This is a genomic window from Brotaphodocola sp. (assembly GCF_050873065.1).
Taxonomy (GTDB): domain Bacteria; phylum Bacillota; class Clostridia; order Lachnospirales; family Lachnospiraceae; genus Brotaphodocola.
The window spans coordinates 1-52477 of record NZ_JBNMIC010000018.1; the positions used below are offsets into that span (position 1 = coordinate 1).

Here is a 52477-nt window from a genome sequence, read left to right on the forward strand (position 1 = left end):
ATAAAGTCCATAGCTTATTAAAGTGCGCCTAAAATGTCCGATTATCCATTTTTCATTCCACAAGTCGTGCTCTTCGCGAATTCTTCCTTGTTTTGGTTCAAGGTTGCGAACGAGCACCGCGAGTTTCGCAATTACCTACCTTTTTTATATAACTCAGAGTGGATGCGCTGTGATTTTCTGCTTTCCTGTGACCAATACCCAACAGGCACCACTGAAGCTTTGCGTTCTCGTTAAATCACACAGGCGCTGCGAGCGAAGAAGTCTCTGCAAACCCGTGTGAGATGTCGGTGTTTAGGTCGCGTCCTCTGCGACCTTATGCACCGTTACATCGAACCCGGAGCGAGAGCGCGTTTGCAGAGACTTACTTTGCTTGCAGCGCCGTAATGATTCGATTCTCCTTCTACCTCCTGTCGCGAAACACCGGATCTGCCGGATGCGTGCCGACAAGTTTCTGCATGGCTCTCGGTACCGCATCCCTCGACTCTCTCCAGTCCGCATCCTTATTGCGATAATCGTATTTCTCGATCAGCCAGTTTACATCTTCCTGCACACGGTCGAGATTGTCAAGCATCAATCGGTTTAACTTCGCCTCCCACTCTCCCCAAAGCTCCGGTTTGAGTGTTCTCTCACATACCTCCCTTGCCTCTTCAAAATGGCGCAGGCAGAATCCCTTTGACTTTAAGAGTGTCTCTCCAAATTCCGGATCATGCTCGAGCATCCAGGCAAATGTGTCAAGCATCCGTACATAGATCTCATCCATCCGCTCACAGATGTAGCACCCGCTGTTTTCAGAATCTTTCCCGGACCGAACTCCTGAAAAACTGCCCACCTGTCTTCCCGTTCCTGAAAAAAGCGACTTAAATTTTCCCGCCAGACCCTTTTTCGAACCTGCCGACGAGACGGACGCCCCCGACGCGATCCCCTCTGATGCCCCAAGACGCTCCGCAAGATCCGTCCTCACCTTCTCCATTCTCGACTTGAGGATCCAGGCATTTCCGAGCGTATTGCCGTAATCGTACATCATCTTGGTGTGATGCCTGCAAAATCCATGCAGACTCGTCTGATCCCGCACATCGCTCTCCATATAAGAAGAACCCAGAACGAATTCCAGGTTCTCCTGCTCCATCTTGCGCTCAAGCCAGCAAAAACAGCACTCATCACCGGACTTAACCGCATCGGTCAGTTCAATCGTATACAGTTTTTCTTTCATTCGTCTCTCTCCGTCGTTTCTCTCACTTCACCCAGACTCCGCTCTGATCGACATGATATCCATCCGGAGTCGTCGCATTTGTCAGCATCGCGCCATTGCTTCCAAGATAATACCACAATCCGTTCGTCTGCATCCAGTTGTTTTTCAGCATATACCCCGTATCCTGCATGAAGTAATACCAGCCGTCAGAAAGTGTGCGCCATCCGGTTGCCATATATCCGTTTGAGTCAAACCAGTAGCGCTGTCCGTTAAGACTCAGCCACTCTCCTGCTGCCCGGACTCCGGTCGCCGTCTTGATATAATACCAGCCGCTCTGGTCCTGATTCCATCCCTGCTTCCATCCGGAAGACGCCCCGGATAAGCTTCCCGGTGCTGTCGCTGTGGCGGAAGCACCTGAGGACGGAGACTGCGTGCCGGTCGTCCCCGGCTGACTCAGGGTACCGGACGTGCCTCCCGGTGCCCCTGATGCGCTTCCCATCGAGTGAATCGCTCCCCCCGGACCCTCTGTGCTGACTCCGCCCGAGGAAGTACCGGCAGACGGAGCGGATGCCGCCGGAGTTCCGTTGCCGGACGGTCCCTGAGAGCTTCCCGCTGCCGGTGCACTGCCGCTTCCAGAATTCACAGTGCCAGAAGTCGTGTTTCCACTCGTTCCTGCCGACGGAGCCGAGGAAGTTGTGCCGGATGTTCCACCGCTCACTCCCGGACCACCCGAGGTCACAGTTCCAGAAGCCGCAGTGCCGGTCGTCCCCGGCTGGGTGGAGCCAGCGTTCTGGCTTCCGGTTCTTCCTGTCAGCGTTGTGTAATTTGCAAATCCATAGTCAAGCATCGCCTTCGTGTCAGTGTAATGGGTTCCCGCCGATTTTAAGACAACCGCAATCAGGCGCACCCCGTTTCTCTCAACCGCAGTCACAAGCGTATTGCCCGCCAGTGAAGTATATCCTGTCTTGCCTCCGATAATTCCTGCATAATACCGGGTATCCGTCGGGTACATCATCTTGTGGCCCATCGTAATCGTGCGCGCTCCGGAATTCTTCGTCGCCGGGAAATTGTAAGAGGTCGTCGTGTCAATCTTTCTAAACGTATCGTTCTGCACCGCCGCACGCATAATCAGCGCCATGTCATAGGCAGTCGTCTTGTGTGTGGAGTTGTTTAAGCCGTGCGGATTTGCAAAGTGCGTGTTCTTGCATCCGAGCTGCGCCGCGCGCTGGTTCATCAGATCTGCAAACGCACTCACGCTTCCCGCAACATGCTCTGCAAGACCATTTCCGATCTCATTCGCAGACTTTAAGAGAAGTCCGTACAGGCACTGCTCCACAGTCAGCTGATCTCCTTCCGCAATTCCAAGCGAGGTTGCCCCGGACTCCAGATTCGTCGTCGCCGTCTTAGAAAATGTCACAACATCGCTCAGATTACAGCGCTCAAGCACCAGAAGAGCCGTCATGACTTTTGTGATACTCGCCGGGAAAAACTGCTGATCCTGATTCTTTCCAAACAGCACCTGCCCCGTCGCCGCATCCATCAGCACTGCTCCCTGCGCGGAAACAGTCGGCTCTTTTAACACGCTCTGTGTACTTGCCGCGGACTGTGTCGTCGCTGCCGCCCGGGAAGAAATCATGGTTCCATATGTAATCTGACCGAAGGTAAGGGTAAATCCGATTCCCATTGCCAACAGCCGCTTCCAGTTTTTTTTCATTCTGCTCTCTCTCCTCTGTTCAAACGCCCATTCCCATACAGGAACTTATTTTCCGGCGTTTTCTCTGATCTCTGTCATCGTGTTTTGTCATCCTGCTCGTATCAGTATACCACACTTTCCATTTGGCAAATGTAACAACTTTCTTACAACTTCTTGGAGGGGATCTTAAAATCTGCTGGCATAACCGTATCTTACAGATTCCATTCAGGAATATTTCCATATTTTCCCTCATACGGTAATCGATAGGAGCCCGCAATCCGCTCACAACTATTTTTTTGAGGAGGTTTTCTTTTCTCATGCATCTGCACTTTTTTCATTTTCCGCACTCCCGCACTCTGACGCGCTTTTCCGCCATCGCCCTTCTCCTTCTCACCGCCTTCTTTTCCGGGCACTTTCTCGATGTTTTGAGTGCCAGACTCTCTCCCACAGACCCGCCCATTTCAGCAGACAAGAGCCTGTCCTCTGACAAGAATCTTTCTTTTCAGTCCGTCTCGGCACTTCCCGCCTCCGCAGAGGGAAACTGGGGCTTAAGCTTCCAGCAGGAGGGAAATCCCCCGGTCGCAAACGCGACAGCGGAGTATCTCGGCCAGTTTGATGCCCACTACGTCGGAGACACGAAAGAGAACAAGATCTATCTGACATTCGACGCCGGATACGAGAACGGCAACACTCCCGCAATTCTCGATGCCCTGAAGAAACATCACGCCCCCGCAACTTTTTTTGTCGTCGGCAATTATATCCAGACAAGTCCCGACCTCGTAAAACGCATGATTGCAGAAGGACACACAGTCGGAAACCACACGTTTCACCACCCCGACATGTCAAAAATTGCAACAAAAAAAAGTTTCTCCGAGGAACTTGAGTCCTTGGAGAAACTTTTTGAAGAGACAACCGGCCAGAAAATGACCAGATTTTACCGCCCGCCCCAGGGCAAATACAGCGAGTCCAATCTCCAGATGGCAAAGGAGCTCGGCTACCACACGTTCTTCTGGAGCCTCGCCTACGTCGACTGGTATGAAGACCGCCAGCCCACCCACGAGGATGCATTCAAAAAACTGCTCGGCCGCATCCATCCCGGTGCGATTGTCCTTTTGCACAGCACCTCCCGCACAAATGCGGAGATTCTCGATGAACTTCTCACGAAATGGGAGGAGATGGGCTACTCGTTTCACGCCATAAGCGAGCTCGTGCAGACATCCGAATCGTGAACAGCCCTCACCAGTTGGATCTTTCGATCTAAGATTCAGGCTTCCTCGAGAAGTTTCTGGATCTTTGTCGCCATGATATCGAAAGCGACATCGTTGAGTCCGCTGTTGATCACGAGATCTGCCTTTGCGCGGGTCGGCTCTACATACAGGTAATGCATTGGCTTCACCGTCGTCAGATACTGCTCCACGATATTCTCGAGAGAGCGGCCTCTCTCCTCGACATCGCGCACAATCCGGCGCAGGATACGCTCATCCGCGTCAGCCTCGACATAGATCTTGATGTCGAACATGTCACGGAGACGACGGTCTGCCAAAAGCAGGATTCCCTCCACGATGATGATTCTGCGCGGTTCAATGTGCAGAGTCTTCTCAGAGCGGTTGTGCATCGTGTAATCGTATACCGGGCCGTCGACTGCCTGACCTGCTTTAAGCTGCTTCAAATGCTCCACAAGAAGATCCGTCTCAAGCGCATCCGGGTGATCGTAATTGCGCTTCTGGCGCACTTCCATCGGCACATCATCCTGACGGCGGTAGTAATTGTCGTGGTAAATCACATCAATGTCATCGCCAAACCGGTCTTTCAGGCGATTGGTAAACGTAGATTTTCCGGATCCGGTTCCTCCGGCAATTCCAATCAGAATCGTTTTCATTGTGCTTCCCCCTGTTTTTTATCCATTTGCATTGTTTGCGTTGTTTGCATTTTTTACATTCTTTGCATTTTTCGCGTTCTTCGTTCCATTCATTACTTTTCTTCCGGCAAAACGGTGATCAGCGCCCGTCTCTCGACATCTGCCGGATTGTGTCTCTGAATGTACTTTGCAAGCATTTCCGGCATCTCTTCTGTTCCGCGCCAGAGCACCTTGCAGTCTGCGAGGAACGGATATCCTCCGGTTCCGGTTGCGCGGTAGTTGTTCGTCACAAGCCGGTATGTTCTGTCGCCAAGTTCCGTTCCGTCCGCGAGAAGAAGTTCGGTCACTCTCTCCCCGACCGGACGGCTTAAATCAAAGGTGTAGCGGATTCCCGAGAAGAAATCGTAGTTGTAATGCTCAATTTTCGGTTTCAGGAAGCGATCCGAAATCACAACTTTTCCGTCCACCAGATCAAAATAGGACGCGCAGCGCTCAAGCATCTGTCTGAGCACATCGCGGTTCACCTCAAGCTCCACAAGCGTGTTGTCAAACAGGTACGCTCCGCAGATATCCCGCATCGTCACACTCTGCTTGAGTCCCGCAGGATCATTTCCAAGGCTTGCACAGGAAATATCCGCGCCGGTGCGCTCAAGCTGGACCTGATTGAACAGCTCTGCAAGACGGCTGCCATAGCGTCCCGCCGGAAGTTTCTCCTCCGGCTCAATCTCACTGCTGAGTGCCCCAACCGGCTCATCCAGCCAGGTCTGCACGGCATGCTCAAGCGGATAGAGGCTCGCATACGGCTCCTCGTTATGCTTTTCTCCCACAGACTCCAGGGAAGAAGCAAAAATCTTCTCCTCGTCCGAGATCTCTGCGTGGAGATGGACATATTTGGAGGCTCCCGCCGGTGGCTGGACTGCCCAGGTGCCGTAGAGCATCTTTCCTGCAACCGGCATATGCTGATGTCCTGTCAGAAGAACATCAAAATCCAGCTCTCTTGCGATCTGGCAGGCCACATTCTCGCCGCTGTCGGAGAGGAGTTTTCCGTTCTCGAGATCCTCCTCAAATCCGCCGTGATAGACGCAGACTGTCACATCACACGCCTCCCTGCCAAGACGCTCAAGAGACTCTCTTGCAGCCTTGACCGGATCCGTGACTCTCAAAAGTTCAAGATTTTCTTTTCTCTCCCAGATATTGACCCAGTCCGTGACGATTCCGGTGATGCCGACGCGAAGACCGTTTTCCAGAACACGGACAACTTCCTTATGAATCGGAAGCTTTCCGCCGAGATCCTCGACATTTGCACAGACACACGGCACACCCATCGCCTTCACATAGTCAGCAAGAAACTCGTATCCGAAATTGAAATCATGGTTTCCCAGTGTAAAGTAATCGCAGCCAAGTGCGCGAAACGCCTCGGCAACCGGATGAAGACTCGTCCCATTTCCGCCGGAAAGCAGTGCCTGACACTCCTTCTGATGCTCCCGGTAGTACTGGATAAACGGAGTTCCCTGAAGGGAATCTCCGCCGTCAATCATCAGTGTATTTCCGTCTTTTTCGATCTGGGACGCCATATTTAAGAGTCCGGACGCATCCGCTCTTCCCGCCGGATAGTTGACCGGGAAGATATGTCCGTGCGTGTCGGACGTGAAAATAATTTCCAGCTTTCTCATCCGTCCCACTCCTATCCTCTCGTCAGCTTCACACGAATCTGGGTGGAGATCAGCTCGACGATCAGGACGAGCACGATCAGCCCTGCAAGAATCGCACCTGCCTCATTCCAGCGATAGCTGTTCATCGCAAAGATCAGCGGTGCACCGATTCCGCCTGCACCTACCAGACCAAGTACGGTCGCATCACGCAGATTGATATCAAAACGGTAGATTGCAGTGGAAGCAAAGTTTGGCATCAGCTGCGGAAGAATTCCATAGCGGATCTTCTGCCAGGTCGTGCATCCTGATGCGTCGAGGGACTCAAGAATTCTCGTGTCGAGATCCTCGATCGCCTCGGTGTACATCTTTGTGATCATTCCGACGGAACACAGGGACATGGTCAGAAGACCTGCAAATGCACCCGGTCCTGTCACACGGATGAACATCAGGCCATAGACAAATGCCGGCACAGTGCGGATCATCATGATGATGATACGGCCGACAAATGCAACGAACTTTCCGGTCAGGTTCACGGAAGATAAAAATGCGAGCGGGATCGAGATGATCGCTCCGACAATTGTTCCGAGGAACGCAATGCAGACCGTCTCAAGCAGAAGATACGGAACTCCCTTTGTCGTCAGACCAAAGAGCATCGCTGTATCCGGATGGAAAATACCGGACAAAATATTCATTGCAATCTTTCCGCCGTTCTGGGTCGTTCCGCTCGTCTCCACTCCGGATGCACTCCAGATTAAAAGCGCAACGACAACCACTGCGACTGCAAGCTCAAACATCCATTTTCTCGGGCGTGCCTCATAAGCCGCTTCAATTCTCTTATTCATCGTTTTTCGGCCCTCCCTTATACCAGATGCCGGCGTGCTGCACGGCTGATCGTCTCAATGATAAATACAGTTACAAACAGGGCAATCAGAATCATGCCCACACTCGGATACTCTCTCCATCCGATCTTCTCGTTTAAGATCAGTCCAAGTCCACCTGCACCTACGTATCCGAGGATGGAAGCGTAACGGACATTTCCCTCAAAGCAGAACAGACAGTTCGAGAGGTAGGACGGCAGAACCTGCGGAACGATTGCGGAGATGAATGCGCGGACCTTCGTCGCACCCATCGCCTCCATCGCCTCAAATGCACCCATGTCCACAGTCTCGATCTCCTCATAGAGGATCTTTCCGATGTAGGCAAAGGTGAACACTGCGATTGCGGTCGTACCTGCAAGGGTTCCAAGTCCAAAGATATAGGTTGCGATCAGTGCGGTAACCAGAGTCGGCAGGGTGCGCACGATGCTCAGGAAAAGACGCATCAGGCTGACAATCGCACGGCTCGGAATGACGTTCGTCGAAGCGAGCATCGCAAACGGAACGACCAGAACGGAGCCGATGAAAGAGCCGAGCAGAGACATCTTGATCGTGTCAAACAGCGGCTGCCATACAGACGGCATATAATCCCACTTCGGCGGGAACATCTGTCCGAGAATAACGAAAAACTCTTTGATTCTCGTCGTGAGCACCACCATGCTGAAACCGGTGATTTTCACGGAGAGAATCGTCATCGCCAGAAGAATCACTGCTGCAAGCGGAGCACGGGAACGCTTCTGGGAAACGCTCTTTCCGTTTGAAATCGTGAGAGTCTTCGGCGGAAAAATCTTATCGTAGATACTCATGCCTTCATCTCCTGTCTTCCCTGATAAATCTTATCCAGAACTGCCTGATCCACATTTTCGGACGGTCCGTCGTACACAACCTCACCGGCACGAACACCGATCACGCGGGAAGCGTACTTGAGTGCCAGATCGACATGGTGAATATTGATCAGAACCGTAATCTTCATCTCTTTGTTGATGCGGTCAAAGTCATCCATAACCTGCTTTGCGGTTACCGGGTCAAGGGCTGCAACCGGCTCATCCGCAAGAATGATCTCCGGATTCTGTGCAAGGGTTCTTGCCAGTGCAACTCGCTGCTGCTGACCGCCGGAAAGCTGATCGGTGCGGACGAACGCCTTGTCGAGAATGCCGACCTTATCAAGCGCTTCGAGTGCTTTGAGCTTCTCTTCTTTTGTAAATACGCCGAAGAATGCACGCCACCACGGAAGATCCGGAACAAAAGCAGTCAGAACGTTCTTGATTACCGTTGTTCTCGTCACAAGGTTGAAGGACTGGAAAATCATACCGATCTTGCGGCGGAATGCACGCAGGTTCTTTCCCTGAAGACTCATGACGTCCGTTCCGTCCACGGTCAGAGTTCCCTCTGTAATGTCATGCATGCGGTTAATTGTGCGGATCAGTGTAGACTTTCCGGCACCGGACAGACCGATGATTGCCACAAATTCTCCCTGATCAATCGTCAGATTCACATGTTTCAGACCCTCAAAGCCGTTGGGATACTTTTTTCCCACATTTTTAAACTCAATCATTTCTTTCTGCTATTATAAACTCGTCGTCCCTTTCCGGATCCCTATAATAGCGTTTCCTTTCTCAATATTTTTTGCGTCCGTCTACCGCGGACTGACATGTGCAGAAATGGACTGCCACATAAACATCCCTTCGTTGTCCATGCAGCAGTCCATCTCTTATTCCCGCATCTCTCGCTTATGACGCTCCGTTGAGCTTCTTGATCATTTCCTGTGCATCGCGCTCAGAATCGTAATCAGAATCGTTTGCTTTCTGATAACCCTGATGCGTGTAAATGGAGATGACCTTCTTTCCTTCCTCGGTGTTTCCGATGTTGATGAAGGCATTTGTCAGAGCTGTCTTGAAATCATCATCCATGATCGGAGAAGTCTTGCTGACGCTGATCGTATCGTTGTAGATAGCCGGAGTTACGCCGATCAGATCGGTGTCATCCCAGATGCTGTTGGTCATTGCGTACTCGTCATTCCACTTGCTCTCATAGTCACGGCGCGCATCTGCGTAAGTGCACAGTACATCAACCTGACCGGAAGCCAGACGTGCGAATGCACTTGCATAGGAATCAGACTGAACTGCGTGGCTTAAATCAGTGATGTTCTTGCCGTACTTCTCAAGCATCCACAGAGACGGATAAATGTATCCTGCGGAAGAAGAAGAACCCATTACACTCCAGTTTGCACTGTCGAGATCCTCCCAGGTCAGCTCCTCACCTGCGTTGACTTTCTCTGCCAGCTCCTTACCCTTCTCGGACGGACCAGCAACGATCAGTGCGCGGTAGAAAGTTACCTGCTTATCGGTTCCCTCGATCGGCTCGCTCTCGTTCCATACCTTCGGATCGTCAGAGTCAACGGACAGACCGTCTCTCGTTGCAGTTACGATTGCCTCACATCCGTCGTCATACAGAACATAGGTACCGCCCGGGATAAATCCAACATCGGTGGTTCCTGCGGAAAGTGCCTCGCCGACTGCCTCGAAACTGGTTCCAACGCTGATGTCTACATCCTTTACATCGTATCCCTCGTTTGCCAGCTCAGTCTGAAGAAGACCTTTCAGCGGCTCAGTTGCCGTGATGATGTCCTGCGGATCACGGGACGGTACGAATGCTACGGTCAGTTTCTTGATTTCCTTATTTCCTGATGCCTCGCTGCCAGCTGCTGCGCTGTCATTTCCTGCGGCTGTTGTCGTGTTGCTTGCACTGCTTCCACATCCGGTAACTGCCAGTCCAAGTGTCATGCACATAGCTGCAGCCAGAATTCTGGAAATCGATTTTCTCATGATTCTTCCTCCTGATTGTTCACATAAATCCTCGTATGTGGCCGTTGTCATCTCTGTCTGCGCCCTCTTCGACCGACAGACAGACTTCACCATTTGCCACTACCGTTCAATAATGTACCACAATTTCCGCCCGGTGTAAATCACTCATTCGACAAAGTTTCCGAAAATTCTCGTATTTTTCGCAGTACGCAGCAGTTTTCTTCCCTCTTTTTTCCTCAATATGCAGCAAAAAAGAACTTTACAACGTTGTCACAACCTTGCTATCCCCGCGCTGCACAAGCACATGTAAGCTCACTCAGACAGATAAAAGCACCCGGTCCGTCGCAAATTCTTCTTTTTTCTTTTCAGAGTACATCTCCACGAGACGCTCCACCGTCAGTTTTTCTCTCTCTGCCGCATCAATGTCAAACATCACGGAACCGGAGTCGAGCATGATCGTGCGGTTTCCGGTCTCAAGCGCCTGCTTCATGTTGTGGGTAATCATCATCGTCGTGATCTGATGTTCCCTCACAATCCGGTTCGTGATCTCCATCACCTTCTCCGCCGTCGCCGGATCGAGGGCTGCGGTGTGCTCATCGAGAAGCAGAAGTTTCGGCGGAACAAGCGTGCTCATTAAAAGTGTCACAACCTGGCGCTGTCCGCCTGAGAGCAGTCCCACTCTCGTCTTCATGCGGTTCTCAAGATCCATCGAGAACTTCTCAAGCTCTGTCCGGAAATAATCCCGGTCTTTCTTTGTCAGGGCGAACGCAAGACTGCGTTTCTTCTGTTTGGAATAGGCGAGCGCAAGATTTTCCTCGATTGTAAGGCTTGGAGCCGTTCCTTTCATCGGATCCTGAAAAAGTCTGCCGATCTTGAGCGCCCTGCGGTACTCCGGCTCAAACGTGATGTCCTTTCCATCGAGGAGAATCTTTCCGGAATCAAGAAGGAAATTTCCGCAAACGGCATTGAACATCGTCGATTTTCCGGCACCGTTTGAGCCGAGCACCGTGACGAAATCGCCCTGTGCGAGAGTCAGATTCAACTTGTCGAGAGCAGTGTGTTCATTCGGCGTTCCCTTGCTGAACTTTTTGCACGCCGACTGGATTTCAAGCATGGCTGTCATGATTTTCCTCCTTTCCGGATTTTCTGTACTTCCATCATCGATTTGATCGCCGGAATTGCAAGCGCGAGCGTGACAATGACTGCCGATACAAGCTTGAGCATGTAAGCCGGGAACCAGTCTGCCTTCGTCGCCGCCGCAATGATATAGCGGTACACAACCGATCCGAACACGGCGGAGACAAATCCGATCGTGACGGAACGCTTTCCGAAGAACGCCTCACCGATGATCACGGAGGCAAGTCCCACGACGAGAATGCCGACACCCGAGTTGATGTCCGCAAAACTCTGATACTGGGCAATCAGGCCGCCGCACAGCGCGATCAAACCGTTGCTGAGTGCGAGGGCAATGCACTTCATGCGGTCCACATTGATCGAGGATGCCTTCACCATGTCGGTGTTATCGCCGGTTGCGCGGATGCAAAGGCCAAGACGGGTGCGGAAAAATGCGGCGAGCGCCGCTGTGCACACAACTGCGATCACAACCGCCATCAGCAATTTGACTGCCTCCCTCTCAAACATCGGAAATGCACTCTGCGCGAGTGTAAAGATCGTCTCCTTTCCGATCAGCGTCAGGTTCGGTGTTCCGCCGAGCACAACGGTGTTGATCGAGTAGAGACCGCTCATCGTCAGGATTCCGGTCAGAACCGGATGAATGTTTAACTTTGTCTGGAGAAGCCCGGTCACACAGCCTGCAAGCGCCCCCGCTGCGAGTGCCGCAAAAATCCCGACAAACGGATGACCTGCCGTCGTGCAGATCGCCGCTGCCGCCAGTCCGAATGTAAAGCTTCCCTCTGCCGTCAGATCCGGAATATTCAGGATTCGGAAGCTGATGTAGATTCCGAGCACCATCACTCCGTAAATCAGTCCGAGCTGAAGAGAACCGATCAGTAATGTCATTAGTTTTTATCCTCCACAAAACGAATTCCGTCTTCCTCTGCAACCTCAATTCCGAGTGCTTCCATCGTCGTCTTGTTGACTACGGTCTCGCTTGCCGGAACAACGACTGCCGGGATGTCTGCGATTGCGGTTCCATTTAAGTACTCGACTGCCATGTCTGCGGACTGTGCACCGATCTCCTTGTCGCTGATTGCGATCGTTGCAAATGCGCCGGAGTCAACCATTGTAGCAGAACTTCCGTACACCGGAATCTTCGCTGCTCTTGCCACCTCGGTCACAAGCGGCATTGCGGACTGGATTACGCTGTCATTCGGGATGAAGATTGCATCAACACTGTCTGCAAGAGACTGGGCTGCCTGCTGAACCTCGGAGGAATTCGTCACAACTGCCTCCTTGTACTCAAGTTCGTTCTCCTCGCAGTACTTCTTTGCGGACTCTGCGGTGTTGACGGAATTTACTTCGCTCGTGCAGTAGAGAAGACCAAACGTCTTTGCATCCGGGGTCAGTTTCTCGCTCAGCGCGAAGATGTCGCCGACCGGAATTGCATTGGAGGTACCGGTTGCATTCTTATCCGGCTTTTCCATCTCCGTGATCACGTCTGCTGCCTGCGGAGCCGACACAGCAACAAAAATCACCGGGGTCTCAGTCTTTAAGTTTACCATCGCCTGAGTCGGAGGGGTTGCAACCGTTGCGACGAGATCGTAATCTCCGCCGGCCATGCCCTGCGCAATCGTCTGAAGGTTCGTCGCATCTCCCTGTGCACACTTGTAATCGATCACGAGATCTGACTCAGAATATCCCTTGGCACGGAGCTCATCAATGAATCCCTCTCTCATGTCGTTGAATGCGCCGTTCTCCACCATCTGGATCACGCCGACCTTGTAAGCCTTGCCGTCCTTCGGTGCCACAGCCCCTGCCTTGGTGTCTGCCTGAGCCTGATCTGCCTTGGCATTCTCACCCTCTGCCTTGCTCTCCGTTCCAGAAGCCTGTGCCGTCGTCTCCGCACTTTCTGCCTTGGAAGAAGTTCCAGAAGCACAGCCAGCGAGTGCTCCCACCATCATTGCTGCTAATGCCGCTGCGAAAGACCGTTTCATAAATGTTTTTCTCATAATTGTTTCCTCCTCATTATGACTTCTATCTTATTATGGAGCAATCGCTCTCACTTTCACGTTTATTTCACACGTAATTTTTCATTCAGAGACTTTTTATTTGTGTACAGCAGAATTTTTCTCTTTCAGCTGCGCGAACGCCTTCTCAAGCAGTTCTGCGGTAACCGGATATGGATTGTGATCGATGTCTTTCATCTGTATCGTCTTCTCGATCACCTGTGGAAGCGCCTCATCTGTGATCTCCACATCTGCAAGAGACGTCGGAAGTCCGACACTCTTGTTGAACGCATACATTTTCTCAAACATCTCTTTCTGACCATCCGCCAGAAGCAGGATCAATACGCCAAAACCGACGACCTCGCCGTGGAGATGTCCCTCCTCAATCTGTGGAAATGAGGTCAGCGCATAGAAGATCGCGTGCGCCAGTCCCGTATTGTAGTCGATGATCCGGTCCTGAGTCACAAGAATCGAGGTCAGAGCCGTGCTCACGACAATCGCAAGAACTGTCTGTGCAAACTCCTCGGAAACTCTGCCTGCACGGTTGTCCTCCATCGCCTTTGCGCCATACTTAAGAATCGGATCCAAGCACATCTGGCTGATCGTCACGCCGAGCCCCACATAGTGGTTCAAGTGCTCCCCTCTCGAGGAAACTGTGCTCTCAAAATACTTTGCATAAGTATCTCCCATTCCCGCCCACATATAGCGCTCGGGGGACTTTGCGATGATTCCGAGATCAATGAAAGCATGCACCGGAGGTTTCCTGAGGAAATACGGCTTCAAGAAGCTGCCATCCGGATGATACATGATCGAGACGCTTGTGCAGGCGGAACAGTTGGATGCGATCGTCGGAAATGTAAAGACAGGTTTTTCCATCTGTTCTGCAAGTGCTTTCGCCGTGTCAGTTGCCTTTCCGCCGCCGACTGCAAAAATCATCTCCGCTCTCTGAACGGTTTCATTCGCCTTAAGCGTTTCTAAATTTTCGTAGCTGCACTCCCCTCCGTACCAGACAAAATCAAGAATTCTGATCTTTCCGCTCTCTGCGCCCTCACAGATTGCCTTTTTCGCTGCCTCAATCGCGCGATGTCCGCCGATCACAACGGCGGTTGTTCCATACGCTGCACAGATCGGACCAATGTTCTCATAAACATCCTCTCCAACCGTGTAGCTCGGAAGATAAATGCTGTATCCTTTCATCTGTCTGCCTCCTCTTTCTGCCTAATAAAAAAGAATGTGCCTTGGCACATTCTCGCGCCGAGGCGCGGTTGCTTCAGCAACCATCTTCCCCTGCGCCGAGTGTGCATCCTTGCGGAGCATTTTTTGTATGATAGGATGCAATTTCCTATCATATAAAAAACGCCCCGGACAGAACTCTCTCTGTCCGGGACGAATATCATTCACAATATACGCGGTACCACCCGCTTTAGCCTCACGGCTCTCTCACTCCGCATACAAACATATGCGCCGCCCTGTTACGATTGCGGCTATCGTCGCTCCATACTCAAGCTCAACTTCCTTGTTCCGGAGCGCCCTCAAAAGTCCATTCATCTGGTCTGCAAGTACCGCCATTCCACCATCGGCAGCTCTCTGTGTCTCTCAATATCCAGACTACTTACTCTTTCTCATCGGTTTTTTCATTTAATTGTTGGTGCAATCTTAGCACTTTCCAGATGATTTGTCAATCATTTCTATGATTTATTTCCTACAAATTCTGTCGGGATGGAACTTTCTATTTTCCTACTTTCCCTCGTAGACGATTGCAGACTCCACGTCGTAATTTTTGAGCTTCTCTCTTCCCTTGAGTCCGGCAAGCTCCATCACAAAACAGATCTTGACCACCTCTCCGCCGAGCTGTTCAATCATGCCGACCATCGCCTCAGTCGTACCGCCTGTTGCGATCAGATCGTCCACAATAACTACCTTCTGACCCGGTTTGATTGCATCCTTGTGCATCTCGATCGTCGCAGAACCGTACTCGAGATCATAACTTGCGCTCACGGTCTCCCGCGGCAGCTTGCCCTTCTTGCGGATCGGCACAAATGCCTTGTTCTTTGCATAGGCAACCGGCACACCAAAGATAAATCCGCGGGATTCCGGTCCTACCACCACATCAAAATCCACCCCATCGAGCATACACAGAATCTTGTCGATTGCTAGATGAAGTCCTTCCGGATCCTGAAGGATCGAGGTCACATCGCGGAAAATAATACCCGGTTCCGGAAAATCCGGGATGCTCACTACATATTCTTCCAGTTTTTTTGCCATGATCGTTCCTCTTTTCTCTTTCCTTTTTTTCTCTTTCCTTTTTCTTTTTCCCAACTCGCTTCCAAAACTCTGTTGAGACCCTGTTGAAATCAGGTTAATCTTCTTTGTCACTGCAAAATCTTTAACAGATTCTGTACTTCCTTCTGGGAAGTGCTCTCCTGGAACGAAGCATACGAGTAGAAACAATATCCGGACACCTGACCGCTCGCACGTCCCGCCTGAACCTGACGCGCAATGATGTCATCATAGCGCAGCCATTCCGACACAGAGTTGTTGTCACTCAATGCAACTCCGGCCCGGTACATGCCAAGTCCGAGATACAGTCTCACCGTTCCCGTCTTTTTCAGCGCAATCCAGCTGTTCAAATTCTCCGTATAAGCGTAAGGTGCCAAAGAACCGTTCTTGAGTCTCTGCTCAAATCCCCAGTAAAGCTGAGGCATGATGTAATCGACATAGCCGCTCTTGCTCATCCACGTATCAATATCCGTAAAGAGCTGTTCATTGCTCCGCAGATGTTCAAGATTTCCTGCCGGGCTGATTCCAAACTGTACTGCCGGTTTCACAGACTTCACCGTCTGGTAGACACTGCGGATCAGCTGGTTGACATTTTCTCTTCTCCAGTCTGCAATCGCAAGTGAACTGCCCGATGCATCATACTCCGGTTTGTCAAACCAGCGCTTCGAATCTTTGTCATTGACTTCCGGATAGAAGTAATCGTCAAAGTGGATTCCGTCCACATCATAATTCTGGACGACCTCGCGCACTCCGTTTACAATCAACTCACGCACCTGTGGAACAGACGGATTCAGATAATAGGCTCCGTTCTGCTTCAATACCCAACGGTCATTCGTCGTGTCTGAGTCAGACAGCCACTTTTTGACTACACTCTGATCAGAAACCTGCTCCCACGTATTGTGGTATCCCGTCACGCGGAACGGATTGATCCACGCGTGGAACTGAAGTCCACGGTTGTGTGCTGCCTGTACAAAGTAGGCAAGCGGATCGTATCCCGGATTCTTTCCCTGTGTCCCCGTGATAAAACGAGACCACGGAAAATAAGAAGACGGATACATCGCATCCGAGTCTGCCCGCACATGTACAAACACAGCGTTCATCTTCAGCTGTACGCAGCGGTCCATCATCGCATCCACAGCCTTCTGAAATCCCGCCTGGTCAGACGGAAGCGTCTCCCAGTCGAGGTAGGAGATCCACACTCCTCTCAGCTCTTCTCCGCTTCTTGCGGCTCCCTCTCCCGGTCCCGCAGCATATGCCGGTCTCACAGCCGACATCGCCAAAAGTACGCACATCATCAGCAGTGCGCCCAGGCGGGTTATCCTGTTTTGTCTTTTGTATGTGCTGCCATGCATTTCTCATTCCTCCAATCGGCAGGCAATTCCTGTCCTTCTCACAACTGTTTTTCCTTTTTTCTATGGATTCTGCTTCCCATTCCATCCTCCAGTTGTGCACAATCAGAATTTTCCAAACATCTTTCAGTATAACAAAACATCCCCCAAAGAACAACCGGATTTTTCAATATCCTCCTGTTCTGATTTCCTGTTTTCTTCCATATTTTATATCAATGTCTATCTATTTTAAACGGAGTGTCCATGTCATTTTTCTCTGAACAACTCTCTCCGCGCAAGCGCGCCTTCTTAAGCGGAACTCTGCTTCTGACCGCCGCCGGATTTTCCTGCCGGATTCTCGGCTTCTTCTATCGAATTTTCCTCTCCCGCACAATCGGGGCGGAAGGACTTGGCATCTACAACATGGTACATCCGGTATACGGCATCTGTTTTGCGCTCTGCGCCGGGTCGATCCAATCTGCTCTCTCTCAGTACATCGCATCCAACGAGCGAAAAGGGCGAACTGTGTTTCGCACCGGTCTTCTTCTCTCCCTCTCGCTCTCGCTTTTCTTTGCGTTTCTGATCTGTCGTTACGCAGACTGGATCGCCCGCACCGTGCTGATGGAACCCTCATGCGCTCCCTATCTGCCGCTCATGGGACTTTCCGTGCCGTTTGCGTCCGCTCATGCCTGCATCAACGGTTATTATTACGGGATGCAGAAAGCCAGAGTTCCCGCCTTCTCCCAGATCGCCGAACAGATCCTGCGGATGATCTTTGTCTTCTCTCTCGCCTCGCTGTGGACCTCGCAGGGCATCGCGCTCACCGTTCAGCTTGCCGTCCTCGGTCATGTCGCAGGTGAAGTTGCCTCCGCACTCTTTACCCTGCTCTGTCTTATGGTTTGTCCGCCATCCGCAAAATCATCTTCAAAATCGGGGGCGCAGTCCGATTTGCAGTCGCCTCTGCCCTCGCAATTAAATGAAGACTTTGACTCCTTCTCCGCCTGCGCGCTTCCACTGATCGCCCTCGCCCTTCCGTTGATGGGAAATCGTCTTGTTCTCAATCTTCTCGCAAGCGCTGAAGCTGTCTGGATTCCCGCCAGTCTGAAGCTCTCCGGACTGCCCGCCTCAGAGGCTTTCTCCGTCTACGGTGTGCTGACGGGAATGGCCCTTCCGTTTATCCTTTTTCCATCCGCGATCACAAACTCCATGGCTGTTCTCCTGCTTCCAAGCGTCGCACGCGCTCAGGCGGAGGGGCGAAATGACCTGATCGATACGACGGTGTCAATGTCTCTGCGTTACAGCATGTACATGGGAATTTTCTGCATCGGGGTTTTTGTCCTGTTTGGAAATGCACTCGGTACAAGCGTCTTTCACAGCCAGGATGCCGGCACCTGCATCCAGATTCTCGCCTGGCTCTGCCCTTTTCTCTATCTTGCGACAACGATCGGAAGCATTTTAAACGGTCTCGGCAAAACGCATACCACCTTTCTGCAGAGCAGTCTTGTCCTCATGCTGCGCCTCGTCTTTGTGCTTATCGGCATTCCCCGTTTTGGAATCTATGCTTATCTCTGCGGAATGCTGGTCTGTGAACTTCTGCTTGCGCTTCTCCACCTCCACGCCCTGCACCGCATCGTCCCGTTTCACTGGAACGCGATCTCCATGATCGTCAAGCCGGTCTTCGTCCTTCTTCTCTGCACAGGGATTCATCTGTTCGCCGTTTCCTGCCTGTCTCATCTTCCGAGCCAAACGCAGCTATTCGGGCAGATCCCTCTCTTCTTTGTGACCGCTTTACAGATCTTTGGCTTTTCGCTCTGTTACGGGGGACTTCTTCTTCTCTTTCACCACAGGAGAAATCCTGTAACCCCCTAAGAGATTTGATGCCCTTCAACAGGCAGCAAAGCAAAAGAAGCACAGACCGAAATCTCGCGTCAGATTCCTGCCTGTGCTTCTTATTTGCACTTCTTATCCGTATTTCTTCGTTCTTACAGATCCAGAACGAGCTTTGTCGACAACGACTTTGCCGTGCGGTCTTTTAATTTCACCTCAAACGTATTGAGTGTTCCGGTTGTCCGGGCCGGCTGACCTTCCAGAAGAAGAGAGACGGTGATCGTATCCTTCGACACACTGTCGATGTGGTAGACCATCTCAGTCACTTCTTTCTTATACCAGCCTGCCTTGTTCACCGCATTCTCAAGAAGGTAGCAGACGGAATTCTCATTCAGAACCGGTGTCTCCACCCAGAATCCTGTCTCCGGATCCACGTAGTACCAGGTGTCATTCGTCTTCACCCATCCGGTCACATCCGTTCCGTTCTCCTCATACTTCCATCCCTCGTCCGGAATCTCCTTCCACTCTCCTGCCCATGCGGTCAGGGCGGAACCTGCGAGGAGCCCGGCTGTCATGCCAACTGCCGCTGCCATCTTCCAGAAAGTCTTTCCACTTCTTCTATTTTCGATTTGATTTCTCATTTGCCAACACACCTTTCGATCTCTGCCTATTTTTTATTTGTCAAAGCACCAAAGATACGTTTCATGCCAAGACACATCTAAAACATATCTATTCGTTAAATAGCTTCTTTTTCTATATATTATAGACAATTTCAGACCGCAAAGCAATTTCGCAAACGTGAATTTTTTCTGAAAGTTTTGTGAACCAGTCATATCACTCGATTCGTCTGACCGTATCGCGAACAATCAGGCGGTTTTCAAGCACAATTCTGCTGTTGTCCTCGACACCATCCTCGATTCTTCGCAGAAGTACGCGCGTTCCCTCTTTCGCGATCTCGCTCATGCTCCGCTCCACCGTCGTCAGCTTCATGCTGTTATATCCGGACATATCCCAGTTGTCAAAACCGATCAGGGAAACATCTTCCGGAACTTTCAGTCCCTCCTCCGCAATCGCCTCCCGCGCGCCAAATGCCATCTCATCGTTGAAGCACAAAAGCGCGGTCGGATGATACTCGAGAAGGAGTTTTGCCCCCTGATACCCGCTTGCATACCGGTAAGTTCCGCTGACTGTCGGGATCGCATCAGGGTCAAGCCCGTGTTTTCTCGCCGAATTCTGCCATCCGGCATGGCGCAGCCTCGTGGAATCCAGATTGGGGGCTCCCTCAATCACACAGATATTCCGATGGCCATTCTCAATCAGATAGTCCATCGCCGTCTCCATCGCCTTCGCCTCATCCGTCGTCACATTCGGAGCATTGATCTCCACCTGCCGGCAGATCACGACCATCGGAATCTTCTTCTCCAGAACCTCATCCATGAATGCGCGGTCACTGTTTCTCTGGCTGAGCACAATGATTCCGTCATAATAACTCGGGTTCAATGTCCCCGGTTCATGCATATCGATTCCCTTGACGACGATGTTGTATTTGCTCCCGACAATGCTGTAAACCCCGGTCAGCACATCGTGGAGCACAAACGGCGATGTCATCTTGCTGATTGTGGAAAAATACAGTCCAATCACATAAGATCTGGAGAGTTTCAGATGAATAGCCGCCTGATTTGGAACGTATCCCATCTCCTTGGCAATCCTCAAAATCCGCTTTCTCCGCTCTCCATTCTCATTTCCGATGCCGTTCAATGCTCTTGAAACTGTGGAGTAGGATACCCCCGCCTTCTGTGCAATGTCTTTGATTGTTACCCCCATGTCTGTTCCTCCGTCTTATCCTCATGCATGCAGGAGAAGACGAGAGTTCACGGTACTTTTCATCTCAAAATACCACCCCACAAAAAATCACTCTCGCGCTGTCCCCTCCGCGCACACATTCTGCCTGGCGAACTGATTTATTTCATTCGATGATCCGGCAGTGTTCTCAGACTCTTTCTAGTCACTCAGTTTGTCAATGTTTCTCAGCTCGAATGCCTCTCCGTCCTGTCCCTCGATCTTCACATCGCGCAGAACCAGCTCCTCGATGTTGTCCGCAAAAATACCCTTTTTCGCGCACGGATCGATGCCGTCGAGCATTGCCGGAACTCCTGCGGTCGGATTCTCGTCATAGGTGACATGAACGTGCTCCATGATCACCCGGCGAATCTTCTTCTCCGGAAGACCGTAGAAAAAGGCGGCTGCCACATGGCAGTTCTTTGCCTCAATGCGGTGGAAGACAAGCGTCCGGATCTCCGGTGTGCGCTCATCAACCGGAAGCGCATCCTTGCAGCGGACATACTCGGTATGGCCATCCGGATCACAGTAATAGAAGCAGTTGATCACAAACGGCGTCATAACCTGATCCATCTGGATGTTGTCAAACAGAATTCCATCGATAATCGCATCCTTGCCGCGTCCGCGTCTCGTCTTGATTCTGAGTCCGCGGTCCGTATTGATGAAGAGACAATCCTGAACCGTCAGATTCTGCACACCTCCCGCCATCTCACTTCCGATCGTCACAGAACCGTGGCCGTCGCGCATGCAACACTGGCGGATTGTGATGTTCTCGCATGGACGCTTATACTTTGCTCCCATATAAATCTTTCCGGATTTGATCGCAATACAGTCATCTCCGAGAGAGAAATACACACCTGTGATTTCCACATTCTTGCAGGACTCCGGATCAAGGCCGTCCGTGTTCGGAGAATCCTTCGGATTGAGTACCGTCATATCGATAAAACGAAGATTGTCTGAGAAATACGGGTGAATGTTCCAGCTCGGGCTGTTCTGCACCTGAATTCCGGCAATCACGACATCCTCACAGTGATTGAGGAAAATCATTCTCGGGCGGAATGCGATGCGCTTTACCTTTGCCTGATACCACCAGTTGTCCTCATCGAAATTTGCATTTCCATCGATGATGCCCTTTCCGTAAATCACAACGTGCTTTGCATTCACACCCGTGATGATGCCGGAGAACATCGGAAGCGGATTGCCCTCCCAGGTTCCAAGATTATACTCGTCCTTCTCATCCCAGCTCTGGATCAGTCCCGGATAGACAGGAAACTTTGTGCGGTCTGTCTCTGCTGAGAGCACTGCTCCCTCTGCAAGCTCCAGATTCAGGTTATCTTTCAGGAAAAGGCTCGTCACCTTATAAGTACCTGCCGGAATCAGCACGCGTCCCTTTTTCGGGCATGCCATGATTGCTGACTGGATAAAGAGGGTGTCGTCGGAAACTCCATCTCCCTTTGCGCCGAACTCCCGCACATTGAGCGTCACAAACTCCTCATCCGTCGTCACAAGAACAAATGCATGCTCCTCGCCCGCTTCCACGCGGATCTCATATTTTGTGGAAGGCTCAAGGCCATAGATTCCGGTGATCACCCGATCCGTCTTCTGGTAAAACTGGTCATTGACATAAATCTCATATTCCCGTTTTGTGTGAAAGATTCCCTCATCTTCAATCTCGATCGTGACGGATCTTGCATTCTGAAAAATACTACTTACTTTCTTTAACATTTTAGCGCTTCCTCCCAAATTTTCCAGATCTATTTTTTCTTTTCTTCTCAGGCTTTTTAAGTTTCTTAAGCTTCATAAGCTTTTTCGCCTATCAGGTTCAGGTACATCAGCTATCTCAAAAGCTCTTAACAACAAAAGGGGACTCCCTATGCGAGAATCCCCTTATCAGGTTTGTGATCTTTAGCCCTTAACACCACCGGCAGAAATACCATCGATGAACGCGTTCTGTGAACAGAAGAACACGATCAGAGACGGGATAATCGTAATCAGGGACATCGCAAGAATACGGTTCCACTGGAATCCGACATCACCATCCATAGACATACGCAGATAGATGGAATGCGTATACTTCTTCATATCTGCAATGTAGATCAACGGTCCCTGGAAGTCGTTGGAAGTCCACATGAACTGGAACAGTGCACAGGATACCAGTGACGGCTTTAACATCGGAACGATGACATACCACAGAGTCTTGATGGAGTTACATCCATCGATCTTTGCTGCCTCCTCAAGCTCCTTCGGAATACCTCTGAGGAACTGAACCAGCATGAATACGAAGTAGGTATCCACTGCAAACAGAGACGGAATCGTCAACGGCAGGTAGGAATCTACCCAGCCCCACTTGTTGTACATAATGTACTGCGGTGCGTTCAGAACAACCTGTGGCAAAAACAGAGTGGAGATCATCAGGGAGAAGAAAATGCTCTTTCCCTTGAAATCAAAACGTGCAAATCCGTATGCCGTAACGGTTGCGGAAAGCAGGGTGAAGATTACTTTCGGAACTACGATCTTATAAGTATTGATCATGGATTTGATCAGGTCAATCTTTCCGCCGTAGCTCTTGAATGCATCTTTGTAACCATCGAATACCGGATTCTTCGGCCAGAACCATGCGCTGGTGAAGATCTCCGAGTTTGTCTTAAATGTAGCGCCTACCATCCAGATCAGGGGATAGACCATAATGAAACCAACTGCAACAAGAAGAATGTAACGCAGTACCATGCTTACTTTCGCTCTCTGCTCTCTTGTCATAATTTTCTACCTCCCGTCCTCATCCGAATAGTAAACCCATTTCTTCTGGCTGATAAATGCAACTGCGGTCAGCGTCATAACAATGATGAACAGGATCCATGCCTGCGCACTTGCCATACCCATCTTGTGACGAAGGAATGCGTTGTTGTAAATCAACAGGGAAATCAGGGTGGTTGCTCCGTTCGGGCCGCCCTTTGTTACAAGATACGGAGAGTTGAACTCCTGGAATGCCTGGCACAGCTGAGTGATCAGGTTGTAGAAGATTACCGGTGTGATAATCGGAACCGTGATCTTGAAGAACTGTGTCCACTTTCCTGCTCCATCGATGGAAGCTGCCTCATAGAGATCCTGGGATACTCCCTTGAGGGCTGCCAGGAAAATAACCATTGCGGAACCAAACTGCCATACACGCAGCAGAATGATTACAAGAAGTGCAGAGTTTGCACCTGCCATCCAGTTGATCTTTGCGACTCCGAAGAAACCGAGTACGGTGTTGATCAGACCGTCCGTGTTGAAGATTGCTCTCCACAGAATTGCGATTGCAATCGATCCGCCAAGGATGGACGGAATATAGTATGCGGTACGGAAAAAGTTTACACCCTTCAGTTTGAAGTTCAGGATGTAGGCGATGAACAGCGCGAAGATAAGCTTCAGCGGCACATCAAAAATTGCATATTTAAAAGTTACGGCGAATGCCCGGATGATATCACTGTCAGTAAAGATCTTCTGATAGTTCATCACGCCGGTCTTGGTGATGCCGGTAAACAAATCATAGTTCGTAAAGCTGTAATACAGCGAGGATGCAAACGGATATACCTTAAAGATAATAAATCCGATCAACCACGGCACTATGAATAAGAAACCTGCATTCTCAGCTAACGTCTTACTGAAACTGCTTTTGTTCTGCATACGGTTACCTCCCGCTCATGGTAATTTACTATACTTACATTTCTTTTTACTCAACCAGCCACGCATATTTCTCCGGCAAAATGGCACCTTCTCTTCCTGCCATTTCCACCACATATGCCAGACGGCTTCTCATCGACTCTTCCGGAAATTCCTTCTCCATTCCGACTTCCCGGCAGATTCGTCTGATTCGCTGCAGCTGCCCCTTTAAGATGTCGCAGAGGGCCTTGTAATGTTCAAAAATTTCTTCCGACATTGCATCGATCGTGTCCGCAAGCAGAACCAGCTGGTCTAAATCCAGATCCCCAAGGCTCTGAAAATACTTTACGATCTCTGCATAATTTGCCTTATCTTTTACGGCTTCTCTTACATCCATTCCTAAATTCCTTCTGCTGCCCGTTTCGGGCCCTTTCCTTATCGAAGCCGCCAAATCAAATCTCTTGGCGGCCTCTCCATGTAGTCAGGTTCTTTATTTATGTCGTCGAGCCATCGGCTTCATCAGCGTCAGCTCTCCAACCTTCCAATCCGGCTTTTTCTCGAATCTCAGATCTCAGATTTTAGTTTCCAAGAACCTCGTTTACACCATCAGCCAGCTGCTTTGCTGCTGCTGCGCTGTCGATGTCGCCCGCGCTCAGCTTGCTGAATACTTTGTAGTAAACGCCATCCGGGTTTGCCTTCAGGTCGTTGTGCTCGAACTTCGGATCCAGAGCGAACTTGTTGTGTGCCATAACAGCTGCGTTTGCCTTCTTAACCAGCTCGTTTCCAAGACCCTTCTCATCAAGAACTTTCAGAGCCTCTGCGGAACACGGAATTCCTCTCTCAGTACCGATGATCTCGATACCCTCCGGATCGTTCAGCATGTAGTTCATCAGAGCTGCTGCTGCTTCCGGATGCTCAGACTTTGCAGAGATTGCAAATGCCATGGAGATCTTGGTGAAACCACCATCGTGATCGCCAAACTTCACGAAATCACCCTGTACGAACTCCTGGTTCGGCTTATCGGTAGACTCAACAATTGCCTTCTGGAACTTGCTTGCGGAAGAATCCCACTCGTAGATACCAGCATATACACCGTTGATCCACTTTGCATTCTTATCCAGGGAGTCAGCCATATCGCCTGCGATCGTAGCGATCGTCGGGATAACGTGATTCTCCTCCAGCTTGGTAATGAAGTCCATACCGCTCTGAATCTCTTCCTCGGTGTACTGAAGCTCACCGTTCTCTACCCAGTTCTTACCATATACAGACTCCAGATAGTAAACAAGGAAGATTGCACGGTCATACTCACCGAGTGCTAACGGATAGTAATCCTCGTTGTAAGCCTTGAATTTTGTTCCTGCTTCAAGCAGAGAAGCCTCATCGGTCGGGATATCGCATCCAACCTCATCAAAAGTGGTCTTGTTCCAGTAGAACAGACGGCCGGTCATTGCGATCGGAACTGCCATCAGCTTTCCGTCAACGGTACACTGTGCAAGTGCATCCTCCGGGAACTGGGACAGATCAATGATGTCTGCGTACTGATTCAGGTCTGCGAAGTTGGTTCCGTTATTGGAATAGGAATCAATCCAGTTCCAGTTGATCTGCATCAGATCTGCGGAGTTGCCGCCCAGAATATTTAAGGACTGCTTCTCCTCCCAGCCGGACCATGCGCCGTACTCCGGGCTTACGGTTACGCTCGGATACTTTGCCTGGAAAGCTTCGATTGCCTTCTCAGTTGCCTCGTGTCTGGAATCTCCGCCCCACCAGGAAAAGGTGATGTCACCGGAAATGTCCCCAGAATTTCCGCCCTCTGCTGCGCTGCCGTTCTCACCAGCTGCCTTGGTGTCAGCTGCTGCGGTAGTCTCACTCTTGCTGCTTCCGCCGCATCCTACCAGAGAAATTGCGGTAACGGAGGCCATTGCCAGTGCTGCTGCTCTCTTCATGTTTTTCATAAGAAACTTCTCCCTTTCTTTTATTTGCCAGACTTGCCAGCCTCTCTCTTTCTGTCACGATTCTGTCTGTATGCAAAGGTTTGCAAGTTTTGGCTAAAATTTTATGCATTCCCGATTTTGTAAGCGGTTACATTTTTATCTTAGAAAAATCGTTCCTGCATATCTCTTGTGATGTTTCAATAATAACACACTTCCCTGCATCCGTCAATTAGCCATTATGACTAGTTTGCCATTTTTATTTTGTGCACCATACACAATTTCTTTTCTGCCCGATTTATGTTAAGATGATAGTAATTGCAAACGTTTTCACGCTTTTAACCAAATAATTCTTTATAAAGGAATCTTCTATTGTGATTTTTTTGTCATACAGGGCAAATCCTGCCGTTCTTACTGTTTTTCCGTACTCTGCCGGTATTTTTTCGGCTGTTTACAGATATTGTAAAACAAATATTGCAGATGAACGGGCAGCCGCAGTACGACCTTGATATCTGACCCGCGCAAATCGACTCAAAGAAACCAGACCTTCCAGATTTTTATTTCAAAAAAATATAGAAGAATAAAATATAGAAGAAAGAAATGGGATTAAAGAAGAAATGAAAATGGAAATAGAAAAATGAAAAGGAACAGAAAATAGAACAAATAAGAAATAGAACAAACTAAGAAAAAATAAGAAAAGAAATAAAATTAAAAAAATAAAGAAAATCTAAGAAAGATAAAGAAGAAAGGAACTTATTACCATGAAAATTCTTGACCGCTACATCGATCAGCTTTTGGAAAAGAGCAGCCCTACCAGACCGATCTGGAATATTGAGAAGATCCGCCAGGGTGCAAAGCCTTCCTGGAACTACATGGACGGCTGCATGATCAAGGCAATTTTAGAGCTCTACCACATCACGAAGAAACAGGAATATCTCGACTTTGCAGACCGCTTCATCGATTATTTTGTTGAGGATGATGGCTCGATCCACTCCTACAATCCGGATGAGCACAATCTCGACAATGTAAATGCGGGAAAAACTCTCTTTGATCTGTATGAGTTGACCGGCAAGGAAAAATACCGCCGTGCAATCGATACCGTGTACAGCCAGTTAAAGACTCAGCCACGCACTTCCACCGGAAATTTCTGGCACAAGAAAATCTACCCGAACCAGATCTGGCTCGATGGTCTTTACATGGCGCAGCCGTTTTACATGCAGTATGAGATCACCTACAACAATGAGGCAAACTGCAAAGACAGCTACCAGCAGTTCATCAATGTCTACAATCTGATGAGAGATCTGCGAAACGGTCTGTACTACCACGCTTACGACGATTCGAGAGAATCCTTCTGGTGCGACAAGGTGACCGGATTATCCGATAACTTCTGGCTGCGCGCACTCGGCTGGTATGCAATGGCGCTGATCGACACGATGGAAGTTATGCCGGAGGAGACACTCGGCGGGGAGAAGAAAGAGATGAACCGCATTTACAAGGAGCTCATCGACGCGATGCTTCCGTATCAGGATGAGAAGACCGGTATGTGGTATCAGGTTGTAAACCGCGGCGGCATCCGCCCGAATTACCTTGAAACTTCCGGATCCGCAATCTTTGCATACGCCATTATGAAGAGCGTGCGTCTCGGCTTCCTCGACGATTCCTATTTTGCATATGGAAAGAAAGCTTTTGACGGAATCTGTGAGACTTACCTCTCCGAGGAAGACGGCGAACTCCAGCTTGGCGGAATCTGCCTTGTCGCAGGTCTTGGAAATAAGCAGATGCGCGAGGGAACCTTTGACTATTACATGCGCGAGCCGATCGTAAAGAATGAGGCGAAAGGCGTTGCTCCTCTGATTCTGGCTTATATTGAGCTGATGTTCCATGAGAAGAAGAGCGAGAATGCGTAAAATAAAATACATACGGCTCCGATGACGGGAAAAGTTCTGCAAACTCGCTCTCGCTCCGGGTTCTGCGTAACGGTGCATAAGGTCGCAAACTACGCGACCTAAACACCGACGCCTCACACGGGTTTGCAGCAACTTTCCCGATCTCGGAGCCTGTTTTCTGCCTAACCATCACAATTTTCTATCCGTCTGTGAACTACTCGGTCATTAAATGGCCGAGCATTCCCGCTTAGATGTCCTAAAATTTAAACTTTTCATTTTTTCTCAAAATATCAGTATTACAAAAAAGCACATATACTGAAAAAATCTCCTGCATCCCCTATTTCCACTCCTCTGCCAATTCAAAAAACGCCTGCATCTGACGCGTCACCCACTTGTCCCTGTGATAAAAAATCTGTCGCCATGTCTGCATGTGAAACTCCTTCACTTTCAGCTCTGTCAGCGTATGATTTTCCAGTTCTTTTCGGATTGTAAATTCCGGCAAAAATGAGATTCCCATATTTTTGAGAAGCATCTGGATGATAAATTCTGTGTTTCCAATCTCCAGAAACGGGCAAATTGTGCGGTCTGTCGCCGCGAGATACTGTTCTAAAATGTAGCGGTAACTCGCATTTTTCTCAGTCAGGAGAAATGGAAAATCAAGCACTTCATCGAGATCAAGCTCTCTGTCTGCTCTTGCAAGCTCATGTGCGGAGGATGCCACAAAAATGTTGCGCTCCGGAATCTCAAGAATCTTGTGCCAGCGCTGATCATAGATCCGCCGGTCGAGAAGATAAACCAGATCGATCTTGTTCTCATTCATGCGCTCAAGCAGTTCCTCCGGCGACTCTGTGACAATACTGATTGCGACCTGAGGATAAAGACGGTGATATTCTGCAAGCAGTTCCGGAAAAATTGATGCGCAGATCGACTCGATCGTTCCGAGGCAGAGCTGACCGCTCAGTTCATCTTTCTCCGTCAGCGCCTCGCGTGCCTGATCGACGCTTCGCATGATTTCCAGAGCATGGCGGTAAAAAATACTGCCCTGTTCCGTCAGAGAAATCTTTTTCCCGATTCGATCAAATAAGGTCACGCCAAGTTCTTTCTCCAGCTGTTTGATCTGGATCGTCACTGCTGCCTGAGAATATCCAAGCGCTTTCGCCGCCTTTGAGAAACTCTGCTGCTGTGCGATCAGCAAAAATGTGTTGATCTCCCGAAATTCCATTCTTTTCCTGTCCCCCACTCTCTTTTTCCAAGATTCCACTCCCGGCAAAACACATTCCAGATTTTTCCCTTGCGGTTTACCCGGTAACTTGTTATGATCTTATTTGACCCTGTTTTACACAAACATGTGTTTCGACGAGAATTTTATCGTTAAATTATTTTTAACGATATATTAAAATCTTTAAATTTTACATTTGTATCCCTTTATGCTACGATATTTTTATCAATAAGGCAAGCCGTAAGATAAAAGATCAAATAATTTTACACAACAAAGGGGGATACCAGGATGGACAGATCCAATCCGCGTTATCACGCATACGTCCAGATCCTGAAAGAGGAACTGATTCCGGCAATGGGATGTACCGAACCGATTGCCCTGGCTTATGCAGGCGCAATTGCCCGGCAGACACTCGGGGAACTTCCTGACAGAGTGACGGTCCAGGCAAGCGGAAGCATCATTAAAAATGTAAAATCGGTCATCGTTCCAAATACCGATCATCTGAAAGGAATCGATGCGGCAGTCTCTGCCGGAATCGTTGCAGGAGATCCTGACAAACAGCTTGAGGTCATCGCAAATGTGACTCCCCAGCAGATTCAGGAGATGAAAGATTTTTTGGAACGTGTTCCGATTGAGATCGAGCACATCGACAAGGGATGTACGTTTGACATCGTTGTGATCGTACACCACAAAGAAGAATATGCAAAAGTCCGGATTGCAAACTACCACACAAATGTCGTTCTGATTGAGAAGAATGGAAAGATTCTTGAGCAGGCAAGCGTTTCCGGAGACAGCGAGGAAGGACTCACCGACCGCAATCTGCTCGATATGGAACATATCTGGGATTTTGCCATGAGTGTCGAGATCGATGAGGTAAAGTCTCTGCTTGACCAGCAGATTTCCTGCAATATGACGATTGCTGAGGAAGGACTCAAAAATAATTACGGCGCAAATATCGGCAAAGTGCTCCTGGCGATGGATGATGACAATGTGCGTGTCAAGGCGAAGGCAATGGCTGCCGCCGGTTCTGACGCACGAATGAATGGCTGTGAACTTCCGGTTGTGATCAACTCGGGAAGCGGAAATCAGGGCATCACAACCTCCGTTCCCGTTATCGTCTATGCCAAGGAACTTCATGCCGGTGAAGAAAAACTTTACCGCGCACTGACACTTGCAAATCTGACAACGATCCATGTCAAGACGCCGATTGGACGACTCTCTGCATATTGCGGGGCTGTCGGCGCCGGTGCCGGCGCCGGTGCCGGAATCGCTTATCTCTGTGGTGGGGGCTACAAGGAAGTGATCCATACGGTTGTCAATGCTCTTGCGATTGTATCAGGCATTGTCTGCGACGGTGCAAAGGCATCCTGTGCCGCAAAGATCGCTTCCGCAGTCGATGCCGGAATTCTCGGCTACAACATGTATATCCGCGGCCAGCAGTTCTACGGCGGTGACGGAATTGTGTCAAATGGGGTTGAAAACACACTGAAAAACATTGGTCGTCTTGGAAAGGAGGGAATGAAAGAGACGAACGACGAAATCATCAAAATTATGATTGGAGAATAGGAGATAGGTATGAAAAAGATTACAGGCAGTCTGCCATTTAAGCTTCTTCTTGGGGTTATCCTCGGTATCCTTGCAGGTCAGGTCGCGGGGGAAGGCCTGATGAACATTGTTGTGACATTCAAATATATTTTGAATCAGGTTATTGTCTTCTGCGTTCCGCTCATCATCATCGGATTCATCGCTCCGTCGATCACACGTCTCGGAAATAACGCTTCCAAGATGCTCGGCGTTGCTGTCACAATCGCGTATGTGTCCTCTCTCGGTGCGGCACTTTTTTCCATGTTTGCCGGATATGGACTGATTCCTCATCTTTCCATCGCTGCGGATGTGGAAGGACTGAAAGAACTTCCGGACATTGTATTTAAACTGGATATTCCGCAGATTATGCCCGTTATGAGTGCGCTCGTCTTCTCGATGCTTCTCGGCATCGCCGCAACCTGGACAAAGGCGAAAGTCATCACGGAAGTGCTCGAAGAGTTCCAGAAAATTGTACTTGAGGTTGTCACCCGCGTTGTCATCCCGATCCTGCCGATCTTCATCGCCCTGACTTTCTGCGCTCTCTCCTACGAGGGAACAATCACCAAACAGCTTCCTGTTTTCCTTCAGGTCGTTATCATCGTTATGATCGGTCACTACATCTGGCTTGCGCTGCTGTACGGAATCGGCGGTGCCTACTCCGGCAAGAACCCGATGAGCGTTCTCGGAAACTACGGCCCGGCTTACATCACGGCTGTCGGCACGATGTCCTCCGCTGCCACCCTGGCAGTCGCTCTGCGCTGTGCAAAGAAATCTGAGCCGGCTCTGCGCGATGACATGGTAGATTTCGGCATCCCGTTATTTGCCAATATTCACCTTTGCGGCTCTGTTTTGACAGAGGTCTTCTTTGTCATGACCGTTTCCAAGATTCTGTACGGAACTCTTCCGTCCCTCGGAACGATGATTCTCTTCTGTGCCCTGCTCGGCGTATTTGCAATCGGCGCTCCCGGTGTACCGGGCGGTACGGTTATGGCCTCCCTCGGCTTAATCACCGGTGTTCTCGGCTTTGACGAGACCGGAACCGCTCTGATGCTGACAATCTTCGCACTTCAGGACAGCTTCGGTACTGCCTGCAACGTGACCGGAGACGGCGCACTCACGATGATCCTGACCGGATTTGCCGAACGCCACGGCATTAAGAGACAGAAAATTGAAAATATTCTGTAACGCAGCATTTTTTATTTCACAAGACGCAATTTCTTATAAAACGAAAGACTTATAAAGTGAAAAACAGGTGGTGTCACAAGATCGTTAAATCAAAGAATCCAACGATCTTGTGGCATCACCTGTCTGTATTTCTGCTGTTATTCCATTTTTTCAAGTCGACGCAAGCATCGACCTGGCGCGTGATTCCGGTCAGCCTTGCCGGCATCTTCTACTCAGTCATCGAGCAGAAATTCACTCAGAACCACATTGCTGACGTCAATTCCAAGGTCGCTCAAACGCACCGAAGTGCCATCGAAAATGAGCAGGCCCTGATCTTTCAGTTTCTGCATCGCTTTTCCGTAGACATTCCACATATTGAGTCCAAACCGGTCGTAGAAATCACTTCCGGAAACTCCGCGCATCATCCGGAGTCCGAGGAACATGAATTCTTCCATCTGCTCTTTCTTTGAGATCTCCTGAATGTCCTGCGCCGCTGCCCCCGGCTCTCTCAAGTTCATCGACAGATATTCTTTCAGATCCGTCGTATTGTGATAACGGTATCCAAAGGTATACGAGGAAGCGCCGAGTCCGAGTCCAAGATACTCGACACCGGTCCAGTATCCAATATTATGTCTGCACTCAAATCCCGGTCTCGCGTAGTTGGAAATCTCATAACGTCGGTATCCCTGAAGCGCCATGAGCTCCTTTGTCAGATGGTACATCTCGCGATCCGTCTCCTCATCCGGGAGATCCGGAAGCGGAACTGCATTGAGTTGCGGCCATGCGCGGCGGTTAAGCCCTGCCTGACCATTGAGGATCCCACTTCCGTCGAGCGCTGCCTTCTCGGACTCCGGGGAATCCGGAATCTGGATGTTGACATTCTTGCAGTCCGCAAGATGTCTTCCGCCCTTCTCATCGCCGTAGCGCTCATAGAACGGAGTTCCCTCCTCAATAATCAGACTGTATGCGGAGATATGCTCCGGCTTGAGCATCATCACTTTCTTCAGTGTGCTCTTCCAGGAGTGGAGATCCTGCCCCGGAAGCGCAGACATCAGATCGATGTTGATATTTTTGAATCCTGCCTGTCTCGCACGCTGATAGCTCTTTAAGAACTCATCATAAGAGTGAATTCGTCCTAAATATTTTAACTCTTCATCATCCGCAGACTGCAATCCGATGCTCAGGCGATTGATTCCGCTCTGGCGGTAGATCTCTAACTTCTCCATCGTGAGCGTTCCGGGATTTGCCTCAATCGTCACCTCTGCATCAGGAGAAACATTAAAACAGGAGTGGATCACCGCAAACAGTTCCTCGATCAGTTCCGGTGGGAGAATCGACGGAGTTCCTCCGCCGACAAAGATCGTGTCCACCTGATAATCGGCAAAACTGCCGCTCTGACCGTAAATCTCCTCGATCAGCTTCTCCACATATCCCTGATAACTGCGCTCCGGTGCCGAAAAAGACAAAAAGTCACAGTATGCACACTTGCGGATACAGAATGGAATGTGAATGTACAATTCCAGCTTTTTCTTTTTATTCGTTTCGTTATTACCCTTGTTATCCATAGTCTCTTATTTCCACTTTCCGGACATCTCTACGAAAGCCTTCCCCCTGCTCTACTCGTTGTCCAGCTTCAGCACGCTCATAAACGCCTTCTGCGGAATCTCTACATTTCCGACCTGGCGCATGCGCTTCTTTCCTTCCTTCTGCTTCTCAAGCAGCTTCTTCTTTCGGCTGATATCACCGCCATAGCACTTTGCAAGCACATCCTTGCGCATTGCCTTGACTGTCTCACGCGCAATGATCTTGCCGCCGACAGCCGCCTGAATCGGGATCTCAAACAGATGACGCGGAATCTCATCCTTGAGCTTCTCACACATCTTGCGTCCGCGTTCATAGGCAGAACCAGAGAAGACGATGAAGGACAGGGCATCTACCTCTTCCTTGTTGATCAGGATATCCAGTTTTACAAGCTCGGACTGCTCATAGCCCTTGAGCTCATAGTCAAATGATGCATAACCGCGGGAGCGGGATTTCAGTGCATCAAAGAAATCATAGATGATCTCGTTGAGCGGAAGGTCATACTTGAGAAGCGCACGTCCGCCCTCAATGTACTCCGTATCCTTGTAAATGCCGCGTCGTTCCTGACACAGCGTCATGATCGCACCGACAAACTCCGTCGTCACCATGATCTCTGCGCTCACAACCGGCTCTTCCATATACTCGATCTCGGACGGATCCGGCATATTTGACGGGTTCGTCAGGTCAATAACCTCTCCGTTCTTCTTGTGTACCCGGTACACAACGCTCGGTGCCGTCGTCACAAGATCAAGATTGTACTCACGCTCTAAGCGCTCCTGAATGATCTCAAGATGCAGAAGACCGAGGAAACCACAGCGGAAACCAAATCCGAGTGCGATCGAGGTCTCCGGCTCAAAGAACAGGGACGCATCGTTGAGCTGAAGTTTCTCAAGGGCATCACGCAGGTCGTTGTAGCGCGCGCCGTCCGCCGGATACAGACCACAGTAAACCATCGGCGTTACCTTCTTGTAACCCGGAAGCGGGCTCTCACACGGTCTGTCCGCATCGGTGATCGTATCTCCGACTCTCGTATCCTTCACGTTTTTGATGCTGGCGGTGATATAGCCTACCATACCGGCAGAAAGCTCCTCACACGGAATAAACTGACCTGCACCAAAGTATCCAACCTCTACAACCTCTTCTTCCGCTCCGGTTGCCATCATGCGGATCTTCGTTCCCTTCTTCACGGAACCCTCACGGACACGGCAGAAAATGATAACGCCCTTGTAAGAATCATACAAAGAGTCGAAAATCAATGCCTGAAGCGGTGCCTCCGGATCTCCCTCCGGTGCCGGAATCTTGTGAACGATTGCCTCGAGCACATCCTCGACATTGAGTCCGGTCTTTGCGGAAATCCGTGGTGCATCGTGTGCCTCAAGACCGATCACATCCTCAATCTCACTTGCAACCCAGTCCGGGCGCGCACTCGGAAGATCGACTTTATTGATTACCGGGAAAACCTCCAGATCGTGATCGAGCGCCAGATACACATTTGCAAGTGTCTGTGCCTCAATTCCCTGAGCCGCATCAACGACAAGAATCGCTCCGTCGCAGGCTGCAAGGCTTCTCGATACCTCATAGTTAAAATCGACGTGTCCAGGTGTGTCAATCAGGTTGAAAATATACTCCTCGCCATCCTTCGCGCGGTAGACGGTCCGCACCGCCTGAGACTTGATTGTGATTCCTCTCTCTCTCTCCAAATCCATATTGTCGAGAACCTGAGACTGCATCTCTCTGCTCGTCAGAAGACCTGTCATCTCAATGATTCGATCTGCCAGTGTAGATTTGCCGTGGTCAATATGTGCGATAATACAGAAATTGCGGATCTTGCTCTGGTCCATTACTGCCATAAAAAATATTCCTCTCTCTCGTACTGCCTGTGCCCGCTCCCATCTGATAAATGGGAGCTCACTCTAATGTCAAGCCGACGCTTGCGGCGACTTGGCGCGTGATTCTTATCAGCTCTGCTGACATCTTCCACTCAGAATCACTGCACATCCTTTCTGAGTTATAATCATAGCATTTTTTCATTTTCCTTGCAACACCATATCCAAAACTTCCGCCAGCACTCCCATCGCATTCACAGCCTCCTCCCCGGTATTTGTCTGGGCGCCGACCTCAATCAGGGCTGATCTCGGGCACACATGGAGATTGTAGCGGAGACTCTTTAAATAAATCTTTCGCGCAAACCCCGGCGCACTCTGCGCGGCGGCAAGCTGAAGCTGAAAACTGAAAGCCAGATTTTCCTTTAAATACGGATTGGGCAGATAATCGATCGGCCCGTCCGAGGTCCGGCTCATCCCCTGAAAAAACATGATGTTTGCCGTCGGTTTCCCGTCAATTTCTGTGACAAGCCGGACATTCTCAGCCACTCCGTCCCGATGCACATCGAGAACAACCTGAATCGTCGGATTTGCCTTTAGAATCCTCGTAATCCCACTGAGTGCATAAGTGTAAGCACGGCTGCGGTCAAGACTTCCTCCCTCCATGTCATACGGGGTTGTATCGTGGATGACATTCCATCCCCGCTCCCGCAAAAGTTCCGCAAAGATCTCCCCGATTGCCGTCACCCGCGCGGAAGGATTTCCAGGTCCAAAATCCCGATAAGTCTCCTGCGAATGTGTGTGATAGATCAAAATCTGGGGTACCGAAGCGTCCTGCTCCAACGCCAGATCGGTATCAAGAAAGGCATTCACATTCATCAGATCCGGCTGTGCCGTCGTCGAGGAATGAACGATATAGAAATTTTTCATCATCGTCTCATAGTCGGCAAATACCTCTCTCGCCTCCTGAAAGCGCTGTTCTTTTTTCTCTGTCCCATTTTCCCTCTCCGCACCACCCTCCGTTTTCTCCCCATGATTCAAGTCCTCGATCTTCTCTCCTTGCTCTTCTGCCGCACCATGCTCTGCTCCATCCGCACGGATTTCCTTTTGATCCGGATTCCCCTCATCCGCACGTTCCGTCGTCCCGTCACTCCATTTATCCGGATCAGAGGGCAGACTGCGAGAAAGATCAGAAGACAAAAACAGGTATCCGTATGTATCATACGCATACCTGTATCTCTGATAAACAGCATAGGCGGGATCCTTTCCACTCTGCCACGGCATTGCCACCGCCGGCTCTGCCGCGGGAAAACGCAGCTGGATCAGTGCCAGAAACAACATGGAGAGTGCCTGCGCCACCCATTCACTCAAAACGGACAATTTCCTTTTTCAGACGCTTCATAATCTTCTTCTCGAGTCTGGATATGTACGACTGCGAAATTCCCATCAGATCTGCAACCTCTTTCTGCGTCATCTCCGCCCCCTCAGCATTCTTAAGTCCGTAGCGAAGCTCCACGATCTTCTGCTCTCTGGGGCTCAGCTTTCCGACTGCGGCTTTTAAAAGCTCCTTCTCCGTCTCATCCTCAAGTCCCCGGTAAATCACATCCTCATCCGTTCCCAGAATATCCGAAAGAAGAAGTTCGTTCCCGTCCCAGTCGACATTGAGCGGTTCATCAATCGAGACTTCGAGCCGCGTCTTGTTGTTGCGCCTCAAATACATCAGAATCTCATTTTCAATGCATCGGGATGCATACGTCGCCAATTTGATGTTTTTATCGGGATTAAAGGTGTTGATTGCCTTGATCAGACCGATTGTCCCGATCGAAATCAGATCCTCCACCCCGACACAGGTGTTGTCAAATTTTTTTGCAATGTAGACGACGAGGCGCAGATTATGCTCAATCAGCTCCGCTCTCGCCTCCCGCTCCTCCTCCGTTCCGAGACGTGAGATCACCTCTGCCTCCCGCTTCGCATCGAGTGGTGCCGGAAGAATATCCGCCCCGCCGATATAGTGGATTTCTCCCTGTCTCTGCCAGAGCATTGTTGTGAATGTCGGAACCGCCTTAAACTGAAATCGATTGGAAACTGCAACCTTTACTACCATTCTCATATCCTCCCTCTCATCCCGAAATATTTTTTGTGAGCCGTAACCATCCTTTTACTTTCACTTTCTCCATTCAGCAGCATCTCGTATTCCCCCTGTGGGGAGAGCGGCTCTCTGCTCAGTGCGATCCACGGATGACAGACGCGAAAAATCAGCTGCCCCTGTCTGCGCACCTCCATCTCATCCATCCGAATTCCTGGAATCAGCCCCCGGCTTTGTCCGACACTCGAAAACGGAATGTAGATCACCCCTGAGATCTGCTCACAGAATCCCCGGCATGCCCGCGCATCCATGACATGAACCGGCTGATTCCCATAAGGCTCCCGCAGTCGGTTCCCGGTGTCGAAAAGTGCCCGAATCGTCTTCTTCTTTCCCCGGTACTTTAGCGTCACCTCATAAAACAGTCGGCCGTTTCCAAGCAGATGCAGAGCAAGTCTGCCGATCATCAAACCGAGAAGCACAAGCACACCGCCCGCTCCGATCACGATGATCGCCGTCATGTGATCCGAAAATTCTCCTCCTGACACAAGCGTGACTGCTCCGGCAGTCATCATCGCAGCCGCCAGAAGGGAAAGCACCCGGCACAGAAAAAATGCAACTTTCTGATATCCGAAGGCAATCCGAACCATTCCGGCGCTCACAAGGATCCCCATAACCATCTGTTTTGCACGCGGCAATCTCCCTCCTGCACAGACCGCCAAACACGCAAAACCTGCACCAAACCCTGCTGCGGCAATGATACGAGCTGCTTTTTTGAAATTCCATTCACCTGTCGAAATGCCGCTCCACACTCCAATCTGTTCACACAGAAGAAGAACGATCAGATCCATCACCAGATTCAGAAAAAAGAACAAATCCAGATAAAGGACCATGCCAGCCACTCCCCCAAGGTGTTCGGAATGTGTTTGATTATACCCATTTTCACAAAAAATTTTTGTCAAACAGAGGGTAGAAACTTCCTTTTTTGCACGACAAAAAAAGACAGGAACCTCTGTTTTCTGAGATTCCTGTCTCCCTGTTTTCACATTTCGATTATTTTTTTGATTGTTCTTGTCGATTTTGTCGACTCTTATCTCTTGTTCTTCTTTAAGAAGTCCGGAATGTTGATCGGGTTGTCATGATTGATCGGACGATAACCGGTTCTTGCGGTAGTCTGCTGATTGCCAAGTCCGATCTGCGGACCTGCACCCTGCGGGCTGCTGAAACCGATCTGCGGGCCTGCACTCTGCGGATTGCTGAAGCCAATCTGCGGACCAACATTCTGAGCCGGTCTCGTTGCAGCAGTCTGCTGTGCTACGGTCTGAGCGCCTACAGTCGGCTCTACCTTATTCTGTAAGAACGGCGGAACATACTGCGGTTTTACAGAAGAAGTTGCTCCAAGAGTATTCATCGCACTGCTTACCGGAGTCGTCTTTGCGGAAGAATCCAGTCCGGTTGCGATTACCGTGATCGTAGCCTCATCCTGTGCATTCTCATCGTACATTGCACCAAAGATGATATTTGCATCATCACCAGCCAGCTCCTGAACATAGCTTGCTGCATCGTTTGCCTCGATCAGGCTGATATCGCCGGAAATATTGATGATGACATGGCTTGCACCCTCGATCGTGGTCTCAAGAAGCGGGCTTGCAACTGCCTGCTTAACAGCCTCGATTGCCTTGTCGTCGCCCTTTGCATGGCCGATACCGATATGAGCGATGCCCTTGTCGGTCATGACAGTCTGTACATCTGCGAAATCCAGGTTGATCAGACCCGGAACATTGATCAGATCCGTGATACCCTGAACAGCCTGCTGAAGAACCTCATCTGCCTTCTTCAGTGCATCCGGCATGGTTGTGCGGCGGTCAACAATCTCAAGCAGCTTGTCATTCGGGATCACAATCAGAGTGTCCACGCTTGCCTTCAGGTTCTCGATGCCAGCAAGTGCATTGTTCATGCGGGCTCTTGCCTCAAAACGGAACGGCTTGGTCACAACGCCAACCGTCAGAATTCCCATGTCTTTTGCGATCTTTGCGATCACCGGAGCAGCTCCGGTACCGGTACCGCCACCCATTCCGCAGGTAACGAATACCATGTCTGCACCCTTGAGTGCCTGGGAGATCTCCTCAGAGCTCTCCTCAGCTGCCTTCTGTCCGATCTCCGGCTTTGCGCCTGCTCCAAGACCCTTTGTCAGCTTCTCGCCGATCTGCATTGCGGTCGGAGCTTTACAGAACTGAAGAGCCTGCTTGTCCGTATTGATTCCGATAAATTCAACTCCTGCAATGTTCTCATCCACCATGCGGTTCACGGCATTATTTCCTGCTCCGCCGACACCAACCACAATAATTCTGGCAGAATTCTCTGCTTCATTTATTTTAATCTCCAACAAGACCTTGTCCTCCTTAATTTCTCTCTAAAAGCTCCGTGTTGTAACACTTTCGTAATATTTTTTTAAACTCGCCTATCTAATACTATATGTGATTTCTGAAAAAATATCAACCTCTAATTTGCAGAATTTATGGAAAAATTTTGAGGATTCTTTGTTTTTTCTTCCATACAAAATGACAGAAGCCGACTTTCTTCGCGCCAGATTCGACTGCTTTCGCAGATTTGTGCCCTCTCACAAGAATCTTTGATTCAGAAAATTTCCATTATTGAGCAACAACTCTCCTCTTTTACGCTCTCGGCTTAAATGCGTACATGGCATTCAAGTTTCCCTCGTCATAAGTATCAAGGTAGAGCGTCCCTCTCATCCCGGTAATCTGAGGCATGATGTCGCTCAGTTCCGAAATCTTCCCGTTTAAGTCATTACTCCCTCCCAGAACCACGTCAATATCCCCGATGTAGAGTGTTGTGTTCCCGTTTGAGGAGAAACGGATCTGGTCGCTCTCTATCTGGTAAATTGAGAGCACCTGTGTCAGATTCAGAATATCTGAAAAAATCTGGGCACTCTCAACCGGCAGCTTCTCATAGAGCACGATATGTCCGAACTTGAGCCCGGTAATCTCGGGGATACCGGGCAGCTTCTCGCTCGCACTCTCGACAATGATGCCGTCCTTGTCAAAATACATGTAACTGCTCATGTACGAGACACAGCCCACCATGCTCTTCTCATAGACAATGATCTCGATCTGGGACATGCTGCGAAAGACAATCTTATAATCTTCCACAAACGGGATCTTCTGGTGGGGTTCAAATTGATCCTTCAAGTAACAGATTCCGGTATTTCTGCTCAGCGAATCCGGAAAAAGCATCTCCACAATCTGATCCGAATCGTATTTTTTATTTCCCGTCACCGTGATGTCCGTGATCTTCACAGACAGAAAAAGAATGACAAGAAACAGCAAAGCGACTCCCACCGCCCCGATCCAGTTCTTTTTTCTTTCAACTCTCTCTCTCATTTTCTGCCCGTTCCTCTGCTTTTTTCTTTCATAGAAAATTGTCTTCGGCAATGGGATTTTTTCTTGTCAGCCCATATTTTCGTACGGTCAGCGCAGTAAATGCGCAGACCTGCTGAATCGTTACCGAATTTTTCTATTTTTCTGACATTTACATCTGCAACTTACGAAGGTTTGCCATAGCTGGCTTTGTGGCAGGAAGCCACCCCCACACTCCTTAAAATACCAGTTAGAATGCCATCCTCACTCAAGCGCAATCTCTGCCCCTGCCTGTGCGAGATCCCGGCTGATGTCTTCATAGCCCCGGCTGATATGCTCATAGCCCTCAACGAAGGTTTCTCCCTCCGCTGCAAGCCCTGCCGCGACAAGTGCCGCACCCCCGCGCAGATCTTTCGCCTGCACACGCGCGCCGTGAAGAGGATGCCGCCCCTTTACTCTGGCAAATCTGTCCTCTATTATAATAGAAGCCCCCAATTTGCGCAATTCCTCCGCACAAGAAAAGCGCTTTTCAAAGACATTTTCTCTGATCCGGCTCTCTCCGTCGGCAGATGCACAGCCTGCCATCATCACCGGCTGAAGATCTGTCGGAAATTCCGGGTAGGGCCCTGTCGAGAAATCACAGGCACAGGGACGCCCGCTCATCTTCGCCAGGATCCCCTCCGGCCGCACTGCAATCTCCATTCCCATGCTCGACAGGAGTCTGAGGCTCTCTTCCATCTGGGATGCCGCTGCGCCTCTCAAAAGCAGCCTTCCCCCGCTGCGAAGAAGCGCCCCGAGATAAGTTCCCGCGACAATCCGGTCACCGTTTACCTCAAACGTGCTGTCGTGAAGCGAAACTCCTCCCTCAATCAGAATGCAGGACGTCCCTCCGCCTGTGATTTTCGCTCCCATGCTGCCAAGAAACGCACAGAGCATCTCAATCTCCGGCTCCCTCGCCGCACCGAGAATCCGCGTCGCCCCGCTTACGGCAGCAGCAGCTAAAATCGCATTCTCCGTCGCCCCGACACTCGGGTAAGGAAAACGGATCGTCGCCGGATGAAGCCGATTTGCAAAGACACAGATCTGCTCTCCCTCCGTGCGGATCTGAGCGCCGAGCGCCCGAAATGCATCGAGATGGAGATTGACCGGCCGGTTTCCAAGGCAGCAGCCTCCCGGGTGACGGCTGACTGCAAGTCTGAACCTGCCAAGCATCGGTCCGAGAAGCATGACCGAGGAGCGCATCTGTCCGGACATTGCACACGGCACAGGTGCCACTTCCGCATAGGTCGCATCAATCACCGCCGTGTGATCCTCAAGTGTACAATGACACCCCAAATACTCCAATATCCCCATCATACAGAGCACATCCTGTATAATGGGGACATTTGTTATCACGGTGGTTCCTCGGTGAAGAAGCGCTCCCGCCATAATCGGAAGTACCCCGTTCTTAGAACCCTGTATGCGGATTTCTCCGTTTAAGCCATGCCGGCCCCGGATATGAATGACAGACAATACAATCCCTCCCGATGCCTCCGTCTATATTCCTATCCTATGTACCTCAGCATGAAAACGTTTTGCTTTCTTGTATATGAGTTACAAATGTTTTTACGCGCCCTCCAGCTTTATCTGATTCGAGACACTCAGCACAAGCCCCATCTCAATCATCAAAAAGAGCACCGATGTTCCTCCGTAACTGATAAACGGAAGAGTGATTCCCGTGTTCGGGATGGTGTTCGTCACAACGGCAATATTTAAAATCACCTGAATCGCGATATGCGCCATCACACCGACCACCAGCATCGCGCCAAACAGATCCGGCGCATTGTTTGCAATCACCATGCAGCGGTAAATCATGAACATGAAGATCAAAATTACCGACACGGCCCCGAAGAGTCCGAGTTCCTCGCAGATGATCGAAAAAATCATATCGTTCTGCGCCTCAGGCACAAAACCGAGTTTCTGAATACTCTCGCCGAGACCCTTTCCGAAAAGTCCACCGGAACCGATCGCATAGAGTCCCTGGAGCACCTGGTAACCGCCCTCCTGTGCATACTGGGTCGGATCAAGCCAGACATGGATACGCTTCATCTGGTAAGCATGCAGAATGTTCATCTTCTCCAGAAACGGCTCCCAGAACTGCGCTGTGAAGATGAGCGCAAAGGCTCCAACTCCACTGCACAGAAAGATCGCATAGCGCTTACAGGCGACAAAGAGCATCACAACTGCAATTCCGAGAATAATCACTCCGGAGCTCAGGTTGTTGAGACCTACAATAGCCGCAATCGGAAGTGCCAGAAACATCATCCGGAACATTCCCTTCCAGGTATTGAGCTGGCCGGCATGTTTGACGACATAGGCCGCAAGAAAGATGATCAGAGCGACTTTCGCAAACTCGGTCGGCTGAAAACTGAACATTCCGACTCCGAGCCAACGCTTTTTTCCGTTAATCTCTTTTCCAACAAAAGTTACCGCAATCATCAGCACATAGGAGAGCAGATATCCGAGCATCGACAATCTCTGAAACCAGCGATAATCCATCTTAGAAATGATAATTGCTACAAGAAGACCTCCAAGCGCAATCACAAACTGGCGCTTCAGAAAGTATGCAGAATCCCCCTTCTGTGTCAGCTGTGCAGTGTAAGAGCTGGCGCTGTAAATCATCACAAGACCGAATGCCATCAGAAAAATCACGCAGAACAACAGGCTGTAATCATAAAAATGCCTGACTTTCTTTTTCTTTGCCATGGGGGTCCTCCTAAATCCATTGTGTTTCTATTAGAGATTTCTTACACATTCTTTAAAAATCTCGCCTCTCTGCTCATAGTTGTCAAACATACCCCAGCTTGCACATGCCGGAGAGAGAAGCACATTGTCACCTGCATTTGCATAAGCGGCGCAGACGCGGACAGCCTCAGCCATATCCTCCGCATACATAATCTCCGTAAATCCGTGTTTTCTCGCACACTCCGCAATCTTGTCGCGGGTCTGACCGATCAGAACCAGATACTTGACCTTATTGCCGAATTCCTCGATCCACTCGTCGTACTCGTTGTGCTTGTCGTATCCGCCTGCAATCAGAACCGTCGGTCCCGGCATTGCGCGGATTGCCTGAATTGCCGCATCCGGATTCGTTCCCTTTGAATCGTTGTAGTAGCGGACTCCCGCGCGCTCGAGAACAAACTCAATTCGATGCTCAACAGCCTTGAATGCCTTCACTGCTTTGCGGATCAGATCCATCGGAACACCCATGCGGATCGCCATGGCAACAGCCGCCATCACGTTCTCATAGTTGTGCTTTCCGAGCAGCTGAAGATCATGGACATTCACGATCTCCTCCGTCTTTCCGTCATGCGCATACATGATCAGATCCCCGTCAAGATACATGCCGGATTTGAGTTTCTGGGTGCTCGAGAACCAGAATACGCTCGGCTTGCGGTCTTCCTTCTCTCCAAATTCTCTCAGGACCGGATCGTCATAGTTGAGCACCACGCAGTCCTTCTCGGTCTGATTTTCCGTGATGCGCTCCTTCACTTCAATGTAGTTTTCCATCGTTCCGTGACGGTTTAAGTGGTCCGGCGTGATATTTAAGATTGCGCTGACATTCGGATGGAAATCCATAATCGTCTCAAGCTGGAAACTGGAGACCTCGGCAACCGTCACAGACTTCTCCGTCGTCTCAAGTGCCGTCTCAGTGTACGGAATTCCGATATTTCCGACAACAAATACCTCATCAAAATACGTCTTCATGATTGCGCCTGTCAAAGCGGTCGTCGTCGTCTTTCCATTTGTTCCGGTGATTGCAATGAGTTTGCCCTTTGACACATGATAAGCCAGCTGAATCTCACTCCAGATCGGAATCTTCGCCTCATCGAGAACCGGCACAAACGGGGCATCGAGCGGAATACCCGGGCTGATGATCGACAGCTCCACTCCGACAAGGTCGGTGCGGGACAGAGGTCCGAGGACAATCGTCAGCTTGTCATTCTCCTCAAAATTCTTCCGGATTTTCTCCGGGTCCAGTTTCTCATTTCCATCGTAGAGCACAACCTCCCCGCCCATCTTCAGGAGAAGTTTTGCCGCAGCAATTCCGCTTTTTCCGCAACCTGCCACTAATACTTTCTGACTGCTCATGTACATTTCCTCCTAATTTCAAGTTAACGTTTAACGTTCGTTGTATTCGACGTTACAGTCCAAGGTATGCTACCAGACAGAGAAGCGCCGTGACGGTGGAAAATACTGCCACCACCCTCGTCTCTGACCAGCCGCACAGTTCAAAATGATGATGAATGGGAGCCATCTTGAAAATTCGTTTTCCCTTTGTCGCCTTGAAATAGCTGACCTGCATGATGACGGACAGAACCTCCACCAGATAGATCAGACCGATGATCGGGATAAAAAGCGGCATCTGCATCATAAATGCACTCGAAGCCACAAAACCGCCGAGTGCGAGAGATCCCGTGTCTCCCATGAACACCTTTGCCGGATAGACGTTAAACAGCAGGAATCCGAGAAGGCTTCCCACAACCGCACCGGTGATCGGGCTGATTCCGCTGTTTTCCCCGATCGCAATGATCGTCAAAAACGTTGCGACAAGAATCGTCACACTCGTGCAGAGTCCGTCCTCTCCGTCCGTAAAGTTCACGCCGTTATCCGTTCCGAGGACAACAAAAAATACAAAAGGAATAAACAGAATTCCCAGGCTCACATAATATCCATGCTCAAAACCTCCGGTAAACGGAATCAGCATGGAGGTTCCGACCTCGCCGGAATGAATCAGGTACCAGACAAACACGCCGGTAACCACAAACTGGCCGATCAGCTTCTGGATCGGGTTGAGTCCCTCCGAGCGCTTCATCACAATCTTGATATAGTCATCAAGAAATCCGATGATTCCAAATCCAACCGTCATAAACAGAACCGGAATGATCTTCGGATAATCTTTCATATAGAACAGCGAGGTAATCACAATCGCTGCAAGAATCACAAGACCTCCCATCGTCGGTGTCCCCTGCTTCTTCAGATGCGCCTGAGGACCGTCGAGACGAACCTGCTGGCCAAACTTCAGCTTGTGAAGAAACGGAATCACGATCGGGCAGAGAATTGCGCTGATCGCAAAGGCAATAATAATCGCTAATATCGTTTCGTTAATCATAGTGCACTCCTATCGGTTATGTAGTCTGTCCGTCAAACCAGACATCGTATAGTATACGTCTTTTTATTTGAATAATCAAGTTACAGTTCATCCGTTGCATAAACTGCACTGTACCATACGGCATTTTCCGTTCAGAAAATGCCTGCCCGCGCACAATTTTTTCTGGCAAGTGTTCTGGCAATCCCATTATCCGTCCCGCAGGGACAGCCGGATCACTCCGGATCCACCCCGAGATAAGGCAGAATGTTTTGAAAGAGATCGGCAATCACGGGAGCCGCAATCGTTCCCCCATAGTAGATTCCCTGCGGTTCGTCAATTGTGATCAGCGCAATCACCTCGGGACTTTGTGCCGGGGCAAAGCCAAGAAACGAGGAAATATATTTTTTCCGGCTTCTCGGAAGTTTCTCGGAAGTGGCTGTCTTTCCTCCCACGCGGTAGCCTTCCACCGCCGCTTTCTTTCCGCTTCCCTCCGCGACAACCTGCTCGAGCACGTACCGGAGAGTCTCACTCGTCTTTTCAGAGAGAATTCTGCCCTTTTCCTTCCACGGAAATTCCTGAACCCTCGTCCCGTCCGCACTCACGGCGCGCACGGCAAAATGCGGGGTGATCCGCCGCCCCCCGTTGACGAGGGAGGCTGCTGTCGTAATCAGCTGGATCGGGGTGATCTGAAACGATTGACCGAATGAGACGGTCGCAAGCTCGACCGGCCCCATATTTTCTTTTCGGTGCATGATCGTTGACGCCTCACCGGGAAGGTCGATCCCCGTCTTTCCGCGCAGGCCAAACTGGTCGAAATAGGCGACATAGCGGTCGACGCCGAGTCTCTGCCCCACATCGATAAAAACAGGATTGCAGGAGTTCATCGCCCCCTGAAGAAAAGTCTCCGCCCCGTGCCCTCCGACCTTATGGCAGCGGATTTTTCGATCCTCAACGATCCGAAATCCCGGGCATGAGAACGAGTCATTCAGCGTGACAACTCCCGCCTCAAGCCCTGCCGCCGCTGTGATGATCTTGAATGTCGATCCCGGCTCATACGTGTCATTGATCGCCGGATTTCTCCACATCTGGTTCAGAAGTTCCTGCCGCTCCTTCGATGAGATGGTAGTCTCCTCCGTCAGCGTAAACGGCTCATTCAGATCAAATTCCGGGACATTCGCCATCGCGAGAATCTCCCCGTTCTGAGGATTCATCACAATCAATGAGACCTTTTTTGCGCCCTTTCGCTCCATTGCAAGGGTTGCGAGCTGTTCTGCATACTTCTGGATATTCACATCAAGGCTGATCTGAAGATCCATGCCGGCAACCGGCTCAATCCTGTCCTCAAACGCATTCTCAAGCTCCACACCCTTGGCGTCCGTCATCGTCAGAATCGTCCCATTCGTCCCCTTGAGCACAGATTCATACTGCACCTCGAGACCGATGATGCCCTGATTATCCCCTCCGGTAAATCCAAGCACCTTCGATGCGAGAGAGCCAAACGGGTAAGTGCGCCGGTAATCCTCATCCACCTTCACCCCTGCCAGATGGCAGGCCCGGATCCGGTCCCCGACCTCCTTCTCCACATTTGTCCGGATGATCTCGCGCGAGCTCTTCTTCTCAACCCGCGCACGCACACGTTCCTCATCCATCTCAAGCTCCCGGACCAGTGTCTCGATCACACCTTCCCGATCCTCAACCTGGTTATAGATGACGGAGATCGTGCACACTGTCCGGTTATCCGCAATCACAATTCCGTTTGCATCGAGAATTCTTCCGCGCGCTGCCTTGATCTTCCTCTCCCTCTGGTGCAAATCCTCCGCCATCTGGCTGTACTGCGCGGAACAAAAAAGCATCAGATAAACAAGCCGCCCTGTGAGTCCCGCCATGCACACGCACAGCAAAACACACAGGACGGCAATCTTTTTCCGGTGACGGGTCATCATGGAATTATAACCTCTCCCGAGCACTCATCATTATATGATATGGCGCCCAAAAGATTTTAGAACTTTTATTCTCCCTCAGAGGTCTCTGCAGGCAGGGAATCTGCCGCTCCCTCCCCTGTTTCGGAAGCCTCCGCTGCCTCTGCGGTATCCGTGGTATCCGTCTCCGGGGCGGCTGTCTGTGTCGCCTCATCCTCGGTCTCTGCACTCACGCTGACCTGGGCACTCACATCCGGCAGAGCATCCATATCCCTGACTTCTGTTCCCGGATCAATCACAATCTCCGTCTCAGCAGTCTCTGCTCCTGCCGGCATATTGTCCGGAATTCCGTTTCCTCCGTCCGCGGAATCGACATACTCATCGGTATCGTAAACCTTCGTCTCCTCCGGTGCCTGCTCTGCGGCCGCTCCGTTGTTGTCCGTAATTCCCTCAGAACCCGGAAGCTGCGCTGCAAGCGACTCATCGACATTCTGTGCATCCACAGCCGGGAACACATTCATGTACGGAAGAATGTCCTGCATGATATTGGAGAATACCCCTGCTGCGAAGGAACTGTGTGCCTGATCTTCCACATGAGGCTCATCAATCGTTACATAGACGAGAACCTGCGGATCATCTGCCGGAGCAAAACCACAGAACGAGAGCAGGTAATTTCCCTGTCTTCTCGGAATTTTCTCTGCTGTTCCGGTCTTTCCCGCAATGTCATATCCGGCAACTGCCGCTGCCTTTCCGGTACCCTCATTGACCGTCCTAAACAGTGCATGCTTGATAAACGTGCTCGTGGATTCCGACACGGTCTCGCGCACCAGTTTCGGCTCAACCTTCTTCACAACAGACCCCTGCTCGTCAAGAATCTGTTTGACAACATGAGGCTCATAGTAGGAACCGCCGTTGATGACGGAACAGTATGCCGCTGCCATCTGAATCATCGTGCAGTTGTAACCCTGTCCGAACGAGTTTGTCGCAAGCTCAACCGGTCTTAAATTGCTGGCATCATAAATCAGGTTCTTCGTGTCTGCCTCGCCCGGAAGATCGATTCCGGTCTTTGCACCGAAGCCAAACATCTTCTGATAGCGGGAAAACATGGCAGCACCGCTCTTTGCCGCAATCTGCATCATCGCATCGTTACACGACTGCATCAGCGTCTCCTCAAGCGTCAGGACTCCGTGTCCGCCTCGCTTCCACGCGTCACACTTGATCTGGACCCCTGCAATCTCCTGAAAACCGTCGCAGAAAAACGTATCATTCTGCGAGATGAGTCCCTCTTCGAGTGCAGCTGCAACAGTGAAGATCTTGGACGGGGATCCCGGCTCATATGTATCACTGATACAGTAGTTTCTCCAGATCTGGTTCCATGCAACCTGCTGACCGAATGAGCGGATCTCATCATCCGAGTAATGGGAACGCACCTGATCCTGCGTGATCGGTGCCTCATCCTTGTGTTTTCGATTCCAGGTTGCCGTCGCCTCCTTCAAACCGAACTGCCAGATCTGATCGTCATTGAAACGATCCCCGATCACACGCGGATTGTTCAGATCAAACGTACTTCCACTCGCCATCGCAAGCACTTCCGCAGTATCCGGATCCATGACAACAACACCGATCTGTTTCGAGCCCGTCTGCTGTTCCCACTCCTGAATCCGCTTTTCCACCGCATTCTGGATATTGACATCGATCGTGGACACGACAGTGTTGCCGTTTGTCGCCGGCTTGATTACGCGCTCCAGATTTGAATCGTCATTCAAATATCCGTACTCACGGCCGTTTGTTCCAATCAGAGAACTGTTGTAGGACTGCTCAATTCCGCCAAGTCCGCTGTCTGTGCCGGAAAATCCGATCACATTGCAGGCAAGGGAATTGTACGGATAGAGTCTCTGGTACTCATCCTCAAACCAGACACCCTTTACGCGCGCTCTCGAATCTGCCTTCGCATTTGCCTGGTTTGTCTCTTTCTGATAATTCTCAAAGTTTTCCTTGTCATCATAGGAGAGTTTTCTCGCATAGCGGATGTACGCCTTATCCTTATTCTCCGTGATCAGCGTGCGGATCGTGTTCTCATCATATCCGAAGACCGTGACAAGTGCATTCACCGATGCATCCAGATAATTCTCCTCTTTCGACATAATCTGCTGAGGATCGATAATCAGGTTGTAAACTTTCTCCGTTGTCGCCAGATACGTTCCGTTGCGGTCCACAATATCACCGCGCCGGTACGGAATGACCCGGCTGTCATATGACTGCTGAGCCAAAACAATCTGTGTGTATTTGTCCTGATTTCTCGTGATAATCGTGTACAGTCTCCATGTCACCATCGCCGCAAGAAGAAGGATGATGATTCCCGTCGCCGCAAGCTTCTCCTGCATATACTTCACAAAAATCCGCTTTCTGCCGGAATTTTTGACATTCGAAGCCGAGGATGCACTGCCTGAATTTTTCAAGTTGTTCGCCGCTCTTCCACTTCCTGCGGTTCTCGCATTGCTGGCTGCTCTGGCATTGTTTTCTGTTCTTGAATTTCTCGCCGCGCGCTCTCTGTCAGAACGATAAGCGGTGCCCGTAACTCTTGCACCGCTTATCGTTCTGGCTCTGCCCGTCGGTCGGACTGCGCCTTTGGCATTTCCACTTCTTCCGCTGTTGCCGCTTCTGTTTTTCAGGTTATTGCTGCTATTGCTGCTGCCATTCGGTCTGCTGTTGCTGTTCGTATTTCGGTTGTTTCTGGTACTCTTATTGTTCTTACTGCCTGTATTTCTCGTTGAATTGCCTGCCTTACTATTCGTATTGCTATTACTCGTATTGCCGGTACGATTTTTATTACCTTTTCCGGACTGATTCCTGGCATTCTTTCGGGAATCAGTATTTCGGGATGTCCTCATTCTGTTTTACGTACTCGCTTTCTTTTTTGTCGTACAGACGAACCTGATTGCGGTTCGCATATACCATCCCCAACTCTTCCGTCGCAACCTTATAGATATGGTCTAAATCAACCGACGTATTGATTCTCGTCTGGAGTGCATCATTCTCCGATTTCAGGTCTTCCACTTCCTGCTCAAGCTTCTCAATGTTGTGGATTCTTCCGGTAATCGTAGACTGCACCTGCAGATAGCTCACGCAAATATAGAGCGCGCTCATCGCCGCAACCGTCAAAGCGAGAACGTAAGGCACATCCATCTGAAGTGCTTTCTCCCGATTTCGTCTGACAGCACGGTTGACTCTCCGCTTGCGCTGCATCTGTTCGCGCTGTTCACGTTCTTCTCGTTCGTCCCGTCTCGGCTGACGTGACGGTGATGTCTTTTCCACTGCAGTACCATACACATAAGGTGGTTGTTTCATTCTTCTCTTCTCAGCCATACTATCCCCTCCCTGTCTCAGTCTGACGCCCTTTTTCCTTTTTTCTCTTCTTTTATTTGTCTTACCCTTTTTTCTGCCTGTCACTCTTCGCCCCGCTCAAAAACGCGAAGTTTTGCGCTCTTTGCCCGCGGATTTTCCTCCATCTCCGTGTCAGAAGGAAGAATCGGTTTTCTTGTAACTACTTTTCCCTTGCTCTTCTTTCCGCACATGCACACCGGAAATTCAGGCGGGCAGATGCAGGGATTCTCGTTCGTCCGGAACCGGTTTTTCACAATCCGGTCCTCAAGCGAGTGGAAGGTGATGATGCTCAGTCTTCCTCCCGGAGCAAGCAGATCAATCATCGTGTCGATGGAATTTTTCAGCACTTCAAGTTCCTGGTTCAGTTCGATTCGGATCGCCTGAAACGTTCTCTTCGCCGGATGTCCTCCCGTCGCACGCACTTTCATCGGAATCGCAGCCTTGATGACCTCTGTCAGCTCTCCTGCGGTCTCAATCGGCTTTTCCTCTCGTCTCTTTACAATGTGTTTCGCAATATTTTTTGCAAACTTGTCTTCCCCGTAATCGCGGATGATCCGATAGAGATCCGACTCCGTGTAGGTATTCACAATGTCTGCTGCTGTCTTTGTGTTTCGCTGATCCATACGCATATCAAGCGGGGCATTCTCATCCCGGTAAGTAAATCCGCGCTCTGCTGTATCCAGCTGATACGAGGAAACTCCCAGATCCAGATAAATACCGTTCACTTTTTCGATTCCCAGATCCTTAAGAATCTGAGCAATATTCACATAGTTGCTTCGCACAACCGTAACGTGATCCCCATACGGCTCCAGTCTCTCTGAAGCTGCCCGGATCGCATCTGCGTCCTGATCAATTCCGATCAGGCGCCCTCCTTCTCCAAGACGTCTGCACACTTCCGAGGCATGGCCGCCTCCTCCGAGTGTTCCGTCCACATAGATGCCATCCGGTTTTACCATCAGGCTGTCTATCGTTTCTTCAAGCAAAACGGATTTGTGTTCAAATGCCATCTTATACTCCCAGACCTTCCATGTTTCTCAGCACTACCGACACTTTCAAAATGAAAGCTCATTGATAGGCTTTTCGCGCTTATCACTGACACTCCAACGGCTAAAGCTCGTTGGGTTCTCATACACATGAACTTCCAAATATGCTCGAAAGTATATAAGACTAATTCGTTTCTATGAGACTTTCATTATCAATCATTCTGATGAATGAATTAACGATAACATACGGCTCGTGTCAAAACCGTTTTTTAATCTTTGATTTTCCATACATATATTATACTG

The 52477-nt window shown here is 50.2% G+C and carries 42 protein-coding genes and 1 other annotated feature; of the genes, 5 read left to right on the plus strand and 37 right to left on the minus strand.

Annotated features, from left to right (window positions below):
* Positions 1-400: 400 nt before the first annotated feature.
* Entirely contained in the window at positions 401-1210 is an 810-nt protein-coding gene (locus tag ACR0QE_RS06570) for a DUF6062 family protein (protein ID WP_432627564.1), read from the minus strand.
* A 22-nt stretch (positions 1211-1232) separates the two neighbouring features.
* A complete protein-coding gene (locus ACR0QE_RS06575; protein ID WP_432627565.1) occupies positions 1233-2903 on the minus strand; it encodes a serine hydrolase in 1671 nt (556 codons plus the stop codon).
* Between the two features lie 296 nt (positions 2904-3199).
* Here ACR0QE_RS06575 and pdaA point away from each other — a divergent pair, with 296 nt between their 5' ends.
* A complete protein-coding gene (gene pdaA / locus ACR0QE_RS06580; protein WP_432627566.1) occupies positions 3200-4111 on the plus strand; it encodes a delta-lactam-biosynthetic de-N-acetylase in 912 nt (303 codons plus the stop codon).
* A gap of 35 nt (positions 4112-4146) precedes the next feature.
* On the opposite strand, the gene udk is transcribed toward pdaA, so the two are convergent.
* The 12 genes from udk to ACR0QE_RS06640 all read right to left on the minus strand — a co-directional run bounded on the left by udk (position 4147) and on the right by ACR0QE_RS06640 (position 16828).
* A complete protein-coding gene (udk, locus tag ACR0QE_RS06585; protein WP_432627567.1) occupies positions 4147-4761 on the minus strand; it encodes a uridine kinase in 615 nt (204 codons plus the stop codon).
* 92 nt (positions 4762-4853) lie between these two features.
* Positions 4854-6413, minus strand: a complete 1560-nt coding sequence (locus tag ACR0QE_RS06590; RefSeq protein WP_432627568.1) for a bifunctional metallophosphatase/5'-nucleotidase — start codon at positions 6411-6413, stop codon at positions 4854-4856.
* Positions 6414-6424: 11 nt separating this feature from the next.
* Complete coding sequence (gene phnE, locus ACR0QE_RS06595; RefSeq protein ID WP_432627569.1) at positions 6425-7234, minus strand: phosphonate ABC transporter, permease protein PhnE; 810 nt, start codon at positions 7232-7234, stop codon at positions 6425-6427.
* A 17-nt stretch (positions 7235-7251) separates the two neighbouring features.
* Positions 7252-8073, minus strand: a complete 822-nt coding sequence (gene phnE, locus ACR0QE_RS06600) for a phosphonate ABC transporter, permease protein PhnE (RefSeq protein ID WP_432627570.1) — start codon at positions 8071-8073, stop codon at positions 7252-7254.
* On the minus strand, positions 8070-8822 hold the full coding sequence (gene phnC, locus ACR0QE_RS06605) for a phosphonate ABC transporter ATP-binding protein (RefSeq protein ID WP_432627571.1): 753 nt from the start codon (positions 8820-8822) through the stop codon (positions 8070-8072). The genes phnE (ACR0QE_RS06600) and phnC overlap by 4 nt, the downstream gene beginning before the upstream one ends.
* A gap of 175 nt (positions 8823-8997) precedes the next feature.
* Positions 8998-10092 carry a phosphate/phosphite/phosphonate ABC transporter substrate-binding protein gene (locus ACR0QE_RS06610; protein WP_432627572.1) on the minus strand — a complete coding sequence of 365 codons (1095 nt, stop codon included), beginning with the start codon at positions 10090-10092 and terminating at the stop codon, positions 8998-9000.
* A gap of 295 nt (positions 10093-10387) precedes the next feature.
* Complete coding sequence (locus tag ACR0QE_RS06615; protein WP_432627604.1) at positions 10388-11185, minus strand: ABC transporter ATP-binding protein; 798 nt, start codon at positions 11183-11185, stop codon at positions 10388-10390.
* A 5-nt stretch (positions 11186-11190) separates the two neighbouring features.
* Entirely contained in the window at positions 11191-12090 is a 900-nt protein-coding gene (locus tag ACR0QE_RS06620; protein ID WP_432627573.1) for an ABC transporter permease, read from the minus strand.
* Entirely contained in the window at positions 12090-13199 is a 1110-nt protein-coding gene (locus tag ACR0QE_RS06625; RefSeq protein ID WP_432627574.1) for an ABC transporter substrate-binding protein, read from the minus strand. The genes ACR0QE_RS06620 and ACR0QE_RS06625 overlap by 1 nt, the downstream gene beginning before the upstream one ends.
* A gap of 96 nt (positions 13200-13295) precedes the next feature.
* On the minus strand, positions 13296-14393 hold the full coding sequence (locus ACR0QE_RS06630; protein ID WP_432627575.1) for an iron-containing alcohol dehydrogenase family protein: 1098 nt from the start codon (positions 14391-14393) through the stop codon (positions 13296-13298).
* Between the two features lie 182 nt (positions 14394-14575).
* Positions 14576-14831: a binding site (T-box leader), on the minus strand.
* A gap of 102 nt (positions 14832-14933) precedes the next feature.
* A complete protein-coding gene (locus ACR0QE_RS06635) occupies positions 14934-15461 on the minus strand; it encodes an adenine phosphoribosyltransferase (protein WP_432627576.1) in 528 nt (175 codons plus the stop codon).
* A 107-nt stretch (positions 15462-15568) separates the two neighbouring features.
* Positions 15569-16828, minus strand: a complete 1260-nt coding sequence (locus ACR0QE_RS06640) for a glycoside hydrolase family 10 protein (RefSeq protein WP_432627577.1) — start codon at positions 16826-16828, stop codon at positions 15569-15571.
* Between the two features lie 240 nt (positions 16829-17068).
* On the opposite strand from ACR0QE_RS06640, the gene ACR0QE_RS06645 reads away from it, so the two are divergent.
* Entirely contained in the window at positions 17069-18673 is a 1605-nt protein-coding gene (locus ACR0QE_RS06645) for an oligosaccharide flippase family protein (protein ID WP_432627578.1), read from the plus strand.
* Positions 18674-18786: 113 nt separating this feature from the next.
* Here ACR0QE_RS06645 and ACR0QE_RS06650 read toward each other — a convergent pair whose 3' ends face one another.
* The 7 genes from ACR0QE_RS06650 to ACR0QE_RS06680 form a co-directional block, all read right to left on the minus strand.
* Entirely contained in the window at positions 18787-19272 is a 486-nt protein-coding gene (locus ACR0QE_RS06650; protein ID WP_432627579.1) for a hypothetical protein, read from the minus strand.
* Positions 19273-19465: 193 nt separating this feature from the next.
* Entirely contained in the window at positions 19466-20455 is a 990-nt protein-coding gene (locus tag ACR0QE_RS06655; RefSeq protein ID WP_432627580.1) for a LacI family DNA-binding transcriptional regulator, read from the minus strand.
* A 177-nt stretch (positions 20456-20632) separates the two neighbouring features.
* The gene (locus ACR0QE_RS06660) at positions 20633-22195 is read right to left on the minus strand and encodes a glycoside hydrolase family 28 protein (RefSeq protein WP_432627581.1); all 1563 of its coding nucleotides are present in this window, start codon (positions 22193-22195) and stop codon (positions 20633-20635) included.
* Between the two features lie 180 nt (positions 22196-22375).
* On the minus strand, positions 22376-23227 hold the full coding sequence (locus ACR0QE_RS06665; RefSeq protein ID WP_432627582.1) for a carbohydrate ABC transporter permease: 852 nt from the start codon (positions 23225-23227) through the stop codon (positions 22376-22378).
* Positions 23228-23233: 6 nt separating this feature from the next.
* Positions 23234-24136 (minus strand): carbohydrate ABC transporter permease, encoded by a 903-nt coding sequence (locus ACR0QE_RS06670; protein WP_432627583.1) that lies wholly within the window; start codon positions 24134-24136, stop codon positions 23234-23236.
* 46 nt (positions 24137-24182) lie between these two features.
* Positions 24183-24509 (minus strand): hypothetical protein, encoded by a 327-nt coding sequence (locus ACR0QE_RS06675; RefSeq protein WP_432627584.1) that lies wholly within the window; start codon positions 24507-24509, stop codon positions 24183-24185.
* A 181-nt stretch (positions 24510-24690) separates the two neighbouring features.
* The gene (locus ACR0QE_RS06680) at positions 24691-26064 is read right to left on the minus strand and encodes an ABC transporter substrate-binding protein (protein WP_432627585.1); all 1374 of its coding nucleotides are present in this window, start codon (positions 26062-26064) and stop codon (positions 24691-24693) included.
* A gap of 737 nt (positions 26065-26801) precedes the next feature.
* Here ACR0QE_RS06680 and ACR0QE_RS06685 point away from each other — a divergent pair.
* The gene (locus tag ACR0QE_RS06685; RefSeq protein WP_432627586.1) at positions 26802-27947 is read left to right on the plus strand and encodes a glycoside hydrolase family 88/105 protein; all 1146 of its coding nucleotides are present in this window, start codon (positions 26802-26804) and stop codon (positions 27945-27947) included.
* A 316-nt stretch (positions 27948-28263) separates the two neighbouring features.
* Here ACR0QE_RS06685 and ACR0QE_RS06690 read toward each other — a convergent pair whose 3' ends face one another.
* Complete coding sequence (locus ACR0QE_RS06690) at positions 28264-29148, minus strand: LysR family transcriptional regulator (protein WP_432627587.1); 885 nt, start codon at positions 29146-29148, stop codon at positions 28264-28266.
* Between the two features lie 285 nt (positions 29149-29433).
* On the opposite strand from ACR0QE_RS06690, the gene ACR0QE_RS06695 reads away from it, so the two are divergent.
* Both ACR0QE_RS06695 and ACR0QE_RS06700 read left to right on the plus strand, forming a co-directional pair.
* Positions 29434-30711 carry a serine dehydratase subunit alpha family protein gene (locus tag ACR0QE_RS06695; protein ID WP_432627588.1) on the plus strand — a complete coding sequence of 426 codons (1278 nt, stop codon included), beginning with the start codon at positions 29434-29436 and terminating at the stop codon, positions 30709-30711.
* Between the two features lie 9 nt (positions 30712-30720).
* Positions 30721-31914, plus strand: a complete 1194-nt coding sequence (locus ACR0QE_RS06700; RefSeq protein WP_432627589.1) for a dicarboxylate/amino acid:cation symporter — start codon at positions 30721-30723, stop codon at positions 31912-31914.
* A gap of 212 nt (positions 31915-32126) precedes the next feature.
* On the opposite strand, the gene hemW is transcribed toward ACR0QE_RS06700, so the two are convergent.
* The 15 genes from hemW to rsmH all read right to left on the minus strand — a co-directional run bounded on the left by hemW (position 32127) and on the right by rsmH (position 52198).
* Positions 32127-33458: a radical SAM family heme chaperone HemW gene (hemW, locus tag ACR0QE_RS06705; protein ID WP_432627590.1), complete on the minus strand. Its 1332-nt coding sequence runs from the start codon at positions 33456-33458 to the stop codon at positions 32127-32129.
* A gap of 51 nt (positions 33459-33509) precedes the next feature.
* Positions 33510-35324 carry a translation elongation factor 4 gene (lepA, locus tag ACR0QE_RS06710; protein ID WP_432627591.1) on the minus strand — a complete coding sequence of 605 codons (1815 nt, stop codon included), beginning with the start codon at positions 35322-35324 and terminating at the stop codon, positions 33510-33512.
* Positions 35325-35501: 177 nt separating this feature from the next.
* Entirely contained in the window at positions 35502-36668 is a 1167-nt protein-coding gene (locus ACR0QE_RS06715; protein WP_432627592.1) for a stage II sporulation protein P, read from the minus strand.
* Positions 36661-37401, minus strand: coding sequence for an RNA polymerase sporulation sigma factor SigE (gene sigE, locus ACR0QE_RS06720; protein ID WP_432627605.1), 741 nt, complete (start codon positions 37399-37401; stop codon positions 36661-36663). Before sigE ends, ACR0QE_RS06715 begins: the two co-directional genes overlap by 8 nt.
* 2 nt (positions 37402-37403) lie before the next feature.
* A complete protein-coding gene (locus ACR0QE_RS06725; RefSeq protein WP_432627593.1) occupies positions 37404-38273 on the minus strand; it encodes a sigma-E processing peptidase SpoIIGA in 870 nt (289 codons plus the stop codon).
* A gap of 197 nt (positions 38274-38470) precedes the next feature.
* Positions 38471-39769, minus strand: a complete 1299-nt coding sequence (gene ftsZ / locus ACR0QE_RS06730) for a cell division protein FtsZ (RefSeq protein ID WP_432627594.1) — start codon at positions 39767-39769, stop codon at positions 38471-38473.
* A gap of 286 nt (positions 39770-40055) precedes the next feature.
* The gene (locus ACR0QE_RS06735; protein ID WP_432627595.1) at positions 40056-40781 is read right to left on the minus strand and encodes a cell division protein FtsQ/DivIB; all 726 of its coding nucleotides are present in this window, start codon (positions 40779-40781) and stop codon (positions 40056-40058) included.
* A 240-nt stretch (positions 40782-41021) separates the two neighbouring features.
* Positions 41022-42269, minus strand: coding sequence for a UDP-N-acetylglucosamine 1-carboxyvinyltransferase (gene murA / locus ACR0QE_RS06740; protein ID WP_432627596.1), 1248 nt, complete (start codon positions 42267-42269; stop codon positions 41022-41024).
* A gap of 93 nt (positions 42270-42362) precedes the next feature.
* Positions 42363-43502: an FtsW/RodA/SpoVE family cell cycle protein gene (locus ACR0QE_RS06745; RefSeq protein ID WP_432627597.1), complete on the minus strand. Its 1140-nt coding sequence runs from the start codon at positions 43500-43502 to the stop codon at positions 42363-42365.
* Between the two features lie 30 nt (positions 43503-43532).
* A complete protein-coding gene (gene murD / locus ACR0QE_RS06750; protein ID WP_432627598.1) occupies positions 43533-44888 on the minus strand; it encodes a UDP-N-acetylmuramoyl-L-alanine--D-glutamate ligase in 1356 nt (451 codons plus the stop codon).
* 52 nt (positions 44889-44940) lie between these two features.
* Positions 44941-45909, minus strand: a complete 969-nt coding sequence (mraY, locus tag ACR0QE_RS06755) for a phospho-N-acetylmuramoyl-pentapeptide-transferase (protein WP_432627599.1) — start codon at positions 45907-45909, stop codon at positions 44941-44943.
* A 212-nt stretch (positions 45910-46121) separates the two neighbouring features.
* On the minus strand, positions 46122-47831 hold the full coding sequence (locus ACR0QE_RS06760; protein WP_432627600.1) for a peptidoglycan D,D-transpeptidase FtsI family protein: 1710 nt from the start codon (positions 47829-47831) through the stop codon (positions 46122-46124).
* A 65-nt stretch (positions 47832-47896) separates the two neighbouring features.
* On the minus strand, positions 47897-50698 hold the full coding sequence (locus ACR0QE_RS06765; protein ID WP_432627601.1) for a peptidoglycan D,D-transpeptidase FtsI family protein: 2802 nt from the start codon (positions 50696-50698) through the stop codon (positions 47897-47899).
* Entirely contained in the window at positions 50676-51173 is a 498-nt protein-coding gene (locus tag ACR0QE_RS06770) for a septum formation initiator family protein (RefSeq protein ID WP_432627602.1), read from the minus strand. The genes ACR0QE_RS06765 and ACR0QE_RS06770 overlap by 23 nt, the downstream gene beginning before the upstream one ends.
* An 80-nt stretch (positions 51174-51253) precedes the next feature.
* Positions 51254-52198, minus strand: coding sequence for a 16S rRNA (cytosine(1402)-N(4))-methyltransferase RsmH (rsmH, locus tag ACR0QE_RS06775; RefSeq protein ID WP_432627603.1), 945 nt, complete (start codon positions 52196-52198; stop codon positions 51254-51256).
* Positions 52199-52477 lie beyond the last annotated feature (279 nt).

Excerpts from the sequence above, each read along its gene's own strand:
- ACR0QE_RS06570 (WP_432627564.1), bottom strand. The coding sequence starts at position 1,210 with ATGAAAGAAAAACTGTATACGATTGAACTGACCGATGCGGTTAAGTCC.
- ACR0QE_RS06575 (WP_432627565.1), bottom strand. The coding sequence starts at position 2,903 with ATGAAAAAAAACTGGAAGCGGCTGTTGGCAATGGGAATCGGATTTACC.
- pdaA (WP_432627566.1), top strand. The coding sequence starts at position 3,200 with ATGCATCTGCACTTTTTTCATTTTCCGCACTCCCGCACTCTGACGCGC.
- udk (WP_432627567.1), bottom strand. The coding sequence starts at position 4,761 with ATGAAAACGATTCTGATTGGAATTGCCGGAGGAACCGGATCCGGAAAA.
- ACR0QE_RS06590 (WP_432627568.1), bottom strand. The coding sequence starts at position 6,413 with ATGAGAAAGCTGGAAATTATTTTCACGTCCGACACGCACGGACATATC.
- phnE (WP_432627569.1), bottom strand. The coding sequence starts at position 7,234 with ATGAATAAGAGAATTGAAGCGGCTTATGAGGCACGCCCGAGAAAATGG.
- phnE (WP_432627570.1), bottom strand. The coding sequence starts at position 8,073 with ATGAGTATCTACGATAAGATTTTTCCGCCGAAGACTCTCACGATTTCA.
- phnC (WP_432627571.1), bottom strand. The coding sequence starts at position 8,822 with ATGATTGAGTTTAAAAATGTGGGAAAAAAGTATCCCAACGGCTTTGAG.
- ACR0QE_RS06610 (WP_432627572.1), bottom strand. The coding sequence starts at position 10,092 with ATGAGAAAATCGATTTCCAGAATTCTGGCTGCAGCTATGTGCATGACA.
- ACR0QE_RS06615 (WP_432627604.1), bottom strand. The coding sequence starts at position 11,185 with ATGCTTGAAATCCAGTCGGCGTGCAAAAAGTTCAGCAAGGGAACGCCG.
- ACR0QE_RS06620 (WP_432627573.1), bottom strand. The coding sequence starts at position 12,090 with ATGACATTACTGATCGGTTCTCTTCAGCTCGGACTGATTTACGGAGTG.
- ACR0QE_RS06625 (WP_432627574.1), bottom strand. The coding sequence starts at position 13,199 with ATGAGAAAAACATTTATGAAACGGTCTTTCGCAGCGGCATTAGCAGCA.
- ACR0QE_RS06630 (WP_432627575.1), bottom strand. The coding sequence starts at position 14,393 with ATGAAAGGATACAGCATTTATCTTCCGAGCTACACGGTTGGAGAGGAT.
- ACR0QE_RS06635 (WP_432627576.1), bottom strand. The coding sequence starts at position 15,461 with ATGGCAAAAAAACTGGAAGAATATGTAGTGAGCATCCCGGATTTTCCG.
- ACR0QE_RS06640 (WP_432627577.1), bottom strand. The coding sequence starts at position 16,828 with ATGCATGGCAGCACATACAAAAGACAAAACAGGATAACCCGCCTGGGC.
- ACR0QE_RS06645 (WP_432627578.1), top strand. The coding sequence starts at position 17,069 with ATGTCATTTTTCTCTGAACAACTCTCTCCGCGCAAGCGCGCCTTCTTA.
- ACR0QE_RS06650 (WP_432627579.1), bottom strand. The coding sequence starts at position 19,272 with ATGAGAAATCAAATCGAAAATAGAAGAAGTGGAAAGACTTTCTGGAAG.
- ACR0QE_RS06655 (WP_432627580.1), bottom strand. The coding sequence starts at position 20,455 with ATGGGGGTAACAATCAAAGACATTGCACAGAAGGCGGGGGTATCCTAC.
- ACR0QE_RS06660 (WP_432627581.1), bottom strand. The coding sequence starts at position 22,195 with ATGTTAAAGAAAGTAAGTAGTATTTTTCAGAATGCAAGATCCGTCACG.
- ACR0QE_RS06665 (WP_432627582.1), bottom strand. The coding sequence starts at position 23,227 with ATGACAAGAGAGCAGAGAGCGAAAGTAAGCATGGTACTGCGTTACATT.
- ACR0QE_RS06670 (WP_432627583.1), bottom strand. The coding sequence starts at position 24,136 with ATGCAGAACAAAAGCAGTTTCAGTAAGACGTTAGCTGAGAATGCAGGT.
- ACR0QE_RS06675 (WP_432627584.1), bottom strand. The coding sequence starts at position 24,509 with ATGGATGTAAGAGAAGCCGTAAAAGATAAGGCAAATTATGCAGAGATC.
- ACR0QE_RS06680 (WP_432627585.1), bottom strand. The coding sequence starts at position 26,064 with ATGAAAAACATGAAGAGAGCAGCAGCACTGGCAATGGCCTCCGTTACC.
- ACR0QE_RS06685 (WP_432627586.1), top strand. The coding sequence starts at position 26,802 with ATGAAAATTCTTGACCGCTACATCGATCAGCTTTTGGAAAAGAGCAGC.
- ACR0QE_RS06690 (WP_432627587.1), bottom strand. The coding sequence starts at position 29,148 with ATGGAATTTCGGGAGATCAACACATTTTTGCTGATCGCACAGCAGCAG.
- ACR0QE_RS06695 (WP_432627588.1), top strand. The coding sequence starts at position 29,434 with ATGGACAGATCCAATCCGCGTTATCACGCATACGTCCAGATCCTGAAA.
- ACR0QE_RS06700 (WP_432627589.1), top strand. The coding sequence starts at position 30,721 with ATGAAAAAGATTACAGGCAGTCTGCCATTTAAGCTTCTTCTTGGGGTT.
- hemW (WP_432627590.1), bottom strand. The coding sequence starts at position 33,458 with ATGGATAACAAGGGTAATAACGAAACGAATAAAAAGAAAAAGCTGGAA.
- lepA (WP_432627591.1), bottom strand. The coding sequence starts at position 35,324 with ATGGCAGTAATGGACCAGAGCAAGATCCGCAATTTCTGTATTATCGCA.
- sigE (WP_432627605.1), bottom strand. The coding sequence starts at position 37,401 with ATGGTAGTAAAGGTTGCAGTTTCCAATCGATTTCAGTTTAAGGCGGTT.
- ACR0QE_RS06725 (WP_432627593.1), bottom strand. The coding sequence starts at position 38,273 with ATGGTCCTTTATCTGGATTTGTTCTTTTTTCTGAATCTGGTGATGGAT.
- ACR0QE_RS06735 (WP_432627595.1), bottom strand. The coding sequence starts at position 40,781 with ATGAGAGAGAGAGTTGAAAGAAAAAAGAACTGGATCGGGGCGGTGGGA.
- ACR0QE_RS06745 (WP_432627597.1), bottom strand. The coding sequence starts at position 43,502 with ATGGCAAAGAAAAAGAAAGTCAGGCATTTTTATGATTACAGCCTGTTG.
- murD (WP_432627598.1), bottom strand. The coding sequence starts at position 44,888 with ATGAGCAGTCAGAAAGTATTAGTGGCAGGTTGCGGAAAAAGCGGAATT.
- mraY (WP_432627599.1), bottom strand. The coding sequence starts at position 45,909 with ATGATTAACGAAACGATATTAGCGATTATTATTGCCTTTGCGATCAGC.
- ACR0QE_RS06760 (WP_432627600.1), bottom strand. The coding sequence starts at position 47,831 with ATGATGACCCGTCACCGGAAAAAGATTGCCGTCCTGTGTGTTTTGCTG.
- ACR0QE_RS06765 (WP_432627601.1), bottom strand. The coding sequence starts at position 50,698 with ATGAGGACATCCCGAAATACTGATTCCCGAAAGAATGCCAGGAATCAG.
- ACR0QE_RS06770 (WP_432627602.1), bottom strand. The coding sequence starts at position 51,173 with ATGGCTGAGAAGAGAAGAATGAAACAACCACCTTATGTGTATGGTACT.
- rsmH (WP_432627603.1), bottom strand. The coding sequence starts at position 52,198 with ATGGCATTTGAACACAAATCCGTTTTGCTTGAAGAAACGATAGACAGC.